Source organism: Rhizobium sp. SYY.PMSO (assembly GCF_046840415.1).
Taxonomy (GTDB): Bacteria; Pseudomonadota; Alphaproteobacteria; order Rhizobiales; family Rhizobiaceae; genus Rhizobium.
In genome coordinates, this window is record NZ_CP177349.1 from 1,807,896 (window position 1) to 1,865,566 (window position 57,671).

At 59.5% G+C, this 57,671-nt stretch carries 52 protein-coding genes and 1 riboswitch (2 of these 53 cut by a window edge); of the genes, 21 read left to right on the forward strand and 31 right to left on the reverse strand.

From position 1 onward, the window contains the following. From ACJJVH_RS08725 to ACJJVH_RS08735, 3 genes are all read left to right on the forward strand, one after another. Positions 1-511 carry the 3' portion of a GH25 family lysozyme gene (locus tag ACJJVH_RS08725; protein WP_412065099.1) on the forward strand. 281 nt of this gene lie to the left of the window's left edge, so only the last 511 of its 792 coding nucleotides appear in the window; its start codon lies beyond the left edge, outside the window; it ends in the stop codon at positions 509-511. A gap of 79 nt (positions 512-590) precedes the next feature. Continuing rightward, the gene (locus ACJJVH_RS08730) at positions 591-1,838 is read left to right on the forward strand and encodes a lytic murein transglycosylase (RefSeq protein WP_113404807.1); all 1,248 of its coding nucleotides are present in this window, start codon (positions 591-593) and stop codon (positions 1,836-1,838) included. Positions 1,839-2,003: 165 nt separating this feature from the next. Next, positions 2,004-2,930: a DMT family transporter gene (locus ACJJVH_RS08735; protein ID WP_412065100.1), complete on the forward strand. Its 927-nt coding sequence runs from the start codon at positions 2,004-2,006 to the stop codon at positions 2,928-2,930. Between the two features lie 381 nt (positions 2,931-3,311). On the opposite strand, the gene metF is transcribed toward ACJJVH_RS08735, so the two are convergent. The 5 genes from metF to ACJJVH_RS08760 form a co-directional block, all read right to left on the reverse strand. Beyond that, the gene (metF, locus tag ACJJVH_RS08740; protein ID WP_412065101.1) at positions 3,312-4,214 is read right to left on the reverse strand and encodes a methylenetetrahydrofolate reductase [NAD(P)H]; all 903 of its coding nucleotides are present in this window, start codon (positions 4,212-4,214) and stop codon (positions 3,312-3,314) included. 1 nt (position 4,215) lies between these two features. Continuing rightward, a complete protein-coding gene (locus ACJJVH_RS08745) occupies positions 4,216-5,241 on the reverse strand; it encodes a metalloregulator ArsR/SmtB family transcription factor (protein ID WP_112798033.1) in 1,026 nt (341 codons plus the stop codon). A gap of 214 nt (positions 5,242-5,455) precedes the next feature. Continuing rightward, positions 5,456-5,890: an IS200/IS605 family transposase gene (tnpA, locus tag ACJJVH_RS08750; RefSeq protein WP_113356627.1), complete on the reverse strand. Its 435-nt coding sequence runs from the start codon at positions 5,888-5,890 to the stop codon at positions 5,456-5,458. Between the two features lie 163 nt (positions 5,891-6,053). After that, on the reverse strand, positions 6,054-7,703 hold the full coding sequence (gene ettA / locus ACJJVH_RS08755; protein ID WP_112798035.1) for an energy-dependent translational throttle protein EttA: 1,650 nt from the start codon (positions 7,701-7,703) through the stop codon (positions 6,054-6,056). Positions 7,704-7,828: 125 nt separating this feature from the next. Then, positions 7,829-8,575 (reverse strand): ribonuclease T2 family protein, encoded by a 747-nt coding sequence (locus tag ACJJVH_RS08760; RefSeq protein ID WP_113385861.1) that lies wholly within the window; start codon positions 8,573-8,575, stop codon positions 7,829-7,831. Between the two features lie 167 nt (positions 8,576-8,742). On the opposite strand from ACJJVH_RS08760, the gene ACJJVH_RS08765 reads away from it, so the two are divergent. Genes ACJJVH_RS08765 through ACJJVH_RS08780 form a run of 4 tightly spaced genes read left to right on the forward strand, consistent with a single transcriptional unit; the run spans position 8,743 to position 13,526 of the window. After that, positions 8,743-9,675: an alpha/beta hydrolase gene (locus ACJJVH_RS08765; RefSeq protein WP_412065102.1), complete on the forward strand. Its 933-nt coding sequence runs from the start codon at positions 8,743-8,745 to the stop codon at positions 9,673-9,675. Positions 9,676-9,693: 18 nt separating this feature from the next. Beyond that, a complete protein-coding gene (locus ACJJVH_RS08770) occupies positions 9,694-10,653 on the forward strand; it encodes a DMT family transporter (RefSeq protein ID WP_113369689.1) in 960 nt (319 codons plus the stop codon). Positions 10,654-10,668: 15 nt separating this feature from the next. Continuing rightward, complete coding sequence (locus tag ACJJVH_RS08775) at positions 10,669-11,871, forward strand: CaiB/BaiF CoA transferase family protein (protein WP_113369688.1); 1,203 nt, start codon at positions 10,669-10,671, stop codon at positions 11,869-11,871. Beyond that, a complete protein-coding gene (locus ACJJVH_RS08780; protein ID WP_412065103.1) occupies positions 11,868-13,526 on the forward strand; it encodes a thiamine pyrophosphate-binding protein in 1,659 nt (552 codons plus the stop codon). The genes ACJJVH_RS08775 and ACJJVH_RS08780 overlap by 4 nt, the downstream gene beginning before the upstream one ends. A 41-nt stretch (positions 13,527-13,567) precedes the next feature. On the opposite strand, the gene ACJJVH_RS08785 is transcribed toward ACJJVH_RS08780, so the two are convergent. The 3 genes from ACJJVH_RS08785 to ACJJVH_RS08795 form a co-directional block, all read right to left on the reverse strand. Further along, a complete protein-coding gene (locus tag ACJJVH_RS08785; RefSeq protein ID WP_015340385.1) occupies positions 13,568-13,909 on the reverse strand; it encodes a RidA family protein in 342 nt (113 codons plus the stop codon). An 87-nt stretch (positions 13,910-13,996) separates the two neighbouring features. Continuing rightward, a complete protein-coding gene (locus ACJJVH_RS08790; RefSeq protein ID WP_113356629.1) occupies positions 13,997-14,335 on the reverse strand; it encodes a TIGR01244 family sulfur transferase in 339 nt (112 codons plus the stop codon). Positions 14,336-14,407: 72 nt separating this feature from the next. Continuing rightward, positions 14,408-15,247 carry a DUF4432 family protein gene (locus tag ACJJVH_RS08795; RefSeq protein WP_412065104.1) on the reverse strand — a complete coding sequence of 280 codons (840 nt, stop codon included), beginning with the start codon at positions 15,245-15,247 and terminating at the stop codon, positions 14,408-14,410. A gap of 216 nt (positions 15,248-15,463) precedes the next feature. On the opposite strand from ACJJVH_RS08795, the gene ACJJVH_RS08800 reads away from it, so the two are divergent. Beyond that, positions 15,464-16,894 carry a L,D-transpeptidase gene (locus ACJJVH_RS08800; RefSeq protein WP_113369720.1) on the forward strand — a complete coding sequence of 477 codons (1,431 nt, stop codon included), beginning with the start codon at positions 15,464-15,466 and terminating at the stop codon, positions 16,892-16,894. Between the two features lie 118 nt (positions 16,895-17,012). Here the strand turns inward: ACJJVH_RS08800 and ACJJVH_RS08805 are convergent, their stop codons facing one another. The 5 genes from ACJJVH_RS08805 to ACJJVH_RS08825 form a co-directional block, all read right to left on the reverse strand. Next, a complete protein-coding gene (locus tag ACJJVH_RS08805; protein WP_412065105.1) occupies positions 17,013-18,161 on the reverse strand; it encodes an iron-containing alcohol dehydrogenase in 1,149 nt (382 codons plus the stop codon). Next, positions 18,158-19,543 carry an aldehyde dehydrogenase family protein gene (locus ACJJVH_RS08810; RefSeq protein WP_412065106.1) on the reverse strand — a complete coding sequence of 462 codons (1,386 nt, stop codon included), beginning with the start codon at positions 19,541-19,543 and terminating at the stop codon, positions 18,158-18,160. The genes ACJJVH_RS08805 and ACJJVH_RS08810 overlap by 4 nt, the downstream gene beginning before the upstream one ends. Before the next feature lie 153 nt (positions 19,544-19,696). Beyond that, positions 19,697-21,067 (reverse strand): glutamine synthetase family protein, encoded by a 1,371-nt coding sequence (locus ACJJVH_RS08815; protein WP_113369683.1) that lies wholly within the window; start codon positions 21,065-21,067, stop codon positions 19,697-19,699. Between the two features lie 140 nt (positions 21,068-21,207). Further along, entirely contained in the window at positions 21,208-22,779 is a 1,572-nt protein-coding gene (locus tag ACJJVH_RS08820; RefSeq protein ID WP_113356624.1) for an amino acid permease, read from the reverse strand. Positions 22,780-22,900: 121 nt separating this feature from the next. Next, positions 22,901-23,674, reverse strand: a complete 774-nt coding sequence (locus ACJJVH_RS08825) for an N-formylglutamate amidohydrolase (RefSeq protein ID WP_412065107.1) — start codon at positions 23,672-23,674, stop codon at positions 22,901-22,903. Between the two features lie 180 nt (positions 23,675-23,854). Between ACJJVH_RS08825 and ACJJVH_RS08830 the strand changes: the two genes are divergently transcribed. The 7 genes from ACJJVH_RS08830 to ACJJVH_RS08860 all read left to right on the forward strand — a co-directional run bounded on the left by ACJJVH_RS08830 (position 23,855) and on the right by ACJJVH_RS08860 (position 30,070). Beyond that, positions 23,855-24,727: a MurR/RpiR family transcriptional regulator gene (locus ACJJVH_RS08830; RefSeq protein WP_113356622.1), complete on the forward strand. Its 873-nt coding sequence runs from the start codon at positions 23,855-23,857 to the stop codon at positions 24,725-24,727. A gap of 187 nt (positions 24,728-24,914) precedes the next feature. Then, entirely contained in the window at positions 24,915-26,018 is a 1,104-nt protein-coding gene (locus ACJJVH_RS08835; protein ID WP_112798062.1) for an ABC transporter substrate-binding protein, read from the forward strand. Positions 26,019-26,091: 73 nt separating this feature from the next. Then, on the forward strand, positions 26,092-26,982 hold the full coding sequence (locus tag ACJJVH_RS08840) for an ABC transporter permease (RefSeq protein ID WP_112798064.1): 891 nt from the start codon (positions 26,092-26,094) through the stop codon (positions 26,980-26,982). Next, positions 26,979-27,767: an ABC transporter permease gene (locus ACJJVH_RS08845; RefSeq protein WP_112798066.1), complete on the forward strand. Its 789-nt coding sequence runs from the start codon at positions 26,979-26,981 to the stop codon at positions 27,765-27,767. Before ACJJVH_RS08840 ends, ACJJVH_RS08845 begins: the two co-directional genes overlap by 4 nt. Positions 27,768-27,778: 11 nt before the next feature. Then, positions 27,779-28,840 carry an ABC transporter ATP-binding protein gene (locus ACJJVH_RS08850; protein WP_113356620.1) on the forward strand — a complete coding sequence of 354 codons (1,062 nt, stop codon included), beginning with the start codon at positions 27,779-27,781 and terminating at the stop codon, positions 28,838-28,840. A gap of 106 nt (positions 28,841-28,946) precedes the next feature. Next, a riboswitch (FMN riboswitch) is annotated at positions 28,947-29,091 on the forward strand. 90 nt (positions 29,092-29,181) lie between these two features. Next, positions 29,182-29,658: a 6,7-dimethyl-8-ribityllumazine synthase gene (locus ACJJVH_RS08855; RefSeq protein WP_112798070.1), complete on the forward strand. Its 477-nt coding sequence runs from the start codon at positions 29,182-29,184 to the stop codon at positions 29,656-29,658. 61 nt (positions 29,659-29,719) lie between these two features. Beyond that, entirely contained in the window at positions 29,720-30,070 is a 351-nt protein-coding gene (locus ACJJVH_RS08860; protein ID WP_412065108.1) for a VOC family protein, read from the forward strand. 30 nt (positions 30,071-30,100) lie between these two features. Here the strand turns inward: ACJJVH_RS08860 and phnF are convergent, their stop codons facing one another. From phnF to ACJJVH_RS08895, 7 genes are all read right to left on the reverse strand, one after another. Then, the gene (gene phnF / locus ACJJVH_RS08865; protein ID WP_113423000.1) at positions 30,101-30,829 is read right to left on the reverse strand and encodes a phosphonate metabolism transcriptional regulator PhnF; all 729 of its coding nucleotides are present in this window, start codon (positions 30,827-30,829) and stop codon (positions 30,101-30,103) included. A 1-nt stretch (position 30,830) separates the two neighbouring features. Further along, positions 30,831-31,517 (reverse strand): class I SAM-dependent methyltransferase, encoded by a 687-nt coding sequence (locus ACJJVH_RS08870; RefSeq protein WP_113369679.1) that lies wholly within the window; start codon positions 31,515-31,517, stop codon positions 30,831-30,833. 154 nt (positions 31,518-31,671) lie between these two features. Then, positions 31,672-32,676: an ABC transporter ATP-binding protein gene (locus tag ACJJVH_RS08875; protein WP_113385851.1), complete on the reverse strand. Its 1,005-nt coding sequence runs from the start codon at positions 32,674-32,676 to the stop codon at positions 31,672-31,674. Positions 32,677-32,688: 12 nt separating this feature from the next. Beyond that, complete coding sequence (locus ACJJVH_RS08880; RefSeq protein ID WP_412065151.1) at positions 32,689-33,702, reverse strand: Gfo/Idh/MocA family protein; 1,014 nt, start codon at positions 33,700-33,702, stop codon at positions 32,689-32,691. A gap of 47 nt (positions 33,703-33,749) precedes the next feature. Continuing rightward, entirely contained in the window at positions 33,750-34,589 is an 840-nt protein-coding gene (locus tag ACJJVH_RS08885; protein WP_412065109.1) for a carbohydrate ABC transporter permease, read from the reverse strand. A 13-nt stretch (positions 34,590-34,602) separates the two neighbouring features. Next, positions 34,603-35,556, reverse strand: coding sequence for a carbohydrate ABC transporter permease (locus ACJJVH_RS08890; protein ID WP_112798211.1), 954 nt, complete (start codon positions 35,554-35,556; stop codon positions 34,603-34,605). A gap of 198 nt (positions 35,557-35,754) precedes the next feature. Then, a complete protein-coding gene (locus ACJJVH_RS08895) occupies positions 35,755-37,014 on the reverse strand; it encodes an ABC transporter substrate-binding protein (protein WP_112798083.1) in 1,260 nt (419 codons plus the stop codon). A 543-nt stretch (positions 37,015-37,557) separates the two neighbouring features. Between ACJJVH_RS08895 and ACJJVH_RS08900 the strand changes: the two genes are divergently transcribed. After that, on the forward strand, positions 37,558-38,442 hold the full coding sequence (locus ACJJVH_RS08900) for a BadF/BadG/BcrA/BcrD ATPase family protein (protein ID WP_113392218.1): 885 nt from the start codon (positions 37,558-37,560) through the stop codon (positions 38,440-38,442). Beyond that, positions 38,439-39,203: a GntR family transcriptional regulator gene (locus tag ACJJVH_RS08905; protein ID WP_112798087.1), complete on the forward strand. Its 765-nt coding sequence runs from the start codon at positions 38,439-38,441 to the stop codon at positions 39,201-39,203. The genes ACJJVH_RS08900 and ACJJVH_RS08905 overlap by 4 nt, the downstream gene beginning before the upstream one ends. Before the next feature lie 111 nt (positions 39,204-39,314). Here ACJJVH_RS08905 and metH read toward each other — a convergent pair whose 3' ends face one another. Continuing rightward, positions 39,315-43,091, reverse strand: coding sequence for a methionine synthase (metH, locus tag ACJJVH_RS08910; protein WP_412065110.1), 3,777 nt, complete (start codon positions 43,089-43,091; stop codon positions 39,315-39,317). A gap of 268 nt (positions 43,092-43,359) precedes the next feature. Here metH and ACJJVH_RS08915 point away from each other — a divergent pair, with 268 nt between their 5' ends. Continuing rightward, positions 43,360-44,616: an AGE family epimerase/isomerase gene (locus ACJJVH_RS08915; RefSeq protein ID WP_113369673.1), complete on the forward strand. Its 1,257-nt coding sequence runs from the start codon at positions 43,360-43,362 to the stop codon at positions 44,614-44,616. Positions 44,617-44,661: 45 nt separating this feature from the next. On the opposite strand, the gene ACJJVH_RS08920 is transcribed toward ACJJVH_RS08915, so the two are convergent. Next, the gene (locus tag ACJJVH_RS08920; protein ID WP_113356612.1) at positions 44,662-45,150 is read right to left on the reverse strand and encodes a heme-degrading domain-containing protein; all 489 of its coding nucleotides are present in this window, start codon (positions 45,148-45,150) and stop codon (positions 44,662-44,664) included. Positions 45,151-45,592: 442 nt separating this feature from the next. On the opposite strand from ACJJVH_RS08920, the gene ACJJVH_RS08925 reads away from it, so the two are divergent. From ACJJVH_RS08925 to ACJJVH_RS08935, 3 genes are all read left to right on the forward strand, one after another. Beyond that, positions 45,593-46,561: a polysaccharide lyase gene (locus tag ACJJVH_RS08925; RefSeq protein WP_412065111.1), complete on the forward strand. Its 969-nt coding sequence runs from the start codon at positions 45,593-45,595 to the stop codon at positions 46,559-46,561. Positions 46,562-46,694: 133 nt separating this feature from the next. Continuing rightward, positions 46,695-46,991, forward strand: coding sequence for a hypothetical protein (locus ACJJVH_RS08930; protein ID WP_112804030.1), 297 nt, complete (start codon positions 46,695-46,697; stop codon positions 46,989-46,991). A 306-nt stretch (positions 46,992-47,297) separates the two neighbouring features. Beyond that, positions 47,298-47,504, forward strand: coding sequence for a hypothetical protein (locus tag ACJJVH_RS08935; RefSeq protein ID WP_113369671.1), 207 nt, complete (start codon positions 47,298-47,300; stop codon positions 47,502-47,504). 65 nt (positions 47,505-47,569) lie between these two features. On the opposite strand, the gene ACJJVH_RS08940 is transcribed toward ACJJVH_RS08935, so the two are convergent. The 9 genes from ACJJVH_RS08940 to ACJJVH_RS08980 form a co-directional block, all read right to left on the reverse strand. Beyond that, on the reverse strand, positions 47,570-48,433 hold the full coding sequence (locus ACJJVH_RS08940) for a sugar phosphate isomerase/epimerase family protein (RefSeq protein ID WP_412065112.1): 864 nt from the start codon (positions 48,431-48,433) through the stop codon (positions 47,570-47,572). 131 nt (positions 48,434-48,564) lie between these two features. Continuing rightward, positions 48,565-48,894, reverse strand: coding sequence for a hypothetical protein (locus ACJJVH_RS08945; RefSeq protein WP_113392224.1), 330 nt, complete (start codon positions 48,892-48,894; stop codon positions 48,565-48,567). A 73-nt stretch (positions 48,895-48,967) separates the two neighbouring features. Then, entirely contained in the window at positions 48,968-49,219 is a 252-nt protein-coding gene (locus tag ACJJVH_RS08950; protein WP_113369668.1) for a hypothetical protein, read from the reverse strand. A 143-nt stretch (positions 49,220-49,362) separates the two neighbouring features. Then, entirely contained in the window at positions 49,363-49,995 is a 633-nt protein-coding gene (locus ACJJVH_RS08955) for a hypothetical protein (RefSeq protein ID WP_113392226.1), read from the reverse strand. A gap of 153 nt (positions 49,996-50,148) precedes the next feature. Then, positions 50,149-50,355 (reverse strand): hypothetical protein, encoded by a 207-nt coding sequence (locus ACJJVH_RS08960; protein ID WP_112804020.1) that lies wholly within the window; start codon positions 50,353-50,355, stop codon positions 50,149-50,151. Beyond that, entirely contained in the window at positions 50,355-51,017 is a 663-nt protein-coding gene (locus ACJJVH_RS08965; RefSeq protein ID WP_412065113.1) for a DUF4376 domain-containing protein, read from the reverse strand. Before ACJJVH_RS08965 ends, ACJJVH_RS08960 begins: the two co-directional genes overlap by 1 nt. Before the next feature lie 17 nt (positions 51,018-51,034). Beyond that, the gene (locus ACJJVH_RS08970) at positions 51,035-51,445 is read right to left on the reverse strand and encodes a hypothetical protein (protein WP_113385839.1); all 411 of its coding nucleotides are present in this window, start codon (positions 51,443-51,445) and stop codon (positions 51,035-51,037) included. Continuing rightward, positions 51,435-51,857, reverse strand: coding sequence for a hypothetical protein (locus tag ACJJVH_RS08975; protein WP_113502222.1), 423 nt, complete (start codon positions 51,855-51,857; stop codon positions 51,435-51,437). Before ACJJVH_RS08975 ends, ACJJVH_RS08970 begins: the two co-directional genes overlap by 11 nt. Before the next feature lie 4 nt (positions 51,858-51,861). Beyond that, on the reverse strand, positions 51,862-57,671 hold the 3' portion of the coding sequence (locus ACJJVH_RS08980; RefSeq protein WP_412065114.1) for a hypothetical protein. It continues 1,261 nt past the right edge of the window; only the last 5,810 of its 7,071 coding nucleotides appear in the window; its start codon lies off the right edge, out of view — the gene reads right to left on this strand; the stop codon is at positions 51,862-51,864.

Sequence of the window (57,671 nt, forward strand, 5' to 3'; positions counted from 1 at the left end):
CGAATACTGGAATGAAGCGAGCGCCGCGGGCTTGCTGCACGCGCCCTATCATTTCTTTTATTTCTGCTCCACCGCCGACGAGCAGGCCGATTGGTTCATCCGCAACGTGCCGAAGGATGCCATGGCGCTTCCGCCTGTTGTCGATGTCGAATGGAACCCCGGCTCCCCCACCTGCCGCACCAGACCGGCCCCCGAAACGGTGCGAACGGAAATCAAGCGGTTCATGGATCGCCTGCAGGCCTATTACGGCAAGCGCCCGATCATCTATACTTCGGTCGACTTCCACCGCCAGAATCTTGTCGGCTATTTCAAGGACTATCAGTTCTGGGTCCGCTCGGTCGCCAAGCATCCCAGGGAGATCTACGCGGATCGCAGCTGGGCCTTCTGGCAATACACATCGACGGGAATCATCCCCGGCATCAAAGGACCGACGGATATCAATGTTTTCGCCGGCTCCGAGCAGAACTGGCAAAACTGGGTGGCCGCAGTAGAGAAGCAAGGAAATTCTTAATACTGAGCCCACTTCACTCTTGCTTATGTCACAATCTTCTGTGAAAGCGACCCTATTCTATCATCAGGAAGGATCGCTCATGGATCGTCACACCATTCGACGCAGCGCTCTTGCGCTGCTCTTCGCTTCAGCCGTGACCGGTACGGCGATGGCTCAGAGCGCGGCTCCCGCCGCAGTGCCGGGCGGAGATGGCGCCAACGCTCCCAAAGTCGCCTGCGGCGGCGATCTCGCTCCATTCCTCGCCGGCGTGAAGGCCGAGGCTATTGCAGCCGGCGCGGATGCCGCAGCCGCCGACAAGGCGCTAGCCGGCGCACAGATCGACCCCAAGGTTCTTTCCATGGATCGTGGCCAGGGCGTGTTCCGTCAGACCTTCCTCGAATTCTCGCAGCGCACCGTCAGCCAAGGCCGCCTCGATATCGGTCGCCAGAAGATGAAGCAATATGCCGACGTCTTCGCCAAGGCCGAACAGGATTACGGCGTACCTCCGGGCGTCATCACCGCCTATTGGGCCATGGAAACCGATTTTGGCGTCGTCCAGGGCAATTTCAACACCCGCAACGCGCTGGTTACGCTCTCGCACGACTGCCGTCGCCCCGAATTTTTCCGGCCGCGCCTGATCTCGTATATCGAAATGGTGCAGCATGGCGATGCCGATCCGAACACGACGACGGGGGCATGGGCTGGTGAAATCGGCCAGACGCAAATGCTGCCGCCGTCGATTATCGCTTACGGTGTCGATGGCGACGGCGACGGCCATGTCAATTTGAAGACCAGCGCGCCGGACGTCATTCTTACGACGGCACGGTACATCCAAAGCCTCGGCTTTCAACGCGGTCAGCCCTGGCTGCAGGAAGTCACCGTGCCCGAAAGCCTGCCTTGGGAAAAATCCGGCATCGGTGGCACGCTGACGGCAGGCGACTGGTTCAAGCTCGGCGTCAAGCCGCGCGACGGCAACACGAATTTCGGCTCGTTGTCGGCCGCACTCATCCTGCCGCAGGGCCGCAAAGGCCCCGCTTTCCTGGCCTATCCGAACTATACCAACGCCTATCTCGGATGGAACCAGTCGTTCGTCTACACCACGTCGGCCGCCTATTTCGCCACGCGTTTTGCCGGTGCTCCGCCCTATAACAAAGGCGCGCCCGAACCGGGCCTCAACGATGCCGACATGAAGGCGCTTCAGACCAAGCTCGTGGCACGGGGCTACGATGTCGGCAAGATCGACGGCATTCTAGGCTCCGGCACGCGCGTCGCGATCCAGAAGGAACAGTTCCGCCTGGGTCTGCCGGCCGATGGCTGGGCGACGACGGCGCTGCTCAACGCACTCTGATTTTCCGTTTTTCTCGGCCAAAAAAGGCGGCTGCAAAGCCGCCTTTTCCATGTTCATCCGTCGTCCATTCATCCGCATAGATCTCCCAAACGCTCATCACAGCAGGAAACGGGTGGAGAGCAGTCCTCTTCGGGTCTACACAAGGCCGAAAGAGGAGAGATAACGATGAATGGCGGGAATCGAATGAGCGCCCCGACTTGGGGTCTGTTGCTATTGCTGGGGCTGATCTGGGGTGGATCGTTCTTTTTCGCCCGCATCGCCGTTCACCACATTCCTCCTTTCACGCTGGTCCTTCTTCGTTTGGGGTTGGCAGCCGTGGCGCTGCATCTCTATCTCGCCGGCCGCTTCGGGATCTATCAATCGCTGCGGCGTCTTTGGCCGCAATTTCTCCTGCTCGGCCTGATCAACAACGCAGTCCCGCATGTGCTGCTCTTCTGCGGCCAGACTCAGATGGGTGCCGGCCTCGCATCCATCCTGAACGCAACCACTCCGATCTGGACGGTGCTGATCGGCAATCAGCTGACAACCGACGAACGCCTGACCTCGACCAAGCTCGCGGGTTGTCTCATCGGCCTGCTTGGAACCGTGGTGCTGCTGGGCCCAAGCGTGACCAGCGGCGGTTCGGTTCCCTTCTGGGCATTGTCGCTGCCGATCCTGGCCGCGATCTCCTACGGCTTTGCGGCGATCTATGCCAAGCGCTTCAAAGGCATCGCGCCGCCGGTCGTAGCTGCGGGTCAGTTGACGGGCTCCTCGCTCATCATGTTGCCGGCCGCCCTGATCGTCGACCAGCCCTGGACGCTTGCCGCGCCGCCACTGACCGCCATTGCCGCCATTCTCGGCCTCGCTCTGTTGTCGACGGCCTTTGCCTACATCCTTTATTTTCGCATCATCGAGCTTGCCGGAGCGACCAACACTTCTCTCGTGACATTGCTGGTGCCACCAAGTGCGCTGTTGCTCGGCTTTCTCTTCCTGGGCGAGCGGATAGGCTCTGCTGAAATCACCGGCATGCTGTTGATCGCCGCGGGTCTGCTGGTTCTGGATGGAAGACTCTACGCCTGGATCAAGGGCGGTTTCCGCCCGGACATAGCTTGACCGTTGCGGTTTATTCACAACCGGGTCAACCGCGAGCGATGGCAAATTTCAAAGGTGTTTCAATTCCCTGCAGCGAAATCATGAATCAAAACCGCAAGAGGATACCGCATCGCAGCATCGAATGTTCTTTCCAAACGACACATTTTCGACATAAAATTTAACGGCTGACTGAGGAGGAAGACATGGGATTGACACGATCCATCAACGTCCTGGTGGTCGGTGCGGCCTTCGTTTTCGTCGTGACGATGCTTTTCATCTGACGGCTTTGGCGAACTTCGCAGACGATCAAACTCCGAAAAGCTAACAAAACCCTGCTTCATTAGAAAAGCGCATGCCCAAGCGGGACATGCGCTTTTTCATGTGAAAAGAGCGCGGAAATGCTCAGGCGGCAGCGCCGGCGCGCGCATCGAGCTTGCGCTGAAGGTCCAGCCGTTCAAGCACGGCGGAAACCAGCGGCGAACGGTTCATCGTATAGAGATGAAACTCGTGGATGCCGCGGCGCATCAGATCCCGGATCTGTTCGGCGGCGACATCGGCGGCAACCTTGGCCCGCTCCTCGGCATTGTCGTCCAGTCCCTCGAAACGCGCATCGAGCCAGGACGGGATGCTGGTGCCGCACGCGCCGGCAAAGCGCTTCAGCTGGGTCAGGTTCTGGATCGGCATGATGCCGGGCACGATGGGAATCCCGATGCCGGCGGCGCGCACGCGATCATGATAGCGCTCGAAAGCGTCGTTATCGAAGAAGAACTGCGTGAGCGCCCGATCGGCGCCATTCTCCGCCTTGCGCTTCAGCATATCGATATCGGCGGCGGTATCGCGGCTTTCCGGATGCTTCTCCGGATAGGCCGAAACGGAGATATCGAAATCGCCGCGCTCGCGCAAAGCCTCCACCAGTTCCGCGGCATTGGCATAACCGCCCGGATGCGGCCGGTAGGCCGACCCGACACCGCCGGGCGGATCGCCGCGCAGGGCGACGAAACGGCGAACGCCGGCTGCCAGGAACTCGTCGATCACCCGATGCGTGTCTTCGCGCGTCGCGCCGACACAGGTCAGATGCGACGCGGTCGTGAACGGCGTCTCATGGATCATCCGCCGCACGGCCGACAGCGTCGGCGCCTTGGTCGAGCCGCCTGCCCCATAGGTCACGGAGACGAACTCGGGCTCCCAGCCGCTCAGATCCGCAACCGTGTTCCACAATTGCTGCTCGGCCTCTTCCGACTTCGGCGGAAAGAACTCGAAGGAGATGCGCAGATCGCCGTTACGGCTTTCGGATCTCGAAGTCATGTCAAACTCTCCCGGCAAGAATGGGGGACGATTGGTGGCCCTGCTCGGCTGCGATCAGCAGCCGCGGATCGCGCGCCAGCCAGATGGTGACTGTCAGCGCCTGACCGCCTTCCCGCCCCGAATGAAGGTCCTGCACGCGCTCGACATCCAGCCCTGCCAGCTTCAGCCAATCCGATACGGCCTGATGCGAGAAGCCGAGACGAAGATGCGCATGCTCGTCACGCAGATATTCAAGCCCGTGCGGCGCAAGGTCGATGATGACGAGCCGGCCGCCGGGCCGCAGCATTCGCGCCGCCTCGTTAACGGCGGTCTCCGGCTGGTCGAGGAAATGCAGCACCTGGTGGATGGTGATAAGGTCGAAATCCTGCTGCTCGAGCGGCAGGTTGAAGATATCGCCATGCCGCACCGAAGCGCTCGTAATATTGGCCCGGTCGAGATTGGCGCGGGCGACCGCCAGCATGTCGCGGCTGGCATCGATGCCGATGGCGCGACGGTAATGCCCCGCGAGAAGCTGGAGCATCCGCCCCGTACCCGTTCCGAGATCGAGGAAGGAGTCGATCGGCTGCGGACCGATGAGATCGATCAACGCCTTGTCGACATCCTCGTCGGCGACATGGAGACGTCGCAGTTCATCCCATTCGGCAGCATTCCGGCTGAAATAGGCCTGCGCCCGTTCGGCGCGGACACGCTTTACCGAGGTAAGCCGCTCGCCATCGCGCAGCAGGACCGTATCCTTCTCGGCGGTGTGGCGGAGGAGCGCGCGTGCCAGCGTGACGGCCTTACCCTCCTGCTTCAGGCGGAAATAGGCCCAGGCACCTTCCTGGTATCGGTCGATCAGGCCGGCCTCCCCCAGCAGCTTCAAGTGCCGGGAAATGCGGGGCTGTGATTGGCCCAGAATTTCGGTAAGATCGGTAACCGTGAGATCGCCGGCCGCAAGCAGCGCCAGAAGACGCAGCCGTGTCGGTTCGCCGACCGCCTTCAGCACGTCCACCACGTCGTCCAAGCCGAGTTTAACCAGATCCGTCATCCGCCACCCAATCAAGATATAAAGATATCTTTATGTGATTTGAGTGCGATCTGCAAGAGCCAATCGCTCGCGACGTTAATTCGACGTCGGAAATCTGTTAGTTTCTGACGAAAACGGAATATCCGATCTTGTTTTCAGGCAAAGTCATGACCTCCACCAAAGGTGGAGGTTTGAAACGCTGCGCTTGAACCACTAGAAGTGGTTTTGTTAGCGCTTAGTAGCTACGATTAAAGAGGTCGGCAAAGTCGGAAGCTTTGTCGGCCTTTTCTTGGTTCCGGATATATTGTCTGACGACCTGCTCGTTATAGCCCGTCGTCGACACGAAATACCCACGTGCCCAAAAGTGATACCCTTTGTAGCGGCGCTTACGCGCGTACTTGTTGGCAATGTAAAGAGCCGTCTTGCCCTTCAAAAATCCAACTATATGCGCGACCGAGTATTTCGGCGGGATCGATATCAACATGTGGACATGATCGGGCATCAAATGACCCTCTTCGATCTGGCAGCCCTTTTGCTGAGCCAGACGACGTAAGAGTTCACCCAACTCTCGACGCACATCCCCGTAGAGTCTTTTCGTTCGGTATTTGCTGCCAAAAACAACGTGATATTTGCAGTCCCACGTCGCATGCGAGAGCGATTGCTCGTCCATATAACCTCCTTGTTTGAAGTCTGGGCCACACCAGAGGTTCAAGCAGGAGGTCTCTCAACTACCGTGTAAAACTCGTCCAGTCCTCCACCGTAGGTGGAGGTTTATTCTTGATATAACAAAAACCCCGGACAAGCCGGGGTTTTCAAAGAGCGAAACCGAGAGCTTAGCGCGTCAGTCGCTTGTGCGCCTGACTGCCCGGATTGAGGGCATCGGGGCCGAGGCGACGGATCTTGTCCTGCTCGTAATCTTCGAAATTGCCTTCGAACCATTCGACATGGCCTTCGCCTTCAAAGGCCAGGATATGCGTGGCCAGACGGTCGAGGAACATGCGATCGTGGCTAATGATGATGGCGCAGCCGGCGAAGTTTTCGAGCGCGCTTTCCAGAGCCCCCAGCGTTTCCGTATCGAGGTCGTTTGTGGGTTCGTCGAGCAGAAGCACGTTGCCGCCAGCCTTCAGCATCTTGGCCAGGTGAACACGGTTGCGCTGACCGCCGGAGAGATTGCCGACCTTCTGCTGCTGGTCGCCGCCCTTGAAGTTAAAGGCGCCGCAATAGGCGCGCGAGTTCATGTCGAACTTGCCGAGCTTGATGATTTCGGCGCCGCCGGAGATTTCCTCCCATACGGTTTTATTGCCGTCAAGCGCATCGCGGCTCTGGTCGACATAGCTGAGATGTACCGTCTCGCCGATGCGGACCGAGCCGGAATCCGGCTTTTCCTGCCCCGTGATCATCTTGAACAGGGTCGTCTTGCCGGCGCCGTTCGGGCCGATGATGCCGACGATGCCGCCGGGCGGCAGCTTGATCGACAGATCGTTGATCAGCGTGCGGCCCTCGAAGCCCTTGGTGATGCCCTCCATCTCGATCACCACCTGGCCAAGACGCTCGCTGACCGGAATGATGATCTGCGCATCGCCGGGACGCTGATTCTCGGCGGCATCGACCAGTTGTTCGTAAGCGTTGATACGCGCCTTGGACTTGGCCTGACGAGCCTTGGGGCTGGAGGCGATCCATTCCTGTTCGCGGCTGATTGCCTTCTGACGGCCGGCTTCTTCGCGGGCTTCCTGCTGCATGCGCTTGGCCTTGGCCCGCAGATAGGCGGAATAGTTGCCTTCGTAGGGAATGCCACGGCCGCGATCGAGTTCGAGAATCCAGCCGGTAACATTGTCGAGGAAGTAGCGGTCGTGGGTGATCATCATCACGGCACCCGGATAGTCGCGCAGGTGCTTTTCCAGCCAGGCAATGGTCTCGGCGTCGAGATGGTTGGTCGGTTCGTCGAGCAGCAGCAGGTCCGGCTGCGAGAGAAGCAGGCGGCACAGTGCGATACGGCGGCGCTCACCACCGGAAAGGCTGGTGACTTCGGCATCGCGCGGCGGGCAGCACAATGCTTCCATCGCCATCTCGACCTGACTTTCCAGATCCCAGAGATTCTGGCTGTCGATGATGTCCTGGAGCTTGGCGCCCTCGTCCGCCGTCTCGTCGGAATAGTTCATCATCAATTCGTTGTAGCGATTGAGGATTTCTGTTTTCTTGGCAACGCCTTCCATGACGTTTTCGAAAACCGTCTTGTTGGGATCGAGCTGAGGCTCCTGCGCCAGGTAGCCGATGGTGGCGCCTTCGGCCAGCCAAGCTTCGCCAGTATACTCCTTATCGAGGCCGGCCATGATGCGCAGCACCGTCGACTTACCCGCGCCGTTCGGACCGAGAATACCGATCTTGGCATCGGGGTAGAAGGAGAGATGGATATTCTCGAGGATCTTCTTGGCGCCATAGGACTTATTCAGTCCGGCCATATGATAAATAAACTGACGTGCCATAGCTTGGGTTACTCCACGGACGGATAACATTGCGAATTGTGCCGCTATGTAGGCGAAACCCCGCCCTCGGGCAACGGCGAAACCTTGTCCGAGGGCATTATCCGCGTCAGAAACGCCGTATTTTCTCAGAAACCGGCCGCGTCCACCACGCCGCGATCGCAGCCGAACGAAGTGCTGCCAGCGCCCTGGATCAATTTAGCGAGCCGTGGCTCGTTCCCCTGCTGCGGATCGATCGCATCTTCCGAGAGGCCGATGGTCAGCTCGGAAATCATCCTCACATTGCCGACTCGGCGGCAGCTCATCTTGATGCGTGCATTGGCGCCCTCGCCGAAGCTTTGGTCGAAAGCCGCCTTGATGCTTTCGGCATCAAGCTCCTTGCCGACATTCTGCGCGAAAAGATCGCGTACGGCCGACGCGTTGAGTTCGGCGATCAAGCCGGCGGCGGTGGAGAAATACTGATCGGCGCTGAGCTTCGTGCAAGTGCCGTGCTTGATCCATTCATGCCGCTCGAGACCCGATTGCGTGCCCGGCATCGCCTTGTCCAGCTTAGCCTTGACTTCAGGAGACAATGGTACCGCCGGCAGGTCCTTCCAGTCGCTGCTGCGATCCGCCTGTTTCAAATCCTCGGAAACATCGCAATATTCCTGCCGCATCGGCCACAGACCATGCAGCGAAAAATTCGTCGCATCGTAATTGCTCGACGATTGGTTCCGGCATTCCGCCTTTCTCTGGTTCGTCGCGCAAAATGCCGGCTCCCAGCTTGCCGCCAGGATAAAGCGCGTCCGACCGCGGCTGTGCTCCTGCGCCATGGCGCTCGCTGCCGTCCCCACCGAGAGGAGCACAACTGCAAATACCCGAAGCAAATGCTTCATTCCCTGCCTCCAACTAGAACATTATAGGAACAAGTAAGCAGTTTGATCGGGCGCGCGCAATCCTTAATCGCAATGCCCGAAAAGATTTATTTCTGTGAGCTTCGGCAGCTATCCATTGCAATCCGGAAGACGATGACCTTTCGTCCAATCGGGGAGGAACGAATGCAATGTTCGCCGAGACGCAGCGCCTGAACAGCCCGACGGGTGCGACGATTGCCTATCATCATTCGCCGGCGACGAGCGAAGCGCGCGGCATCCTTCTGATATCCCATGGCCTCGCCGAGCATTCCCGACGCTATGAAGCCTTTGCGGATGCGATGGCGGCCCAGGGTTTTCACGTTTATGCCCATGACCATCGGGGCCATGGCGAGACCGTTGCCCACGATGCGCCGCTCGGGCGCTTCGCCAGGCGAAACGGCGCCGGGCAGGTCATCGCCGATATGCTGGCGATGCGGGAATTTGCCGCCCGCGCCCATCCCGGCCTGCCGATCATCCTGTTCGGTCACTCCATGGGGGGATTGATCAGCCTGAACACGGTCGTCACGCATCCGGACAGGTTCGACGCCGTCGCCGTCTGGAACTCCAATTTCAATCCCGGCCTCGCCGGCCGTGCCGCCCAGCTCATCCTCAAGACGGAGCGCATGTTCAAGGGATCGGACGTCCCGAGCGGCCCCTTGCCGAAACTGACTTTCGGCACCTGGGGCCGATCGATCGCGAATCGCCGCACCGAGTTCGACTGGCTCTCGCGCATCCCCGAGCAGGTGGATAAATATATCGCCGATCCGCTTTGCGGCTTCGATGCCTCGGTATCGCTATGGCTCGATATATTCGAGCTCACCTTCCGCGCGCCGCGCAAAACCTGTCTCGACAGGCTCCGACGCGACATGCCGATCCATCTCGTCGGTGGCGGCAAGGACCCGGCAACCGACAACGCCAAAGCGATCTGCTGGCTGGCGGGTCATTTGAAAAAAGCCGGATTCTCTCATATCACGACCGATATCTATCCGGACATGCGACACGAGACGCTCAACGAAATCGGCGCCGACCAAGCTATTTCCCGCTTTGCCGACTGGTGCAAGAAGGTGACGGCAAAGAATTGATTCTCAAGGAATTCTGCAATGAACACCTCCAGCGGCTCCTCTACCCGATTGCCGCAATCGGAGCTGACCTTCGGCCTGTTGATGATGTTTCTTTCCGTCGTCCTCTCGCCGATCATCGACATCTTCTCGAAGCTTGCGGCTACCACGATACCGCCGGCCGAAGTCACCGCCGCCCGCTTCATCCTCCAGTCGCTCTTCGCGCTACCGATGATGGCGATGCGACGGCAGTGGGGCGTGTGGACATGGCGGGGCGCCGGCATTCATGCCATCCGCGCCGCGGTGCTGACGCTGTCCATGGTGTCGTTCGTGACCACGCTGCAGGTCATGGAGGTTGCCGATGCCATCGCCATCTTCTTCGTCGAGCCGATGATGCTGACCATCCTGAGCAGCATCTTCCTCAAAGAAACCATCGGCTGGCGGCGCTACACCGCCTGCGCCGTCGGCTTTTTCGGCGCGATGCTGATTATCCAGCCGAGCTTTCAGGAGGTTGGATTCATCGCCCTTCTGCCCGTCGTCACCGCTCTTTGCATCGCCGTCTACGTGATGATCACGCGCGTGGTGTCCCACAGCGAGGACGCCGGATCTATGCAGTTCCAGGCTGGCTTGTGGGGCACCGGCTTCAGCCTGATCCTGCTCGCCCTGGGACGGATAACGGGATCGGCCATCCTGGATCCGGTCATGCCGGATCTGGTGGCGATGCTCTATCTGCTCGGCGTCGGCGCCACTGCGGCCGTGTCCGGTATTCTTACGGTACACGCCTATCGCGCCGTGCCGGCTTCGACGCTGGCACCCCTGCAATATTTCGAAATCGTTTCCGCAACGATCTTCGGCTGGCTCGTCTTCGACAATTTCCCGAATGCGATCAAATGGCTCGGCATCCTCATCATCATCGGCTCCGGACTCTACATTCTCTGGCGCGAGCGGCGCTTTGCTTCCCGCCCGGTATCCGATACATCTGAAACGGCATTCACGCCCTAAGCAAGGCGGACGGACATGACAGACCAAAAGACCAAGAAACCCCCGCTTTCCGGTATCCGCGTCATCGAGCTTGCCCGCGTGCTCGCCGGCCCCTGGGCGGGGCAGATGCTGGCGGATCTCGGCGCCGACGTCATCAAGGTGGAAAACCCGGACGGCGGCGACGATACCCGTCAATGGGGGCCGCCCTTCGTCCAGGGCAAGGATGGTGAAAACCTCTCCGCCGCCTACTACCATTCCGCCAATCGCGGCAAGCGCTCCATCACCGCCGATCTCAGAAGCGAGGAAGGGCAGGATCTGGTGCGCCGGCTGGTGAAGACGGCCGACGTCGTGATCGAGAATTTCAAGCTCGGCGGCCTGGTCAAATACGGGCTGGATTACGAAAGCCTGAGAAAGATCAATCCCCGCATCGTCTATTGCTCGATCACCGGCTTCGGACAAACCGGCCCTTATGCCGGCCTGGCAGGTTATGACTATATCGTCCAGGGCATGTCCGGTTTCATGTCGATCACCGGCGAGCCGGACGGGCAGCCGATGAAGGCGGGTGTCGCGATCGCCGATATCTTCACCGGCATCTACGCCGTTTCGGCGATCGAGGCCGCCTTGATCCACGCGCTGAAGAGCGGTGAAGGGCAGCTTGTCGACATGGCCCTCCTCGATGTGCAATCGGCCGTGCTTGCCAATCAGAACATGAATTATCTGATATCGGGCAAGCCGCCTGTGCGGCTCGGCAACGCGCATCCCAATATCTCGCCCTATGAAGTCGTTCCCACCGCGGACGGCTATCTTATTCTTGCCGTCGGCAATGACGGGCAGTTCCGCCGCCTGTGCGCCATTCTCGGCGTAGACGCCAATGCCGACGACGAGCGCTATGCGACCAACAAGGCCAGGGTCGCCCACCGCAACGAGGTGCGGGCCTTCGTATCGGCAAGAACACTGCAATGGAACAAGGCGGAATTGCTGAAGGCCTGCGAGGCCAACGCGGTTCCGGCCGGCGCCATCAACACGATCGAGGACATGTTCGCCGACCCGCAGATCAAGGCGCGGGGCTTGAGGATGGACCTGGAGGACGGCGCGGGCACCGCCATTCCAAGTGTGCGCACACCGATCGTGCTATCGGAAACACCGTTGACCTATACGCGGCCAAGCCCGCGTCTCGGCGAGCATCAGGAGGAAGTTCTGGCCGAATTGGCCGAACTGGAGGGAAAGGCGAGGACATGAAACGAACGGGTGGGCAACTCATCGTCGAGGCTCTGAAGGCAAATGGCGTGCAGCGCATTTCTTGCGTGCCGGGCGAGAGCTTTCTCGCCGTGCTCGACGCGCTGCATGACAGCGATATCAAAGTCCTCGTCTGCCGCCAGGAAGGTGGCGCGGCCATGATGGCGGATGCCTGGGGCCGATTGACCGGCGAGCCGGGCATCTGCATGGTGACCCGCGGCCCCGGCGCCACCAATGCATCCGCCGGCCTGCATATCGCACGGCAGGACTCCATTCCGATGATCCTCTTCATCGGTCAGGTCCAGCGCGACGCCCGCGAACGCGAGGCCTTTCAGGAAGTGGAATTCCGCCGCGCGTTTACCGAATTCGCCAAATGGGTCGGCGAGATCGACGATGCCGCCCGAATTCCGGAATTCGTCACCCGCGCCTTTGCTGTGGCGACATCGGGCCGGCCCGGTCCCGTCGTGCTGACCCTTCCCGAGGATATGCTGCGCGATGAGGTCGAGGCCCCGGAAGCATTGCCTTATGTGCCGGTGGCCGCCCATCCAGGTCGCAGCCAGATCGCCGACCTCAGCCGGCGCCTCGCCGCTGCGGAGAGGCCGATGGTCATCCTCGGTGGCACGCGCTGGAGCGAACAGGCCGTCGCCGACATCCGGCGGTTTGCGGAGCATTTCAGGCTGCCTGTCGGTTGCTCGTTCCGCCGCCAGATGCTGTTCGATCACCTGCATCCGAGCTATGCCGGCGATGTCGGCATCGGCATCAATCCGGCGCTCGCAAAGGAGATCAAGGACGCGGATCTGCTGATCCTTCTCGGTGGCCGTCTCTCCGAGATGCCGTCCTCCAGCTACACGCTGGTCGACATTCCCTACCCGCGCCAGCAGCTTGTCCACATCCATCCCGATCCCTCCGAACTCGGCCGCGTCTATCGTCCGGATCTGGCAATATGCGCCAGCCCGGCGGATTTCGTTGCGGCGCTGGCCGATCTGGATGCGCCTGTCGAACCACGCTGGTCGGCGCGCACCGAGCGCATGCACGCGGCTTACCTCGCCTGGTCGACAACGCCGGAAAAAAGCCCCGGCACCGTTCATATGGGCCGGATCATGGACTGGATCGAAGCCAATACGGCTGCTGATACGATCTTCACCAACGGCGCCGGCAACTATGCGACCTGGCTGCACCGCTTTCACCGCTTCCGCCGCTTCAACACCCAGGCGGCGCCGGCCTCCGGCTCCATGGGCTACGGCCTGCCGGCGGCTGTTGCCGCAAAACAGCTTTTTCCGGAGCGCGAGGTGATCTGCTTTGCAGGCGACGGCTGCTTCATGATGCACGGCCAGGAATTCGCGACCGCGGTCCAGCACGGCCTGCCACTGATAGTGCTGGTGATCAACAACGGCATGTACGGCACCATCCGCATGCATCAGGAGCGGGAATATCCCGGCCGCGTCAGCGCCACGGCGCTCGACAACCCGGATTTCGCAGCCCTTGCCCGCGCCTATGGCGGGCACGGCGAAACCGTGACGGCGACGGAAGAATTCGGTCCGGCGTTCGAGCGGGCCAGAGCAAGCGGCAAGCCTGCCATCATCGAGATCGCGCTCGCCCCGGAAGCGATCACGCCCTCGCGCACCCTGACGCAAATCGCTCAAACGAAAGGCCGGTGAGCGCAAGCTCCCCGGCCTTCCCAAAAACACGATGGCTCGACTTAGAGTGCGGCCGTCACGATGAATTCGACCTTGTACTTCGGCGCGGCGAGCTTGGCTTCGCTGGTGGCGCGTGCCGGCGTGTTGGCCGGATCGACCCAGGCTTCCCAGGCTGCGTTCATTTCGGCAAAATAGGAAATGTCCGAGAGATAGATGAGCGTCTGCAGGATTTTCGACTTGTTGGAGCCGGCGGCTGCAAGCAGGCGGTCAACTTCAGCGAGAGCCGACTTGCACTGATCCGTGACGCTCTCGCCTTCGCCAACCTGGCCGGCGAGATAAACGGTGTTGCCGTGGATGACAGCGCCGCTCATGCGGGCGCCTACGTCGATACGCTTGATGCTCATGATCTTCTCCTGATGTTGTTCGTCGACAGGTAAACAGGGCCGGCCTGTGGCCCGCGCTGCGATCCAAAGGGCCGAGGAAATATCCGTTCAGCCGCGGATATGGTGTGTCTTCTGGTAGATCGCCGTCGAGCGCGCGCCGGATCGGCAATAGCCGAGCATCGGCCGCGGGAACTCGTCCAGCGCATCGACCATGCCGCGAACGGCCTCTTCGGTTACGCCCATGGGACCGACGGGTACATGGGTGATCTCGAGACCGAGTTCCTTGGCGCGTGCCTCGATGACGGCAAATGGCGTCTGATCCGGGCTTTCATGATCGGGGCGATGGCAGACGATCGACTTGAAACCCATGGCCTTGATCTGGTCGAGATCCTCGACGCTGATCTGGCCGGATACCGAGTACTCGTCATCGATCGGGCGGATATCCATGGTTCATGTCCTCTCTAAAACCGAGGCCTTGATCTACGCTGCCCCGGATCGAGCGTCAACCGCCGCACACGCTCAAACGAAGGCAAAGTTGAGCATGAAATTGCGGGCTTCGCCGGGCTGGAGAATATTGAACTCACCCGCCTCGTCTAGCTCGGCGCGAGACACCCACCGATGCGAAACCGGCTCGATGCCGAGGACATGCGCCGGCGCGCGCTGATTGCGCCAGACCTGCAGGAACGGCAGCGTTTCGCTGCCGAAACGCACCCGCAGGGACTTGCCGCCGATGGCGGCGATGGGGCCGAGACTGATCTGCGCCCAATCCTGCGCCTCGCCTTGTGCCGGCACGCAGAAAATATCGCCGCCCTCCTCGCCGAAGGTCCAGGGAAAGCCGCCATTCTCCAGCATGTGTCCGGTGAGACGCGTGCCGCCGTCGAACCATTTGCCGCCGATATTCATGTGGTACATCAGGAAGACCGGCATAGCCTCGGCGCTCGTATTGACGACGCGATCGGCCAGCGAAACCTCGCCGGTTGCGCCATCGATCCGCCAATGACGCTCCAGCCTCGCCGTTCGTCCCTCGGCCGTGACGACATCGATATCCGCGCGGCATTCCGCGTTGCCATCCTCGAATTTGGTCCAGAGAATTTTGGCGGGATGAGACGAGAAGGAACCGTGCAGCGGATAGCGCTTGCCTTCATGCGCGCCGGATATCGGCTCGGGATGGCGGATATGATCCGGCCCGCAGGTGAAGAGGAAGCCTTCCACGGAATGGCTGATACGCGGGTCGCCATCGTCTGGAACGGCGCTGCCGGGCGCCAGATTGTTGCCCTCGACGACACAGGCGCCGATATCCAGGACAGAGCCCTCGTCCAGCTGCAACTTCGGCCCCTTGGCCGCAGAAAAATCCATCATTTCCAAAGTCCTCCCTGACCAGCTTCGCGCGCGGGCGCTGTCCCATGATGGCGCGCGGCTGAAATAAACGGTGATTTGGCTTACCGAATGTTAACTTGAAGTCTTGATCACATAAATTTTTATATTTTATTCAGCATGATAATCTAAATTTCCATACTGGCGTCAAAATTGCCATGTGTGTGTCAGCCGAACTACCATCCCGAGGATTCGACAGACGTGAACCGGTTCGTAAAGTTGAGTTTTTCCCTGGCAATGATTGCCACCGTGTCCATGCTCGCGCTCTCCGAAGCGCAGGCACAATACTATCGCAATGGAAACGGCAACACGGTTCTCGTTACTCCCGACGGCCGAATTCTGGATCAATATCCCTATGGGGGCGGATATTCCATGGCGCGCGACGGGCGCGGCCGGCGGGTTCTGATCGACGCCTACGGCAATGTCGTCGCGACGGAAATGAAGGCAAGCACCTATTATCCGCGCGCGCCGGCCCGCGATGCCTATGACGACAACGGCGACGGCGATCGCTATGGCGACACACAGCTTTCCAACAACGGTGATTACCGCGATTATCGCCAATACCGCACCGACAGCTACGATCAGCAGGACCGCGGCGTGGTGACGGGCGGAATCCCCCGCAATGGCGACATTCAGCGCCAACCCCTCGACAACCAGGCATTGCCGGACGAAAGCCAGGGCCAGGCGAACCAGAACGGCAGCGATTACGCCTCGATAGATCCGCAGCAGGGAACGCCGGATATCGTCCGCAAGCCGCCGGCCGAGCCCGTGATCACGCTCAAGGGCAAGTCGAAGATGGAGATCACCGCGCTGGAGGTCTTCCTGGCGCGGCAAGGCATTTCGCCGGGCGCCATCGACGGGCGCATGGGCGCAAATGTCACCAAGGCGATCTACGCCTATCAGCAGATGACGGGTCAGACCCTCGACCCGAACAATACGGATGCGATCCTAGAGCAGCTTCGCATGTCCGGCGGCATGCCGATCGTCAACTACACGATCACGGCTGCCGATGCTGCCGGCCCCTATGTCGCGTCTATTCCCGAAGATTACGCAGCGAAGGCCCAGATGCCTTCGCTCGGCTACACGTCGACGACGGAGATGCTGGCGGAACGCTTTCATATGGATGAAGGCTATCTGAAGGAACTCAATCCGGGCGTGGATTTCACCGTCCCGGGCACGACGATCAAGGTCGTCAACACCGGCGCCAGCAAGACCGGCACGGTCGCCAAGATCCTTGCGGACAAGGGCCGCAAGCAGGTTTTCGCCTATGACGCCAACGGCACGTTGATCGCCGCCTATCCGGCCAGTATCGGCTCGGCCGACACGCCCTCCCCTTCCGGCACGGTCACGGTGGAGCGCGTCGCGTTCAATCCGGGCTATACCTACAATCCGAAGATCAACTTCAAGCAGGGTGCCAACGACAAGGTACTCGACATTCCGCCCGGTCCGAACGGCCCCGTCGGCACCGTCTGGATGGCTTTGTCGAAGCCGACCTATGGTATTCACGGCACCCCGGATCCATCGAGAATCGGCAAGTCGCAGAGCCACGGCTGCGTGCGCCTCACCAACTGGGACGCGACAGAGCTGGCTAAAATGGTCAAGCCCGGCGTGGTCGTCGAATTTGTCGATTGATTGACGGACATGGTGCCAACAAAAAAGCCGCCGGGAGTTACCCGGCGGCTTTTTTATTCTCCATATGCAGTGGACGCGCTGCGACGTTGGTCGAGCGCACCCAAAATCAGGCAGCTTGTCAGAAGCAATCCCGGAAGAGAGCCTTGGTGTTTTCCAGCGTCATCGGCACCGGATTGCCACCGGCGCTGGGATCTTCGATCGCCATGGCGGAGAGTTCGTCGATCCGGTCGGGTGCGATGCCCATGGCAGACAGGCTTTCCGGAACGCCGAGCTCGGCACGCAACTGCAGCACATAATCGTAGAAGCCATCGAAGCCGCCGGCGATGCCGAGATAGGCAGCCGCACGCGCGATCTTCTCCTCGATAGCCTTGCGGTTGAAGCGCAGGACAGCCGGCATCACGACGGCATTGGTCATGCCGTGATGCGTGTTGTAGACGGCGCCGATCGGATGCGAAAGCGCGTGGATGGCGCCAAGGCCCTTCTGGAAAGCGACGGCGCCCATGGCGGCGGCGCTCATCATGTTGGCGCGCGCTTCGAGATCCGTTCCCTCGCGATAGGCACGCGGCAGGAATTCCTTGACCAGCCGCATCCCTTCCAGCGCGATACCGGCCGACATCGGGTGGTAGAACGGCGAGGAATAGGCTTCCAGGCAATGGGCGAAGGCATCCATGCCCGTACCCGCCGTGATGACCTTCGGCATGCCGACCGTCAGTTCCGGATCGGCAATGACGACGCCGGGCAGGAACTTCGGGTGAAAGATGATCTTCTTCACATGCGTCGCGGAATTTGTGATGACGCTGGCGCGGCCGACTTCCGAGCCCGTACCGGCTGTCGTGGGCACTGCCACGATCGGCGCAATGCCATCGGCATTGGCGCGTGTCCACCAATCTCCGATGTCTTCGAAATCCCAGACCGGCCGCGTCTGGCCGACCATGAAGGCGACGCACTTGCCGAGATCGAGGCCGGAACCGCCGCCGAAAGCGACGACGCCATCATGCCCGCCATCCTTGAATGCCTTGACGCCGGCTTCGAGATTCTTCTCGTTCGGGTTCGGATCGACATCGGCGAAGATCGCCCGTCCCAAACCTGCATCCTCCAGGATATCCAGGGCCGTCTTGGTGATCGCCATCGAGGCGAGTCCCCGGTCGGTGACGAGCAGCGGCTTCTTCATGCCCAGGCTCTTGCAGGCGTCCGCGAGCTCCTTTATGCGGCCGCGGCCGAGCTTGAAGGCGTTCGGATAGCTCCAATTGGCTGAGATATTGCTCATGCTGTTACTTTCTTCAGATGATAGGATTTTGGACGCGTCAGGTTGTGGAAGCCGATGACCGACAGCGAGCCGCCGCGGCCGGTTTCCTTGACGCCGGTCCAGCAGAGAGCCGGATCGAGATAATCGGCGCGATTCATGAAGACGGTGCCGGTTTCGATTTCGCGGCCGATCCGCGAGGCACGCTCGACATCCTTCGTCCAGAGCGAAGCCGTCAGGCCATAGGGGCTGTCGTTCATCAGTTCCAGCGCTTCCGCATCGCTCTTCACCTTCATGATGCCAACGGCCGGTCCGAAGGTCTCTTCCCGCATGAAGGCCATGGAATGATCGACATTGACGAGAATCTGCGGCGCGAGATAGGCGCCGCCGTCATCGGCCGGGAACATCTTGGGATCGACCAGCGCCTTGGCGCCCTTGGCCACGGCATCGGCGATCTGTTCGCGCACCACCTTGGCAAAGCGCTTGTGCGCCATCGGCCCCAACGAGGTTTCCGGATCGAGCGGGTTGCCGAGCTTGTAGTTCGAGACCCATGCGACCGATTTTTCGACAAAGCTGTCGTACAGGGATTCATGTACGTAAATGCGCTCGATACCGCAGCAGCACTGGCCGGAATTGAAGGTGGCGCCATCCATCAGCGTATCGACGGCGGCGTCGAGGTCGGCATCCTCCATCACATATCCCGGATCCTTGCCGCCCAGTTCGAGCCCGAGGCTGGTAAACGTGCCGGCTGCCGCACGCTCGATCGACCGCCCGCCTTCGACGGAGCCGGTGAAATTGACGAAATTGAAGCTTCCGGCCGCAATCAGCGCCGAGGTCGTCTCGTGATCGAGGAAGACATTCTGGAAGACGTCGGCGGGAACGCCCGCCTCGACGAAGGCCTGCACCAGCCGCTCGCCGACCAGCAGCGTCTGGCTCGCATGCTTGAGGATGACGGTGTTGCCGGCCATCAGCGCCGGAGCGACCGTGTTGATCGCCGTCATATAGGGATAGTTCCACGGTGCGATGACGAAGACGACGCCGTGCGGCTCGCGCTCGATGCGGCGGGCAAAATTCGCGCTGTCCTCGACAACAAGCGGTGCGAGCGCATCGGCAGCGATCGAGGCGACATAGTTCGAGCGCTCGTTGAAACCGCGATATTCGCCGCCATACCTGATCGGCCGGCCCATCTGCCAGGCAAGTTCCGGCACGACGACATCGGCCATCTCATTGAGCCGCGCGACGCCCTTCAGCACGAGCTGGACGCGGTCTTCCAGCGGACGGCGCGCCCACTCTTTCTGTGCTTTGCGGGCGCGCGCCACGACTTCCCTGGCTGCATCCAGCGACAAGGCCGGACGTTCGGCATAAACCTCTCCGTTCACCGGAGAGACGCATGTGATCATGGTCATGATCGAATTCCTGTTTTTTCATCATCAATTGATTGCCGGATATTCCGCACCGTGCCGCCACTCTTCCGCGAGAATCCGGCAGGCAGGAAAACATCCTGGCGCCCCGGCCCGACCATAGAATGAAAATCGGGCGCGAGGCAGATCGCAAAAGCCTTACGCTCTTTCGAATCCGCGCGCCACTTCCCAATCGGTGATGCGACGATCATACTCTTCCTGCTCCCATTCGGCAGCGCGGGTGTAGTGATCGATGACATCGTCGCCGAAGGCGGCGCGCAGCATCTTCGAATTGGTCAGCGCCTCGGTCGCGCCGCGCAGGGTGCGGGGGATCTCACGAACCTCGCGCGCTCCATAGGCATCTCCGACGAAGGGCGCTTCCAGTTCGAGCTTGTTCTCGATGCCGTCGAGGCCGGCAGCGATCAAGGCGGCGAAGGCAAGATAGGGATTGAGATCGGAGCCGCCGACGCGGCATTCGATGCGGATGCTTTTGGTCTCGGCTCCGCACAGGCGATACCCGGCGGTGCGATTGTCGGTGCTCCAGATCGCCTTGGTGGGCGCGAAGGTGCCTGCGACGAAGCGCTTGTAGGAATTGATATAGGGCGCGAGGAAATATGTGATTTCGCTGGCGTGCGTCAAAAGACCCGCGACATAATGCTTCATCAGCGGGGTCATGCCATGGTCTTCGCCCTTGTCGAAGAACAGCGGCGTCTTGCCGTCGGCGCTCCATAGCGACTGATGGATATGCGACGAGCTGCCGGCGGCGTTGTAGTTCCACTTCGCTAGGAACGTGATGGCCTTGCCCTTCGACCAGGCAATCTCCTTGCAGCCGTTCTTGATGATCGTGTGACGGTCGGCCATGGTCAGCGCGTCGGCATAGCGGACGTTGATTTCCTCCTGGCCGGCCGAGGCCTCGCCCTTGGAGTTTTCGACCGGGATATCGGCGCCCTGCAGGCCCTTGCGGATCGCCCGCATCACGTCCTCTTCCTTGGTGGTCTGGAAGATGTGGTAGTCCTCGTTGTAACCGCTGACCAGATTGAGGTTGCGATAGCCGGATTCCCGGGCGCTATCGTAGCTCTGGTCGAAAAGGAAGAATTCGAGTTCCGAGGCCATGTAGGCCTTCATCCCCATCGCCTCGAGGCGCTTGACCTGCTTCTTGAGGATCGCGCGCGGCGAATGCGCCACTTCCTCATGCGTGTGATGGTCGAGCACGTCACAAAGCACCAGTGCGGTGCCCTCGAGCCAGGGGATGCGGCGAAGCGTGGCAAGATCCGGCTTCATCGTATAGTCGCCGTATCCCTTCTCCCAGCTCGTGGACTTGTAGCCGGAGACCGTCTCCATCTCGATGTCGGTCGCCTGCAGATAGTTGCAGCTATGCGTTTCCTTCCAGGCGCTGTCGATGAAGAATTCCGCCTGGAAGCGTTTGCCCATCAACCGGCCCTGCATGTCAACCTGACATGCCAGAACAGTGTCGATGCGCCCTTCGGCCACATCCCGTTTGAGGTCGTCGAACGTATAGCTGCTGCTCATAATTGGTCCGCCTGAACAATAAATTGAAACATCGGTCGACAGAACAACGCCACAGGAAATTAGCCCGTTTGCAGCGCCATCGTCACCGGAGAAAGGGTCGCAGGTCTGCGACCCCGTTGCTTGAAAAGATACGCCCGAGCTTACTTCTCGCCGACAGCGGCTTCCGCTGCCGCGATCTCGGCCTTGCGCTTGGCAATCGCATCGCCGATCGGCGGGCCCTTGAAGCGGCGGCGCTCGAAACCGAACCATACGATGGCCGTCAGGACGAGGAAGCCGACGGTGATGATGCCGGCCCAGTCGTTCGGCGGCTGGATGCCGAGGACGAAGATGATGATCATTGCGATGATCGACAGCACGGCAAACAGCTTGAACAGCCCTTCCCCGAGGTTCCATGGACCCATCTTGTCCCATTTCGCCGTACCCCATGCGAAGAGACCGAGCGTGATCGGGATCGCAAAGGAGAAGAACAGGAAGATGACGGTGCACGAGACGACGATGGTGTAGACCGGCGTATCGCCGATCGATACCAGCGACGAACCCCAGACGAACAGCACGGCAAGGATCGACCCCGTCCAGATCGCGGCAACCGGCGTGCGGTATTTCGGGCTGACCCGGGAAAGGGCCTTGGATGCCGGAAGACCGCCGTCGCGCGAGAAGGCAAAGATCATGCGGGAAACCGACGTCACCGTCGCAAGGCCGCACAGCCACTGGCTGATGAAGATCAGCACGTACAGGATGTCTTTTACGACAGGATTGACCTGCGCATCCATGGCCCAGAAGAACACGTTCCAGCCCTGCTTGGCGGCATCGTCCATATTCGGGAGCATGAGTACGAACGAGCAAAGCATGATATAGCCGAACAGCGCCGACCACAGCACCGACGACACCATGCCGCGCGGGACGGAATGGGCAGCCTTGACGGTTTCTTCCGAGGTGTGGGCGGAGGCGTCATAGCCGGTGATCGTATAGATCGGCAGCAGGAGACCCAGGGCAAAGACCCAGAAACTGGAAACCTGCGGCCAGACCGGCGCCCCCGTTGCCGTGCCGTCGGCGGCGACCGTCGCCAGGCCGGAATAATTGGTGAAGGTGAAAAGCCGGGCGAAGTCAAAGGAAGGCGCGGCAATCAGGCACACCGCCGCCAGAAGGACGGAGGTCGCGAAAATCAGATAGCCGGAAAAGTCCGTGAGCTTCGCCGTGAGACCGATACCCATATGGTTCACGAGCGCCTGAAGGCCGGTGATGATCACCAGGAACACGATACGCAGGACCGTGGTGTCGGTCATGTTGAAATAGCCACCGAAGGCACCGATGAAGAAATAATAGGTGCCGACGTTGATCGCGCCCAGAACCGTGACGAGACCCAGAAGGTTGAACCAGGCCGTCAGCCAGCCGGTAAAGCGATTGCCGAGGATCGAGCCCCAGTGATAGAGGCCGCCCGCGGTCGGATAGGCGGAGCTGATCTGCGCCATCGCCACGGCGAAGACCAGAGAAATGAAGCAACCGACAGGCCATCCGATGCCGATCGCAATACCGCCTGCACCGGATGTCGCCTGGGCAAGCGAATTGATGCCGCCGGAAAGAATGCAGATGATCGAGAAGGACACGGCGAAATTCGAAAACGAACTCATGCGCCGTTCCAGCTCCTGAGCGTAGCCCATGGAGTGCAGGATTTGAACATCCTGCTTCTTGTCTAAGTCTGTATAGTCAGACATGTCATTCCCCCTAAAGCCCGGTCGTCCGCGGGATTGCGGAGAACCTCGTGTCACATAAGCCGCAGACGCGTCGCTATGCGGCCTGATCGCAGTTGAGCTGCTCCCCGGGGTCTTTTTCTTTTTATGTTCCGGCTTCCAGACTGCTCTGGAGAAGCCCCGTCAGATAATCGGCCATGACCCCTTGGCCGACGTCATCTCGAATGAGGTCGTTGCGGACCTCGATCATTACGTTGTGCAGGCCATTGGCAAGCCCATGCAGCTTCAGCGTATGGGTGACGCCATCTTCAGGCCCGTAGGGCTGGTTGCGTTCGGTCCGATAGAGCGGCGCGTCGGCCGCTGCATCCAGCATGCGATCGGCCAGCCAACGGTCTTCGTCATGCAGAATGCCGAGCTCTACGGCCCGTGGCTTGCCGTTATAGACCGGCGTGAAGCTATGGATCGTCACGATCACGGTTTTTTGTCCGCGCGCCGCCCTCTCCGTCAGCAGGCTGCGTATCCGGTCGTGGAACGGTATGTAGAGCCCGTCCGTGCGCGCCTGCCTGTCCGCTTCGCCCAGGTGCTGGTTGCCGGGGATCGTGTAGATCTCGCTCGTCTCCGGCATGGCGCCGGCGCTTTCGGGCGGCCGGTTGCAATCGTAGATCAGGCGCGAAAAGCGCTGAAAGACCAAAGTCGCATTCAGGGCCGCGGATATTTTTCTTGCCACTGCGAGCGCGCCTGGATCCCAGGCGATATGGCTGGCAAGCGCCTCGGCGGAAAGCCCGAGATCGCCGAACCGTTCCGGCAAGGCGCGGGAGGCGTGCTCGCAGATGAGCAAAACCGCACTGTCTCCGTCCGGTCTTTCAACCGCGACACAATCGCCGTCCGCCTTCGTCAAAATGCCTTGCTGAGCAAGCATCGGAGACGCCCCACTGCCGATTAATAAAATCTTTATAAGAAAAGAATTCTTCAGCTTCTCGCCGCTGTCAACTGGAAACTGAAATTATTTCTTCATTTGTGACATTGACTCGAAATGTGACAGCGTTGTTATATCGTGACAGGAAAGCGGCATAAGACCGTACCGGGGAGCAAAAATCGAGTGAACCATGCGTCAAAGACAGTTTCTGACGTGATCAACGCGCGCTTTGACACGCTGACGCGCGCCGAAAGGCAGCTCGCCAAGAGCCTGCTCGACAACTATCCCGTTTCCGGGCTGGGGAGTATCACGACGGTCGCCGAAAATGCCCGCGTCTCGACCCCGACGGTCGCGCGCATGGTGCAGAAGCTCGGCTACAAGGGCTATCCGGACTTCCAGTCGCATCTTCATCAGGAAGTCGAAGCGACCATCTCCAACCCGCTGACGAAGCACGATCGCTGGGCATCGAATGCGCCGGGAACGCATATCCTCAATCGTTTCGCCGATGCCATCATGAGCAATCTGCGCCAGACCTTGTCGGATATCGACGTGGCGACTTTCGATAACGTCGCCACCTTGCTGTCGGAAAGAAAACGCGGGCTCTATTTCGTGGGCGGCCGCATCACGGGGGCGCTTGCCGAGTACTTCTTCACCCATATGCAGGTCATCCGGCCGAACACGACGCTGCTCTCTTCCAATTCCAGCGCCTGGCCGCAATATGTCCTGAACATGAACCCCGGCGATCTGCTCATCATATTCGATATCAGGCGCTACGAGCAGGAAATGGTCAATCTGGCCGCCGCCGCCCGCAGGCGCGGCGCCGAAATCATCGTCTTTACCGACCAGTGGGCAACACCGGCGGCAAAACATGCAAAGCACACGTTTCGCGTGCAGATCGAGGCGCCCTCGGCGTGGGATTCGTCCGTCGTCACCCTCTTCATCGTCGAAGCCCTGATCGAAGCCGTGCAAAGCTCGACATGGGACGAGACAAGCGAGCGCATGAAAACGCTGGAAGGTCTTTTCGAACAAACGAAGTTATTTCGCAAACTAAGCTGAGGGGAAAAGAAAGCACGAAATAACATGCCATGGGGCGGTGTGAAATGCAGCGGCTGACATACTTGTCGATTAGAAGAAAATCATATGCGTTGTCAGTAAACGCAACGCTTTGAAGCCGTCACACAACCTTCATGTTACGTCATTAACAGCAACGCCAGACACTGAAAACCCAGAAGGAGGAAATACAGTGATCTCGAAAGTTCATCGTCTTCTGACCATTTCTACCGCGATGCTCGTCGCCTCGACCGCCATCGCGGCCGCAGAGCCGAGCGCCGACCTGATCGCCGCCGCCAAGAAGGAAGGCACGCTGACCACCATCGCGCTGCCCCACAACTGGTGCGGTTACGGCGATCTCATCGCTGCGTTCAAGGCAAAATACGGCATCGACGTCAACGAACTGAACCCGGATGCCGGTTCGGGCGATGAAGTCGAGGCAATCCGCGCCAACAAGGGCAACACCGGCCCGCAGGCTCCGGACGTGATCGACGTCGGCCTCTCCTTCGGCCCGACCGCCAAGAAGGAAGGCCTGCTGCAGCCTTACAAGGTCTCCACCTGGGACTCCATTCCGGATAGCGCCAAGGATTCCGAAGGCTACTGGTACGGCGACTACTACGGCGTTCTCTCCTTCGTCACCAACAAGGACGTCGTGAAGAACCCGCCGAAGGACTGGGCTGACCTCCAGAATTCGGAATACGCCAACACCGTATCGCTCGCAGGCGACCCGCGCACCTCGAACCAGGCCGTTCAGGCCGTTTACGCCGCTGGCCTGGCTGCCGGCGAAAAGGATGCCGCCAAGATCGGCGCCGCCGGTCTCGACTACTTCGCCAAGCTGAACAAGGCCGGCAACTTCGTTCCGGTCATCGGCAAGTCCGCCTCGCTCGCTCAGGGTGCGACCCCGATCGTTATCGCGTGGGATTACAACGGCCTGTCCTGGCGCGACAGCCTGAACGGCAACCCGCCGGTTGACGTTACGGTTCCGGCTTCGGGCGTTATCGCCGGCGTTTACGTGCAGGCGATCTCCGCCTACGCCCCGCATCCGAACGCCGCCAAGCTCTGGATGGAATTCCTGTACTCCGACGAAGGTCAGGTCGGCTGGCTGAAGGGCTATTGCCACCCGATCCGCTTCAACGACCTGGCGAAGAACAAGAAGATCCCACAGGAACTGCTCGACAAGCTGCCGCCGGCTGCCGCCTATGAAAAGGCCGTATTCCCGACGCTCGACGAACAGAACACCGGCAACACCGCGATCACCACGAAGTGGGATTCCGTCGTCGGTTCGAACGTACAGTAACCGACTCCAACATGGCCTCCCCGCTTCGGCGGGGAGGTTTTCCGTTTTTCTGACGCCGCGGATCGGGCTAATCATGAGCATCGCCACAACATCAACGGTCAGTTCCACTTCCATGATCAACAAGCGCGCGGTTGTCGATTGGCTGGGTATCGCTCCCTTCCTGATCTTCGCGCTGTTGTTTCTGATTCTTCCCACGATCTATCTGATCGCGGGCGCGTTTCTGACGCCTGACGGAAGCCTGACCCTGAAGAATATCGGCGATCTGTTCACGCCGACGATCATGAGCGCCTATTGGATCAGTATCAAGATTTCGGTCGCCTCGGCGCTCGGCGGTGCGATCATAGGCTTTTATCTCGCCTGGGCACTGGTCCTCGGCGGTCTTCCGACCTGGATCCGCCATGGCTTTCTGACCTTCTCGGGCGTGGCGTCCAATTTCGCCGGCGTGCCGCTGGCCTTTTCGTTCATCGCGACATTAGGCCGTCAGGGCCTTGTCACCATATTGCTCGCCCATTTCGGTTTGAACCTTTACTCGACCGGCTTCAATCTGCTCAGCTTCTTCGGCCTCACCATCACCTATATGTACTTTCAGATCCCGCTGATGGTGCTGATCATTACGCCGGCACTCGACGGCATGAAAAAGGAATGGCGCGAAGCCGCCTCCATCCTCGGAGCGACCAGCCGGCAATATTGGCTCATGGTCGCCTTGCCTATCCTCTGGCCCAGCCTGCTCGGCACCACGCTGCTGCTGTTCGCCAATTCTTTCGGCGCCATCGCCACCGCGATTGCGCTCACCGGCAGTTCGCTGAATATCGTTCCGATCGTGCTCTATGCGCAAATCCGCGGCGACGTGCTGCACAATGCCAATCTCGGCTATGCGCTGGCGCTCGGCATGATCGTCATCACCGGGGTTTCGAATGTCATCTATATCTTGATGCGCATACGCGCTGAACGGTGGCAAAAATGAAGTTGCAAAAACTCTTTGCCTGGATCGCGGTTACGATCGGTCTCATTTATTTCCTGGTGCCGCTCATCGGCACGCTGGAATTTTCGCTGCGCATGCGGCGCAACGCCTACAGCTTCGATGCCTATGCCTCGGTCTTTTCAGACTTCGGCTTCATAACCGCCTTCGGCTTTTCGATGCTGATGGCTCTTTTGACCATCATTTTCGGCATGCTTCTCGTCGTGCCCACAGCCTATTGGGTGCGGCTGCGCCTGCCGCAGATCCGCCCTTTGGTTGAATTCGTTACGCTGATGCCGCTGGTCATCCCCGCCATCGTGATCGTCTTCGGTTATCTGCGCCTCTATAACTCCTCATCGATCCTGCCGCTGACGGGTTACAACACGACAACGAACATTCTGCTCGTGTGCTCCTACATTGTGTTATCGTTGCCCTATATGTATCGTTCCGTCGATACGGCGATGCGTACCATCGATGTCGGCACGCTGACGGAAGCAGCCGAAAGTCTTGGTGCAAAATGGACAACGATCATGTTCAGATGCATCTTTCCAAATGTCATGAGCGGTGTGCTTTCCGGAGCGTTCATCACACTCGCTATCGTCATGGGCGAATTCACCATGGCGTCGCTGCTCAATCGTCCGGCATTCGGACCCTATATGCAGCTGATGGGTGCCAACAGAGCCTATGAGCCCTCGGCCTTGGCGATCATCGCACTTGCCGTCACCTGGCTCAGCATGGGCTTGCTGCAGCTTGTTTCCCGCTTCTCAAAATCCGCTCCGATTAAGGCATAAGGCTTCTCACCATGGCTTTTCTCGAACTCACCCACATCAAGAAATCCTTCGGCGACGTTCAGGTCGTTCACGATTTCAACCTGAACATCGAGAAGGGCGAATTCGTCTCCTTCCTCGGACCGTCGGGCTGCGGCAAGACGACCGTGCTGCGCATGATCGCCGGTTTCGAGACCCCGACGGCCGGCACCTTGATGATCAACGGCAAGGACCAGCGGGCGTTGAAGCCGAACCAGCGCAACATCGGCATGGTGTTCCAGGCCTATGCGCTGTTTCCGAACATGACCGTGCATGACAACGTCGCTTTCGGCCTCAAGGTCGCCGGCATGTCGAAGCCGGACATCGACAAGCGCGTCAAGGAAATGCTTGCTCTCATCAAGCTCGATCACCTCGCCGCCCGCTACCCCTACCAGATGTCGGGCGGACAGCAGCAGCGCGTGGCGCTTGCCCGCGCCATTGCCGTCAAGCCGCAGGTTCTGTTGCTCGACGAGCCGCTATCCGCTCTCGATGCCAAGATTCGCATCTCGCTGCGCGAGGAAATCCGCGCCATCCAGCAGCAACTCGGCATCACCACGGTTTTCGTGACGCACGACCAGGAAGAAGCATTGTCGATCTCCGACCGCATCGTCGTCATGAATGCCGGCCGCGCCGATCAGATCGGCACGCCCTTCGAAATCTACAATACCCCTGCCACCCGCTTCGTGGCCTCCTTCGTCGGCACGCTGAACCTGATCGAGGGCAAGGTCGTCGATCCGGATAGCAACCGCATCATGATCGGCGATCAGGGCATTACCCTGAAGCAATCGGTCACGGCCTACAAGCCGGGCGACACGGTATCCCTCGCCCTGCGTCCGGAAGCCGGTTCGCTGGCGGAATCGGCCAAGGGTGACACCGCCCTGACGGGCGAAGTCTCCTCGGCGCATTTCCTGGGCTCGGTCATCCGCACCCGCATGAACGTCGCCGGCAACACCATTTCCTTCGACATGTTCAACAGTCCCGGAATGATGCCGCCCAGCGTCGGCGAGAAGGTGACGCTGCGCTTCGCTTCATCCGACCTGCTGGTCATTCAGGATTGACGGCACGCCTCGCATTGAGGGACGGCTTTGGAAAAATATTTGCGAACGCCGGGCGAAATGCCCGGCGTTTTTCTTTGATTTCGTTGCGCAAATGATTTTATAGTCCACTCGTTCTCAGGGCGGGGTGCAATTCCCCACCGGCGGTATGGAGGTCTTCTCCGAGCCCGCGAGCGCCTTCCGTGTTCGGAAGGGTCAGCAGATCCGGTGAGAAGCCGGAGCCGACGGTATAGTCCGGATGGAAGAGAGCAAGCCGGATCGCACCCTCCGCCGCGCGAGGGGTGTCGTCATTCTGCGTGTTCGCCCAAGGGATATTTGACAGCAACCCTTGAAAGGCAAAATTCATGACCATTTCGATTTCTACCCAGCCGAGCCGCGTTGCGCTGATCCGGGCTCGCTGGCACGCCGATATCGTCGATCGCTGCGTCGATTCCTTCGTTGCCGAGTGGCAGACGACGGAAGGCGCCTCGCCGATCGATATCTTCGACGTACCCGGCGCATTGGAAATCCCGCTGCATGCGCAGACGCTTGCCCGCAACGGCCGCTATTCGGCGATCGTCGCCACCGCTTTCGTTGTCGACGGTGGCATCTATCGCCATGAGTTTGTCGCCAACACGGTTCTCGATGCGATGATGCGCGTCCAGCTCGATACTGGCGTGCCGGTGCTCTCGGCGGTTCTCACGCCGCATCATTTCCAGGAATCGGAAGCGCATATCCAGTTCTTCAAGGAGCACTTCATCATCAAGGGCCGTGAGCTTGCCAGCGCCTGCCGCCATATTCTTGCCGAGCGCGCCAAGCTGCTTCCCGCAGTTACGGTCTGAGCTACATTGGTGGAGGCGCGCGGTCTCGGCCCGCCTCCATATCCACCAGGGAGAAACGTCTGTGACCGTCTTACGCATCATCCCAAACCTGTCCGCCGCCGATCCCGATACCGCCCGCCTCTTTTATCATGATCTGCTCGGCCTCGACGTCGTCATGGATCACGGCTGGATCCTCACCTTCGCCTCGGAGGCACCGACGGTTCCGCAAGTCAGTGTCGCCAGCGAAGGTGGTTCAGGTACGATCGTCCCCGATCTCTCGATCGAGGTCGACGATGTCGATACGCTATATCACCGCGCAACGACCATGGGCTTCGGGATCCTCTACGACCTCACGGACGAACCATGGGGCGTCCGCCGTTTCTATGTCCGCGACCCCTTCGGCAAGGTCATCAATATCCTCTCGCACCGCTGAGAAGAGTTCGGCCGACGCAATCCGGTCCACCTATCGCAGATCGACATTGAAGGTGATCCGCTCTGCCGACCACATCGATTCCGAATAGGTGATCGGCACCCCGTTCACATCGGCGTCCAGCTTGCGGGTGATCAGCAAAGGGGCTGATTTCGGTTGCCGCAGAAGCCGGGCCTCTTCCGCGGTCGGCATGCGCGCCTCGATCTCCGTCGATAGCCGCTCGTAGTCGGTCACGCCGTAGCTCGCGAGAGCCGCGGAGATCGTCTCATATTGCAACCGTGCTTTGTCGAAATCCGGAAAGCGGTCCGCGGGATAATAGGAATCGCCCAATTCGATGGGCACACCATCGGCCGTCATCACGCCGCGCCGATGGATGACCGAGGCACCTGCGGCAAGCTTCAGATAAGCAGCGACACGTTCACCCGCCGGCACGATCTCGTGAACAAGCAACTCGCCGCCCGGTTCGAAACCCTGCTCGATCAGGTTCTTGGAAAAGCGGGTTCGCTTGGACAGGGAGTAATCGAGAACCCCCTTGTGGACGAAGGTGCCCCGCCCCTGTTCGGCACGAACCAGCCCACGGTGTTCCAGATGCCCAAGCGCCTGTCGTACCGTGAAGCGGCTGACGCCGAAACGCCGCATCAGGTCCGGTTCGGTCGGCAATTTTTCACCGGGGCCAAAGATCCCGGCGGCGATGTCAGCCGCCAGGATCTCTCCGATCTGATGCCAGAGGGCGCTACCACCCTTTCGATCGATCGTCTCCATGTCAGACGCGCTTTTCGAGCCTGAACAACAGCTTGTATTCCGCCGGATAGCTCAGGGCATCGAGAATGCTCGGATAATATTTCCGGTCCTTGGTCGCACGAACGAAACCGTCATAGCCGAAGCGCTTGACGGAGACATCGAAACCGGCCGCTGCAAAGGCATCGATATAATCCTGTGGCGAGCGATCCTGCACCGGGGCATTGCTGTTTCCACCGATGAGGTCTTTCCACTTGGACCAGAGCGGCATTTCATTGTGGCATCCGGTCACGGCATAATAGACGCCGCCATTGCGCAAGACCTGAAACATCTGCTCGGCATGCCGTTCCAGGTCCGGCAGCAGATAAACGACCTCGTAGCTAAAGGCCACATCGAAGCTGTCGGCAAAGGGGGACAGGTCCGTCGTCACATGGAACCGCAGCGGCATGTTGCCGGCTGCCTCGACCGCAGCGGCTACCGATTCCGAGGCAATATCGATACCGACGCCGTGACGGAACGGCCGCATGGCATAGAGCAGCCGCAGGAAACCGCCGCGATTACAGCCGAAATCGAGGATGGTTCTGGAAGAAAAATCACGCTCGGGCACCGTCTCGATGAAGTGTCGCCAATAGGGGCTATGCGATTCCGCCATCGCGATATCGCCCTGTGGTTCCGTGTGCCAGGTTGCATAAATGGAGGCTGAGTTTGTCATGATGTGCTCGCTGTTGGCAGTTGACCGATCCCCGTATAACGGCCCGACATGACAACCGGATGAATTCATCCGGACGACCGGACTTTTACGTGAAGGCAAATAAAAAAGGGCCCCGCCGAAGCGGAGCCCCTTCTCAAGAAATGATCAAGTTTACCTATGTGCGGATTGCCTGGCCATTCGCATCGAAGCGATGCATATGGCTCGTATCCGGCGTCGCATGAACCATGTCATCCGGCTCGTACTTATGCTCGCCGAAGAGACGCACGGTCAGAAGACCCGTAGTCTCGGATTCGAGATAGATGATCGTATCGGCGCCGAGGTGTTCGACATGAATGACCTTGGCGGCCCAGGTGCCCTGATCCCGCGACAGCGTGATATGTTCGGGACGGATGCCAATGGTCTTGGCGCCATTTTCGCCGAGCCGGTCGGCCGGAATGAAGTTCATCTGCGGCGAGCCGATGAAACCGGCAACGAAGGTGTTGGCCGGGCGATTGTAGAGCTCCATCGGCGAACCGATCTGCTCGATCGCGCCCGCGTTGAGCACGACGATCTTGTCCGCCAGCGTCATCGCCTCCACCTGGTCGTGGGTAACGTAGATCATGGTTGCCTTCAGGCTGCGGTGCAGCCGAGCGATTTCAAGGCGCGTCTGCACGCGCAGCGCCGCATCCAGGTTCGAGAGCGGCTCGTCGAAAAGGAAAAGCTCCGGCTCGCGCACGATAGCGCGGCCGATGGCGACGCGCTGGCGCTGACCGCCCGAGAGCTCGGATGGCCGGCGGGCAAGATAAGGCTCGAGCGACAGCATGCCCGAAGCTTTTTCGACCCGGCTGTCGATTTCGGCTTTCGCGGTTCCGGCCTGCTTGAGACCCAACCCCATATTGTCCTTGACGGTCAGATGCGGATAGAGCGCATAGGATTGGAAGACCATCGAGATCCCGCGCTTGGCGGGCGGCGTCACGGTGACATCCTGGCCGTTGATCAGCACGGCTCCCGAAGTCACGTCTTCGAGGCCCGCGATGCTGCGCAGAAGGGTCGACTTGCCGCAGCCGGAAGGACCGACAAAGATGACGAACTCGCCATCCTTCACTTCGAGGTCGATGCCCTTCAGCACGTCATGCGAGCCATAGGCCTTGCGGATGGATTTCAGTTGGAGCGATCCCACAGTCTTTTTTCCTTATAGATAAACGGGCTTGCCGGTGCGCACGCTCTCGTCGGCGGCGAGGCATATGCGCAGCGATTGAACGGCATCGGCCATATGGCGATTGAGGTCGATATCCTCCCGGATGGCCTTCAGCATGAAGGCCTGCTCGAAGTCGCAGAGCTGCTGATGACCCGGCTCGCCGTCCATGTGCAGGTCCTGATCCGGCCGGATGAACTGGCCGGTCGGACCTGTCTCGGCGCTATGAAGCCGGATCACGGACGTCTTCGTGTGCATGTCGATGTCGTCCGACTTGGCGTTCTGGTCCATGACGATCGAGACCGACCCGTTCGGCGACATCACATCCTTCACGAAGAAGGCCGTCTCCGAAATCATCGGCCCCCAGCCGGCCTCGTACCAGCCGACCGAACCATCCTCGAAAATGACCTGCAGATGGCCGTAGTTGTACATGTCCGGCTTGATCTCCTGCGACAGACGCAAGCCCATGCCACGCACCTCCACAGGTTTGGCATCGGTGATCTGGCACATGACATCGACATAATGCACGCCGCAGTCGACGATCGGCGAAGTCGTGCGCATCAGCGCCTTATGCGTCTCCCAGGTCGGGCCGCTCGATTGCTGATTGAGGTTCATGCGGAAGACATAGGGGCCTCCGAGCTTGCGCGCTTCGGCAATCAATCGCATCCACGAGGGATGGTGGCGCAGGATGTAGCCGATCGCCAGCTTCTTGCCTGCCTTCTTTGCCGCCGCAACGACGCGTTCGGCATCCTCGACTGTTGTCGCCAGCGGCTTCTCGACGAAGACGTGGCAACCCGCCTCGAAGGCCATGACGGCGAAATCGGCATGGCTGTCGGAATAGGTGTTGATGGAGCAAAGATCCGGCTTCAGCTCCTTCAATGCCGTCTCGAAATCCGGATGGATCGCATATCCCTGCAACTCCTTCGGCAATTCCGGCCTGGAACGATTGACGAGGCCGACGATCTCGAAGCCCGGATTGTTGTGATAGGCCAGTGCATGGCTGCGGCCCATGTTGCCAAGGCCGGCAACGAGAACGCGGATTGGCTTCTGGGTTGCACTCACTTGACTGCTCCGGATGTAATGCCGCGAATGAGTTGACGCGAAAAGATGACGTAGAGGACGAGGATCGGCAGGATGGCGAGCGTCAGGGCTGCCAGTACCGCATTCCAGTTGGTGACGAACTGGCCGATGAAGATCTGCGATCCGAGCGTCACCGTCTTGGTCGCCTCGCTCGGGGCCAGGATGAGCGGGAACCAGAGGTCGTTCCAGATCGGGATCATGGTGAAGACCGCAACCGTCGCCATGGCGGGACGAACCAGCGGCAGAACGAGACGGAAGAAGATGGCATATTCACTGAGACCATCGATTCGGCCAGCATTCTTGAGGTCATCCGAAACGGTCCGCATGAATTCCGACAGGATGAAGATCGCAAGTGGCAGCCCCTGTGCGGTATAGACGAGGATCAGCGCCGTCAGCGTGTTGACGAGGCCGGCGGCAACCATGCCCTGCAGGATGGCGACCGTGCCGAGCCGGATCGGAATCATGATACCGATCGCCAGGTAGAGCCCCATGACGGTATTGCCGCGGAAACGGTATTCCGACAGCGCGAAAGCCGCCATCGCCCCGAACAGCAGGGTCAGAACGATCGAGACGATCGTCACGACGAAACTGTTCTGGAAATAGGTCAGAAAATCCCCCTGCTTCAGAACGGTATCATAGCCGATCATGCTGAAGGAAGATGGCGTCGGGACGCTCAGGGGCGCACGGAAGATCGACGCGCGATCCTTGAAGGAATTGATGACCGTCAGGAACACCGGGAAAATGGCAACCAGCGTATAGGCAATGAGCGCCAGATGCACGAGGCCGGTGCGGACAAGGGAAGTGCGTGCCTTGGACATGGGTCGCCGCTCCTCAGAATTGGTAACGGCGGATGCGCCGCTGGACGATGAAAAGATAGAAGGAAACGCCGGCCAGGATGATCAGGAACATCACCGTCGCGATCGTCGCCCCCATCGAGCGGTCGCCGAGCTGCAGCTGGAAGCCGAAGAAGACGCGATAGAGCAGCGTGCCGAGAATGTCGGTCGAGCCATCCGGTCCCGCCAAGGCGCCCTGCACTGTGTAGACCAGGTCGAAGGCATTGAAATTGCCGACGAAAGTCAGGATCGATATGATGCCGATCGCCGGCAAAATCAACGGCAGCTTGATCTTCCAGAACTGGCTCCAGCCGGTGATGCCGTCACATTCGGCAGCCTCGATGACCTCTTCGGGAATGTTGAGCAGGGCGGCGTAGATCAGCATCATCGGAATGCCGACATATTGCCAGACCGAGATGAGGGCGACGGCGATCAGCGCCGTGCTCGGCTTGCCGAGCCAGGGCGCAAACAGCGACTTGAGGCCGATCACGCTCAGCAATTCCGGCGCAACGCCCCAAAGCGGCGAGAGGATCAGCTTCCAGATGAAGCCGACGACGACGAAGGAAAGCAGCGTCGGCAGGAAAATGGCCGTGCGGTAGAAGGCGACGAAGCGCAGCTTCGGCAGCGAGAGCAGTGCTGCCAGCGCGACACCGATCGGATTTTGCACGCACATATGAATGGCGAAGAAGATCAGGTTGTTGCGCAGCGCGTTCCAGAAATCATGCGACCAGCGCTCATCGCCGAACAGAACCTTGAAATTGTTCAGCCCGACAAAGACCGGCTGATTGTCGACGACGTTGTAAAGCGACAGCCGCAAGGTCTCGATCAGCGGCAGGATCATGACCGCCGTGTAGACGACGAAGGCCGGGAAAAGGAAAACGAGGATGTGCCAACGCTTGGGGCGCCTGATCGGCGTGACCTCAAGGGCATCTGATGTCGCGGCGTCGCTCATGGCTTTCTGCCTGTTTTTCTTGGCTGCCGGACGGCGGCAGCTCGAAGGTTCAAATCCGCCCTCGCTCCAGCCCTGCGGCCGGATGGAAACAACGACGGGCGTGTCGAATGCATGGGCGAGAAATCGCCCATCCAAATATCGCTGCAGCCAAAAAGGGCGAGGTGCCCGGAAGGCCCCTCGCCCGCATTCAGGCAATTATCACTTGCCGGGCTTGTACCAGCTGTCGAGACCCTTCTGCAGCTTCTCGCCAGCCTGTTCCGGGGTGTCCGTGCCGTTGATCACGTTTGCGGATTCCGTCCAGGTCTCGTTCTCCAGGTTCGGCGTGCCGCGCGACAGGATCTGATAGGTGGAACGCACGGTCGACTTGTGATCGTTGCGCCAGGAGACGAATTCCTGGGCGAGCGGATCGCTCATCTTCACCGGATGCGAGTTCAGGCTGAAGAAGCCCGGCAGCGAATTGGCGTAGATGGAGGCGAATTCGTCCGAAGCGACCCAGCTCAGGAACTTCTTGGCTTCTTCCTGATGGGCGCTCTTGGCGTTCAGGCCGACACCGATGTCCGGATGGTCGGAAATGTAGGCCGTATCACCAGCCTTTGCGACCGGCGGCGGGAAGGCGCCCATCTTGAACTGGGCCTGGGTGTTGAACAGAGCGATTTCCCAGGAACCGGCCGGATAGATCGCAGCCTTGCCGAGCGTGAAGAGGTTCTGGCTATCGGAATAGCTCTGGGCTTCGAAGCCGTCGCCGAGATAGGGCTTCCACTTGGCGAGCTCCTTGTAGGGATCGACCCACGGAGCGTCCGTCAGCTTTTCCGTGCCTGCTATCAGAGCCTTGCGACCCTCCTCGCCCTTCCAGTAATTCGGGCCGATGTTCTGGTAGCCCATGGTTGCGGCTTCCCACAGGTCCTTCGTACCCATGGCCATCGGAATGTAGGTGCCGTCAGCCTTGATCTTATCGAGCAGAGCAAAGAACTCGTCGCGCGTCGCCGGCACCTTCAGGCCGAGCTTGTCGAAGGCGTCCTTGTTGTAGATGAAGCCATGGATAACCGAAGCCATCGGCACGCAGAAGGTCGACTTGCCGTCATCCGTCGACCATGCAGCCTTGGCAACGGCAGAGAAATTCTCCATGCCCGGCAGGCTCGTCAGGTCGACGAGATGCTTCTTGTTGAAGAGGTCGAGCGAAGCGTCGAAGGGGCGGCAGGTGATGATGTCGCCGGCGGAGCCAGCATCGAGCTTAGCATTCAACGACGCGTTGTATTCGGTCGGAGCCGTCGGCGAGAAGACGATCTTGATGCCCGGATTCTTCGCTTCGAAAGCCGGGATGATCTTCTCCTGCCAGATTTGCAGGTCGTCGTTACGCCAGCTTTCAACCGTCAAAGTCACATCGGCAGCATGTGCCAGGCTGACCGAGGTCAGCAGGCTCGATGCAAGAAGCAAGCCTTTCAGAACATTGGTTTTCATTTCCCTCTCCTGTTTTCCGCGCCACTAGCGAGGCGCTGTTTTCGATCTGAAAATCCGCTGGCCTGTTCGAGGAAACGGTCAGCACTCCGTAGGAATCGCCAATATTGCCGATCCCCTATGCAAAAGGCTTCAAAGGCATAGCCTGGTCGGCCCGATCATTTGCCGTCTGCCTCCACCGTGCGGAGACGCTGCAAGAACCATGCGGGAAATTCATGACGAACGCCGAAGCGAGATCCTCCTGATCCGAACGGTTTGAGACGACGGCGAGATGCGCGCCTTTCCGCCTCACCTGGCGGCTATTGTTCTTCTGCCGGCCTTGCCAAGGTTTGTTCGCATTGTTCCCTTGCGGAGAATTAAGTCCAAAAAAATACCAATTGTCCAGCCGATTTTAACATTTGGACACAAAATTATTGCGATCGTAAATTTTATTATTATATTTCAAATAGATACAAACTCGCAAAAATGAATGCCGCGCCTATTGGTAAATGGTATTTTTTTGGTATTGTATAGAAAAACGGGGAATTGGCGGCGTCCGGAGGCACGATGGGGCAATTTGCAATTGGTATCGACGGCGGCGGGACGAGTTGCCGGGCAGCCATCATAGACGGCGCAGGACGGGTACTCGGCACCGGCAAGGCCGGCGCTGCAAACATCCTGTCCGACCTGGAGAGCTCGCTGATCCATATCGTCGCCTCGGCGAGGCACGCGCTGACCGATGCCGGGCTGGATTCCGATCTGGTGAACAGGCTGCCCGCTGTGATCGGAACGGCCGGTGCCAATGTGGGGAATTATGGCAAGCGGGTCGAAGGGGCATTGCCTTTTGCGAGCACCCGCGTCGTCACCGACGCGACGATCGCGCTTCAGGGCGCGCTCGGCGATGCTGATGGAGTGATCGGAGCCTTCGGCACCGGTTCCGTTTACAATGCTCGCCGCGACGGCAGGAGCTGGGGGATCGGCGGCTGGGGCTTTGTCATCGGCGATCAGGCCAGCGGCGCTCGCCTGGGCCGCGACCTGCTCGAGCGAGCTCTGCTGGCACATGATACGGTGGCGACAGGCTCGGCACTGACGAAAGTCGTCATGGACGAATATGGCAACGATCCCGAACGCGTCGTCGAATTCGCGCATGCATCCAAGCCCAAGGATTTTGCCCGCTACGCGCCGATCGTGTTCGAATATGCCGGAATGGAGGATGTCGTCGCCGTCGATATCGTCAGGATGGCAGCAGACGCCATAACCAAGAGCCTGGACGCGTTGCTTTGGCCCGAATGCCCTTCGATCTGCCTGTTAGGTGGCCTTGCCCAAGCCTATCGCCCCTGGCTTGATGAGCGCCACAAGGCGATTCTCGCCGAACCCAAGGGCGATGTTTTGCGCGGCGCCGTGGAATTGGCGGCAAAATTGCTGCGGGGTGGAGAGGAAAACAAGGCATGACCGAAGATTTGAGCGCGATCTTCTCGCCCGAGCGTCTTTCGGGAGGTGGCACAGGCCCCCTTTATGTCAAACTGCGGCGCACGCTCGAAGAGGCTGTGAAGGTCGGAAGGCTGAAGCAGGGAGATGCGCTGCCGCCGGAGCGGGATATCGCCGAATTTGCCGCAGTCAGCCGCGTGACCGTACGCAAGGCGATCGACGACCTCGTGGCGGAAGGGATTCTCGTCCGCCGCCACGGCTCCGGCACCTTCGTCGCAAAACCTGTGTCCAAGGTAGAACAGCGCCTATCGCAGCTTACTTCGTTTACCGAAGATATGGCGCGACGCGGGATGACCGCCCGTTCCGAATGGCTGCATAAGGGTATCCATACGCCCTCGCCTGATGAAATGATGATTCTCGGTCTTGCAGCCGACACCAAAGTTTCCCGGCTGAGCCGTCTCCGCATTGCCGATGATCAGCCGCTTGCGATCGAGCATGCCAGCGTCTCGGGCGAATTCCTGCCGGATCCGTCGGTAGTGACGACATCGCTTTATGCGGAACTGGAAAAACGCCAGGTGCGCCCGGTTCGTGCCGTTCAGCGCATCTCCGCAACCAACATGAAGGAAGCCGACGCGGAACTGCTGGGGGTTCCCGTCGGAGCCGCCGGCCTTTCGATCGAACGCATCTCCTATCTCGGTTCCGGTCGCGCGGTGGAATTCACCCGGTCGCTCTATCGCGGAGACGCCTATGACTTCGTTGCGGAACTGACGATAGGCGCGAACTAACTCCAATCCACGAATCAAAAAAAGGCCGCCCCGGCTGAGTAGCAGGGGCGGCCTTGGCATGCGGAATCATATTCCGAGGGAAACGCTTCAACTCCTTGAAACGACTGACAATCAGGCTGCGTCGTCAACCGCTGCTTCGCGTTTCGCCGGCACATAGTTGAGAACCGGGCCCAACCAGCGCTCCACCTCGACCACAGGCATCGCCTTGCGGGTGGCATAGTCCTCGACCTGATCGCGCTCGACCTTGGCAACGCCGAAATAATACGCGGACGGATGGGCGATGTAGATGCCCGAAACGGACGAGCCCGGCCACATGGCGTAGCTTTCCGTGAGCTTCACGCCCACCGCGGCTTCGGCGTCCAGCAGACGGAAAAGCGTGTCCTTCTCGGTGTGGTCAGGTTGCGCAGGATAACCGGGCGCCGGGCGGATACCGGCATAGGCTTCCAGCACAAGCTCCTCGCTCGAAAAATTCTCGTCCGCGGCGTAGCCCCAGAACTCCCGCCGCACCCGCTCGTGCATCCGTTCGGCAAAGGCTTCGGCAAAACGGTCGGCCAGAGCCTTGACGAGAATCGAGGAGTAATCGTCGTTGGCTCGCTCGAAACGCTCCGCGATCGCGACCTCCTCTATACCCGCGGTAACGACGAAGCCACCGACATAATCGTCCACGCCGCTGGAAACCGGCGCGACAAAGTCGGAAAGAGCGACGTTCGGACGGCCGTCCCGCTTCGACAGCTGCTGACGCAGCGTATAGAAAGTAGCGAGCTCCTCGGTACGACCCTCATTCGCGAACAGCCTGATATCGTCACCGACCGCACCTGCCGGCCAGAAACCGATGACCGCCCGCGGACGGAACCAGTTTTCCGCGATGATCTTTTCCAGCATGGCCTGCGCATCGCTGTAAAGCTGGCGCGCCGCTTCGCCCTGCTTTTCGTCATCGAGGATAGCCGGGAAACGCCCCTTGAGCTCCCAGGTCTGGAAGAACGGCGTCCAATCGATGTATTTCGCCAACTCGGCAAGATCGTAATTCTCGAACACCTTGGTCCCGAAGAACTGCGGCTTGACCGGCGTGTAGCTCGACCAATCCACCTTCTCCGCATTTTCGCGCGCTTTACCGATCGGTAGGCGAACCTTCTCGGCTTCGCTCCGGGCATGGGCGGCGGCAACCTTGGAATATTCGGCCCTGACGGTATCGATGTACCCTTGGCGCGCTTCGGGCGACAGCAATGCCGATACGACGCCGACGGCACGGCTGGCATCCGTGACGTAAACCGTCTGCCCGCGATGATAGCTCGGATGAATCTTCACGGCCGTATGCACGCGGCTGGTGGTGGCGCCGCCGATCAACAAGGGGATATCAAAGCCCTGCCGTTCCATTTCGGAAGCGACATGCACCATTTCATCCAGGGACGGCGTGATCAACCCGGAGAGACCGATGATATCGACTTTCTCGGCGACAGCAGTCTCCAGGATCTTGGTTGCCGGCACCATGACACCAAGATCGATGATTTCGTAGTTGTTGCAGGCAAGCACGACGCCGACGATATTCTTGCCGATATCGTGCACATCGCCCTTGACGGTCGCCATGAGGACCTTGCCGGCCGCCCGTCGCTCGCCGTCACCGCCATTGGCAAGCTTCTCGGCCTCCATATAAGGCAGCAGCACGGCAACGGCCTGCTTCATCACGCGGGCTGACTTCACCACCTGCGGCAGGAACATCTTGCCTGCGCCGAAAAGGTCTCCGACCACGTTCATGCCGGCCATCAGAGGGCCCTCGATGACATGCAGCGGCCGCTGTGCGGCCTGACGCGCCTCTTCGGTATCGGCCTCGATATATTCGGTGATGCCGTTGACCAATGCATGTTCGAGCCGCTTCTCGACCGGCCATTCCCGCCAGGAAAGATCCTGCGCCTTGGCTTCTCTGGCACCGGCGCCGCGGAAGCGCTCGGCGATCTCGAGCAGGCGCTCTGTGCCGTCAGGCCGGCGATTGAGAACGACGTCTTCGCAGGCATCCCGCAATTCCGGATCGATATTGTCGTAAACGGCGAGCTGACCGGCGTTGACGATACCCATATCCATCCCCGCCTGAATGGCGTGGTAGAGGAATACGGCGTGCATGGCCTCGCGGACCGGTTCGTTGCCTCGGAACGAAAAAGAAAGATTCGACACACCACCGGAAATATGGACCAGCGGCATCGTCTGACGGATCGTTCTCGTCGCCTCGATGAAATCGACACCATAATTATTATGCTCTTCGATACCCGTCGCGACGGCGAAGATGTTCGGATCGAAGATGATATCTTCCGGCGGCAGGCCCGCTACCTCCGTCAGCAGCTTGTAGGCGCGCGAGCAGATCTCGACCTTGCGCTCATAGCTATCTGCCTGGCCCTTCTCATCGAAGGCCATGACGACGACGGCCGCGCCATACATGCGCATCAATCGAGCCTGCTTGAGGAAATTCTCCTCGCCTTCCTTCAGCGAGATGGAATTGACGATCGGCTTGCCCTGTACGCATTTCAGACCCGCCTCGATGATCGAAAACTTCGAACTGTCGATCATCACGGGAACGCGGGCGATATCCGGCTCGGCGGCGATGAGGTTCAGGAACTCCACCATTGCCTTTTCGGAATCGATCAGGCCTTCATCCATATTGATATCGATGACCTGCGCGCCGTTCTCGACCTGATCGCGGGCAACGGCAAGCGCGGCCGTATAGTCGGCATTGGTGATCAGCTTGCGGAATTTTGCCGAGCCGGTGACGTTGGTACGCTCGCCGACGTTGACGAACGGAATGTCCTTGGTCAATTCGAACGGTTCGAGACCGGAGAGCGACATGAAAGGGCGGTGCTCGGCAAGTTTGCGCGGCGGATACTTCGCGACGGCCGCGGCGATCGCAGCAATATGCTCCGGCGTCGAGCCACAGCAGCCGCCGACGATGTTGACGAGTCCTTCCCGGGCGAATTCCTCCACCTGCGACGCCATCATCTCGGGCGTTTCGTCATACTGGCCGAATTCGTTCGGCAGACCGGCATTGGGATAGGCACAGATGAATGTGTCCGCCGCCGCCGACAGCTCTTGCAGGTGGGGCCGCATCGCGTTGGCGCCGAGCGCGCAATTGAGGCCGATGGTAAAAGGGCTGGCGTGACGAACGGAATTCCAGAACGCAGACGGCGTCTGGCCTGACAGGGTACGGCCGGAAAGATCCGTGATCGTGCCCGAGATCATGATCGGCAGGCGTATGCCCTTGGCCTCGAAACGCTCCTCGCAGGCAAAGATCGCCGCCTTGGCATTCAAGGTGTCGAAGATCGTTTCGATCAGGATGATATCGGCGCCGCCATCGATCAGACCGTCGATCTGTTCGCTGTAAGCCAGGCGCAGGTCATCGAACGTAACCGCACGATAGCCGGGATTGTTGACATCGGGAGAAATGGACGCGGTGCGGTTGGTCGGGCCGATGGCGCCGGCGACGAAACGGCGCTTGCCATCTTCGCGCTCGGCACGAATAGCCGCGCGGCGAACGATTTCCGCACCTTCCTTGTTGAGGTCATAGACCGCCCCTTCCATCTGATAGTCGCCCTGCGCGATGCTGGTGGACGAGAAGGTATTGGTCTCCAGTATATCGGCGCCGGCTTTGGCGTAGCGATAATGAATCTCCTCGATCGCATCGGGCTGGGTCAGGATGAGGAGGTCGTTATTGCCCTTCTGATGGCAGGCGCAGCCTATGAAGCGATGACCGCGAAACTGATCCTCGTCAAAGCCAAGGCCTTGAATCTGCGTGCCCATCGCACCATCGAGCACAAGGATTCGCTCGCTTGCCGCCTTTCGCAAGGCGTCGAAGATTTCGCCGCCGTCACGTTTCGTCGTTTCCGAACCAAAAAGATTGTCAAACATAAGCGAATTCCTCTGGCCTGATTACGACTCCGCAATCAGATCACATAAAGATATCTTTATGTCAACATATCTATTCTTTAGTCCGCCCTGCTGCAAGAGAGATGCTTCTACAGTTTGAACGTCCTTCGGAAAAATAACCGCAGCAGCCTTGGTTTCCGATCCGGCCATGGACAATGCGAGGCCGAACACACAGTTTCATTCGTAACGCCATGACAGCGCTTTCGAGCGGCGTTATAGGGCTTCAGGAACAGAATCCACGGAGGATGGCATGAACATACAGGTTGAACCCGCGACGCTTGGAAACTGGAGCACGCGTGCCTACCATCGGCATTGGCTGCTCGATCAGGCCGGCTCGCTTTTTGATTTCTTCCAGTACCGCGCCGTCAATCCGAGCGGCGGCTTCTACGACATGGACGACGTCGGCAAGCCGCTGGATGCGGCCAATCCGGTACGCGGCATTCACTCGACGGCCCGCATGGTGCATTGCTTCTCGATCGCATCGCTGCTCGGGCGTCCCGGCGCGAATGAGATCGTCGATCATGGCATGGACTATCTATGGAACCATCATCGCGACAAGAAACACGGCGGTTATCTCTGGTCGCTGAACAATGACGGCCCGGTCGATTCCAGCAAGCAGGGCTATGGCCATGCCTTCGTGCTGCTTGCCGCCTCCTCCGCAAAGACGATCGGCCACCCGCTGGCTGATGGCATGCTCGCCGATGTTACGGAAATTCTGAATACCAAGTTCTGGGAAGAAAAGCATGGGGCAATCGCCGAGGAGTTCAATCGGGACTGGTCGCCGATCGAAGGCGGCACCTATCGCGGCCAGAACTCAAACATGCACCTGACGGAAGCGCTGATGGCGGCTTTCGAAGCAACCGGCGAAAAGGCCTATCTCGAAAAAGCGGAAAGCATTGCCGATCTCGTCATTCGCCGCTCGGCAGGCTCCGTTGGCTGGCGTGTCGCCGAACACTTCAATGCCGATTGGGAGCTGGACAAAAATTATCGCGGCAACGAGATGTTCCGCCCGTCTGGCACCACGCCGGGGCACTGGCTGGAGTGGGCGCGCCTGATCCTGCAGCTTTGGTCTCTTGGGGAAAGGCGTCACGATTGGATGCCGGACGCGGCCAAGGGCCTCTTCTCGCAATCCATGTCTCTGGGCTGGGACAGCGACAAAGGCGGCTTCTTCTATACGCTCGACTGGGAAGATATACCGGCAAAGCGCAACAAGCTCTGGTGGCCTGCGTGCGAAGGCGCCGGTGCGGCACATTATTTGAACGAACACGTCCCGAGCGATTTTCATGAAGAGAGTTATCGCAAGATCTGGAGTGTGATCGGCCGATCCTTCGTAGACCGTGCAAATGGAGGCTGGCACGAAGAGCTGACGGAGGATCTTGTCCCCGCTCATACGCTATTCCCAGGCAAGGGTGATATCTATCACGCCTTGCAGGCCTGCCTTATCCCCCTTTTCCCGGCAACCGGTAGCCTGACTAAGGTCATTGCCGAGGCAGGCGGAAAAATATGAGATTGGCGGCGGCGCCGGCTCAAAGCCCGGCGCCGCCGCGGCCGTCTATGCGAGGCTGAGATTGTGAAGCTCGTGGCCCAGCGTCAGAGCCAGAGCCTCGACGACAAGCTTGTGGTCCTCACGCTGAGGGAGGCCCGAAACCGTGACTGCGCCAATGCATCCCGTGCCGTTAACGAAAATGGGGAAGCTGCCGCCCGACGCGGCATAATCCGCATTTGAAAGCCCGTTGTCCTCGATCGTCTTATTTTGCTGCTGCAGCCGCAAGGTGCTGGCGTAGCTGCTGCGGAAGTAACGCAGGACCATGTTGCGCTTCCGGCGTATCCAATTGGCATTGTCGGGAGTGGAGCCGGGCAAGGCTATATAGAAAACCGGCATCGAATGCAGTGTAATATCGATGGCAACGCCCAAATTGCGCTCGCTGGCAAGGTCGTGCAGCAGCTTGCCCAGCACCCAGGCGGTCGAAAGGTCGAAGGCGTCGAAGCGCAGCGTTTCTTCCTGGAGCGCGATACGAATGAGGTCCTGGTCGATCGTCATGGAAAACCTTCCCTAGAAATGGATCGCCCTATCAAACGCGGAGGAAGTGATTTGTCCACCCATCTCTTGGGCACTTCGAAACCGAGCTGCCACGTCTGGCCGATCGCCCGGTCGTACACCTGGAAGCCTTCGCCTCGATAGAAGACCGTGGAATACCACAAGCACCTTGAACGGCTCGCCGCCCGCCAGCTCCGAGTTCCCGTCTACCAAACGTAATCCGCTGCAGCCAACTATGCTTCTGGATCCTGACAGCAAGCGCCCAACGCGCATCTGTGATTGCAAAATCGACAACAACGCTATCAGGCTGCGATCGCTGGATCTGACTGGGATTGCCATGGGCATTCTCAAAGTGGCTCGCGCGATGCTGCTTCCGCTTGCTTGCTGGAGGCGAACAGGTCATTGATTAGGCTCGATGAATGACCCGCGACAGGAATAGTCCAGCATGAAAGCAAAATACGCACTGCCCGCCATCCTGGCCTGCACCTGCGCCGCAACGCCGGCTCTGGCGGACAATCCGGGTCAATTGGTGCTGCGTGACGGTTTCGACGGCACGGATTTTGCTCCATCCGGACATCTTTATTATCGCGACAACTTCGAGCAGAAGGCAGGAACGATCGAATTTCAATCGGAAGTGAAGCGCACCGGCTCCGGGGCGTTGAAGCTTAGCGTCAAACCTTTTTGCCCGCCGGATAAAGAAAATTGCAGCGAAAGGGCGGAAATCTGGGAACGTACCAAGTATCGTGTCCCCTACGATCAGGGGGTTTGGTATGGCTTTGCGGTGAAATTCGCAGATCCCATCCCTTCAGGCGATCACCGTTATCTCATCGCACAATGGAAACGGGAAATCGGGCCAAATGCCAAGGGCGACTTCAGTCCCTTCCTGGCGTTGCGGCTCAACAATGGCAAACTGTTTGCGACGGTTGAAACCAACTATGTCGCGCCTGTCGAGAAGCAAAAGTCCGCCAGCGACAGTAAGGCCTGTGGTGACGGCGAAACTCCGGTCTGGTTCCGTCAGGACGCCAATCAAATGCGCGCGCTGGTGGCGACAGACGATAGCTGGAGCGAGAATGACGGCAAAGAATTCAGCGGCTGCACCAGCGCGATCAAGGTAATCAATCGCGGGAACACGCTGCCGACGCCAGCATCAGGCTGGATAGATTTCGCCATTTATAGCAAACCCGGCCCGGATGGCTCGGGTCACATTGAAATATTCGCCAACAACAAATGGATTTCCACGGTAACCGGTCATATTGGACACGCGGACCACGGACTTGGAAAGAATCAATATTTCAAATTCGGCCCCTATCGCGCCGCTGATACTACGACATGGACACTATATTATGACGATTTTCGTCGCTCGCCATACTGCGTCGATGTATTATCGGACCCCAAACTTTGCCCGATGAAATGACAGATAGCCGAAAAAACGCCGGTCATAGAGAATTATAACAATGAGACAGTTCTAACGGACTGCTTTTTTACCAATATGACTGAACTTTTTTTCGTCTCGGTCGTTATCCTCTTTCGTGAAGGAGGTGACCGAAATGCTTACTACCCATCGCGATTGCAAACAGCATGTGAAGAGGAATGCAATACCTTCCCTCGGTGAAATCGAGGGCCGGGTTGCAGTTCTGGAGATTGTTGCTCAATCGGCGTTGTCGCACGTCTTCGAAGACGGCGAAGTCGATATCGACGCCGTTCTACTGGCACAAATTCGTCGCGCCATGCATCACAAATGCAGAGAATTGAAGCTTGATGGAGAAGACACGGCATCGGCACTTTCATATGCCGAGGAATTGATAGAAGCCGCTGTCAGGGCATCGCAGCCACTTCACCAATGATGCCTTCCAGGCCCAGGCTCGTTCTATCCCTTTTGGTGGCGCTGGCGATTACGCTCGGCGCCCTTTTGCTTGTCGTGCCACGCGGCACGAGGGATGGGCTCACGCATCCAGCGGCCCAACCCGGCGCGCAGCAAAATCTGCAATGAGGTCTCGAAAAGAACCATTGTTGCATTAAGGGACACCTCAATGCTCTACAAGAGGCTGCCGTTAACGTCGCGCGACGAACGCAGTTGCAAATTTCTACAGCCCAAGCAGTGTTCGCTTCACCCTACCCGGTATCAGCTCCAACAATGAATGGTGTAGCGAATGTCTATGATGGTCAACGCGCCGCTCTACCCTGACGATATTGACGTCCTTGCAGGCGCGCTTTTCGCCTGGTGCGCCGAACGCAGCATAAGACTGCAAAGCCAGGAAGGCCTGTCCGCAGCCAATCTAGCCATCGATCTTTACAATGCCGGCTATCAAACACAGGATCGGCTTCTTGGCGCCCTGCATGACCACGAGTTCCATTGACGATAGGACAAGCAGCCCGCCCGCACTTATGCCATTGCCAGACAAAGGCATAGCTGCAGTTTCGATTATAGAAAACTATGATCCGGCAGCGCCCCGTTTTTCAGGACAGCAGCGATACAGTCCCGTTCTTCAAGTATGCCGGACCATTCGTCCGCATGGTACGTGGAGTCATAGATCAGCGTAAAAGGACCTGTATAACCCGCGAAATTGGATAGCGTGACGCAACGAGCATAGTCCTCCACGTCGAGACCGGCTCCCGAATAATGCCCTTTTGCGTGGCAAAGCTCGGCACGCCCCATGATTTTTGCAAGATCGTCGTATTTGCCGGCGCGTTCCCAGTTCCCGAAATCCCCGTTAAGACCGACTTCACCACCCAATGCATCGAGAACTCGGTTGACCTCCGCCGGCCCCGGCAGGAGATCGAACCAATTTTCTATCACGAGACGCACTCCGGCCGCTGCAGCCAATTCAGCGAGCCGGCGCAAGTGAGTTTCCGCCCGTGTTAACGCTGCGTCCGTCGGCTGAGCCTTTCCGGCAATCACGCGCATATTTTCGGCTCCGAGAGCCACGGCAATATCGAGCCAATCGGCCATCCAGTCGGCGTCGCGCTGGGCTGTTTCCGGATTACTGAGATCGCCGTCTTCGACCAGAAGCGTCTGAACTTTCACACCGGCCCTTTGGGCCGCCCCACGAAAATCGGCAAGAAAGCCCGGAAGGAGGCTCGGTAGATGAAAGGAGCAGATCTCAAGCCGAGACAGACCGCGATCCGCGCATTGCTGCGGTACGTCGATGAGTTCGATCATCCCCTCCCCGTAAGTCGGCTGACGGGTCGGAGGTTCGCGATCCGCGGGCTTATAGGGATAAGTGAAGCCGAGTGCGCGGTGCAAGGACCAAGTTGAAACCGCAAAACGCTCCGACAGATCAACCATAAGGCTTCCCCATTCTTGTAGGCCGCAAGTCGGTCAACAAATAGGCTGCTCCATGGCGATATCAATCAAAAACATGCAACGGATTGATACCTCCGGCCATCTTCCATTTAGCAGAAGCAGATAGCAGCCGGTCACGGCGTTTCATGACCGCCTTTGACCCATCTGGAAATGGCGTCAAAGACCAGATCGGCGATCCACATTGCACATACACCGACAACGAACGCCGTGGCGTTCATGGCTGCGATATCTTTTTGCGGCAAGGGCCAATTGACGGCACGCAGATAAAAGAGCGCCGGTTCGGTCAGATAGGTTGCCGCGAGCGCACCACAGATGGGCGACGCGACAATCTCCCGCGTCGTATATCGGCGCCTGGATAGGCCACGCAGAATCCCACCGGACAGACCAGCGATGACGACGCCGACTTTGATGCCCAAGGCATCCAGAAATTCGTGTATCGTCATGGCTTCTCTCGATCAAATCCGGGCTACGGGAATATCGCAAATCAACTTGCGACGCCTTCAAAGGAGGGCGGTCTCATTTTTCGACGGGCGGCTGTGGCTTTATCAATCCGGCAATACCGTCACGCATGATATTGATCGTGATTTTTAGCGTGCTCAAGGCAGCAACGGCGACAGCGGCGAAACCTGGACTGATGGAAGATTGCGAACATTCCAACATGCCATCGCCAAGCTGCGTGCAGCCCGCCGCCAGAAGAATCGCAATCAGCAATGCCGATAACGCAATCAAAACGTTGAGGACATTGTGCAATGTGTTCGTATTGAACATCCGGTTTCCTTTTGAACTGATAGGTATAGGTCAAGAGCGCGATGTCGCAATATTCGTGCGTTCTTGGAAATTCACGTGAATGAATGGGACATCGCCGACGCCGGATATCGCCAGCGCCATGCTTTTTTCGATCTCGGGAAAATCTATCGAGCCTGCTCAATCGCCGCGATGAACTTCTTGGCGATGCCGGCAATGTCGAGCGCCCGATCAGTGCCGTTTATGATTTTACGCGCGCCGATCCAGTCAGAAACGGTCGCATTGAAGTAGTCGGCAAGCCTCTTGCCGGTGAACCGGCCGTTGATCATGCCGTCAAAGAGGATTTCAGTGGCTTTGGATGGATCAAGAGCCATATCCGGATCATCGACGATGCCGTACTTGTCGTAATTCTCCCGTCCGGTTATCTGCACGAGACCACGGCCACGATAGCGCCAACCGTCATCGCTGCCTTCATCCCCGTTTCCCATTCGGTTTGCATAGGCGCGGTTGGCAATCCGTCGCGGCTGGCGACAGAAAGCGCGCGCCTCTCCGATACTGAAATATTTCGGGAATACGTCACGCAACCCCGCCGCCGAGTAGTTCAGGTTTTCCGTGATGGCACACATGGTTTTCCCGGTTTCATGATAGACCGTGGCCAGCATGTAAGCCAGCCAACGAGGATCGAAGGGCGTCGCTGCCCATGCGATCAAGATCGCCTCCATGCCCTTGACCTGATTTGTCGACAGTCGACCGCCAAACAATGACGTGCGTACCGCCGAGAAGAACGTCTCGTGGTCCATAAGCTTCATCCAAATTTATAAGATATAAGGTTGCCGGATACGGATGCAGCGTTTGCCGACAAACGCTATTCGGCGAGAACCGCCTTCATAGCCGGGGCCAAACTGGTTTCCCTATTCAAGCCATCTAAATCGAAAGCGGTTCCCGCACCCTTATCAGGCCGTATTGCCGGCTTCATGTTCCGCTTCGCGGAATGAAGTCATTTCTGCCGTATCGTTCTCGACAGGCGCCATAGCAGCGCTTAGTTGAGCTTCTTTCTCGACGAGCTCTGCGGCCAGACGATCGACGGCATTGGCGTAGCGCTCGACTTCATCTTGCAACTGCTCGATTTGCTTCTTCAGGGAGTTGACGTGGCTGGACATCACGATTCTCCCTGAGCATTGGACGGCCAAGCGAAAGCATCGATTTCGGCCTTGGCGGTGATGGTGCCCGCGACGATCTGGCTGGTGACTTCGCCCTCTGCAGCAAAGCTTGCCTGGACATGTGCGCCAACCGCATTGGCGACTGCCGTCATTTGCTCGGCCGTCAGCTCGACAAAGCCGGCCGCCGTTTTGAACTTCACGGTGACGGTCGGGTTGGCCTGCACATAGCTGTAGGCTCCGGTAATCATGGACTGGCTCGCCCGATCGGTGGTGATCGACATGCCGTTGATGACGATGCCGCCCGTTTCGATGGCGTAACGCTTGGAAGCGGCGTAGGCGTAAAGATCGACAGGGGCCGGCTCGGGAGACCAGCCGGCGACAACGCTCAGAAGGCTTTCCGGCGTTTCCGGCCAATCCTCGGCCGAGCTGACCAAAGCGGCTTCCTTGTTGCTGAGCTGGTCAAGGATCGCGTCCTTGTCGGCGGTGTCCAGTCCGGAGGTGATCTTGGCGGCAAGAGCGAGCCAGTAATCCGGCACATTGTAGATCTGCTGGCGGCCGAGCCAGAAGGCGGCACACGCCATCCAGCGATCGGCCTTGTTCTCCGATCGAGCCGAAAGCAGCGCCTCGACCATCGGTTCATACATGCTGTCTATGCGATACATGGTAGTCCTTTCCTTTGTTAGGCTTGGGCATACGCGCGGACGGCCTGCCAATCGATGACCGTAGCGGCGCGGATTTCGGGAGCGGTTTTGGCGGCGGCGAGAGCGGCATTCGCCGATCGGCGGATCGCTTCGATCATCTGTGCGCCGACCTTCCAGTGCTGGTCGCGCGTTAGAATTTCGACGGCCTTTTCAAAGCGGCTAACGCCATCTTCGGCGGCCTCGGCCGCGATATGCGGCGTCTCGCCCTCGGGCACATTATGCCAGTCGGCCGCGATCCGCTGCGCCTCGGCAAGCTTCACGGCATAGACGGCCTCCTGGCCTGGGGTGAGTGTGATGAAGAGTGCGCGGGCCTGACCAACCTGACGATCAATGTCGGCCTGCGCCTGGACGCGCTCCAGAACGGGATCTGCGGACACGCTAAACAGCATGGATGGTGACCTCGAAATGGCGGAAGGGAGCCGGAGCGATGAAGGGAACCCGGTGATCGCCGGGAACGTCGGTCGTGAACTCGAAGACATTGTCCTCTATGGCGACGACCGCGCCGACATGAACGACAGAGGTGCCGGCCGGGACGGCAAACTGTACCCGTTCCACGCCATCGGCCCGAATGGTGAATTCGGTGACATCCAGCGCGACGGACTTCGGCACGATCGCGCCGTCAAGCACATAGGAAATCGCGTCGATATCCAGCCGATATTGTGCCTCCGGCACCTCCATGACCGCGTAACCGTCACCGAAGAGAGTAGCCAGTTTAGGGAGCGTTCCCCGGTCGCAATGCCCGCTTTGGCGGATGCAGCCATCGGTAGCGAAGATGATGTAATGGACGATTGTCGGCGTCATGGTCTTACCTCTTGAACGCGGTCGCGATGATGTTGCTTTCATTCCAGGCAATCGTGTTGTTTGGGCAGTAAATTTGCAGCGTGTAGGTGTGATATCCCGCGCCGGGCGCATGGTAGAGCGCAGGCACCGCAACCATGCCGGCCGTATAGGTGTAGGAGTTCGAGCCGCCATTTCCGCCACTGCCGTTAGCGACAATGGTCTGCACAACACCGAGATAATAAGTCTGGCTGAAGATAGCCGTCCCATCGCGGAAGATGTTGCAGCCAATCGGTTGGGCGTTTTGGCTGTTGCCGTTTTTGTTGTATTGACCTAGCGTCATCGCGCTGATCATCACACGGCCATCGCCCTCGACGGTGATGCCGCAGGCTGCCAAATTAACGGTCTGATCCGACCCGATAGTCTGCCCGCCAGCATTCCGGCCGGCCGAGACGGCGGTCACAGCGCCGGAAGCAATCTTGTCGTAAGTGACGCCGCCCAGGATCAGCTTGTCGGTAGTGACTGCGCCTGCAGCGATCTGCGCGGCCGTTACGGCATTCGCAGCGATCTTGTTCGCGGTGATGGCACCATCCACGATCAGCTCGGCCGAGACCGCGCGGCGCATAACGGGCTTAGACCAGTAGGAGGTGCCACCGGTCCCTGCCGTTTTGTCGACTTGGAGCAGCATCGAGGCTTTGGCGTAGCCACTTGGGATAGTGACGCGTCCCTGTAGGCGCACCCATGTATTCTTCACGGAGGTCGTAGCACCGGGAACGTTCAGCGGACTCCATACACCTGCTGGCGTCAAAAGCCCGGCGTAGACGTTCGCGTTACCGGGATCGGTGTTGTAAACCCAGACATCGAATGCGTAGGTTTCACCCGCGGATACCGCAACATAGTTGGATCGCGCAAGGTCTCGCCCATTTGACTGAAGAATCCAACCTGCGACATCGCCGGAAGACGTATCGTTATAAAAATTCTGTTGGTTCTGGATCACCCAGCCGTCGAGCGTGCCGGTCTGCCAGCCGTTGTCGGCCATGTTGCTGAAATCGGTCAGGACAAGCTGCTTGGCCGTGATGGCATTGGCGGCGATCTGGTCTGCACCGATGGTATTGGCGGCAAGCTTGTCGCCTGTGATCGTTCCAGCCGCGATCGTCGTGGCGGTGACAGCGCCGGCCGCGATCGTGCCGGCCGTTACCGCATTGGCGGCAATCTTCCCGGCCGTGATAGCGTTGGCGGCGATATTGTCTGCAGTTACTGCATTGGCGACGATACCATTCGGCGTGATCAAGACGACGCCACCATCGCTCCAGGGCGTCGGCTCAGTCGCGCCGGCCGGGATGCGGCACAGCATCGGCTTGTTGACGAACATGTAGCTGGTCGTCTGCCCGGTGTTGGTATCTCGCTTGCGGATATGAATGCCGGCGCAGACAGCATTGGCCGGAGCTACGCCAACGGCCCGCAGGCGGGGCCATGCATCAGGGTCCGTCGAACTCGATTGGACGGCATTGTTGGTATCAGCGGAGGAATAGCCGAGGACAGTCCCGGTCGCGTCTCTCCATTCGATGCGCAATTCGCAAACGCACCGATGAGCTGCAATATAAGCGGTAGCCTCGAACGACTCTCCCGCTGTGCAAGGAACCCCATATTTGAGGTTGGCGACGGTCAGGGATGCCGCATCCGGCCGCATCCAGCGAACGTCGACATAGGTCGATCCGGTGTCCGGCCCGCTTTCCTTGTCCACCATCAGCGTGGGCTGTGCCGCACCGGACCAAGAAGCGGGAGGCTGGCGAAGTGCGAATGTAACCGCACCGGAACCGCCGCCAAGCACATAATTCCAGCAGTCCGTCCCTGCAGCGAAGTTGGCGTTCTGAAGCAGGTTCTCGCCCGACCCTACTGCCAGAGCATTCGTCGTCACCGAATTGGAGGCAAGCTTGTCTGCCGTGATGGCACCGGCAGCGATCTGTGCTGCCGAAACCGCGCCGGCCGCGATCGTGCCGGCCGTGACGGCGTTCGCCGCGATCTTGCCAGCGGTCACAGCATTGGCCGCAAGCTCGTTGGCGGTGACAGCGCCGGCCGCGATCGTGACCGTCGTAATCGCCCCGGAAGCGATCTTCGCTGTCGTAACAGCGCCGGCCGCAAGCTGGGTTGCGGTAATGGCGCCCGCAGCGATCTGGGCCGCCGTGATCGTTGTAGCGGCGATCTTTGCGCCAGTGATGGTGCCATCAACGATCAGATTGGCCGTTGCCTTTCGGAGGAAGCTGATCCCGCCGATGGAGACATTGCCGTCTGTGTAATCGCGCTGGATATAGCCTCTGACGATCGCACCATAAGCCGCAGCTGGCGGGGTGATTTCCGCGGAAAATGTCTGCATTCCAGCCGCAGTGCCGCCGCCCGCTGTCCCGTAGGAAACGACCGTGACATATGTATCGGGGCTTAGAAGGTTGCCGCTGGCATCGAGCCAATGGATGCGCAGCCAAAGGCCATACATCGTTCCTGACGTCCTGATGGCCTGGGCGGACGCAAGATAGGGTTGACCCGAAACAATCGCGAACGGTTGGCTTTGCAGGATCTGCAGATAGCCAGCTCCCGCGACATAAGTGTAGTCGATCGCTCCCTTGCTGGTGAAGGCTTGTGTGGTCGATGGGTTGACGACTGAACTGTTTAACGACGACCACGACGCGGGCGATTGCAACTGATTGTCGGGAACGAGGTTTTCCCAATCCTGAAGGATCAGCTCACGCGCCGTGATCGCATTGGCCGCGACATTGCCGGCGACAACGGCATTGGCTGCGATCTTCCCGGCCGTGATGGCGTTAGCGGCAAGCTCGCTTGTCGTCACAGCGCCAGCGGCGATCTTTGCCGTCGTGACGGCATCGGCAGCGATCTGTGTCGCGCCGATCGCACCGGCAGCAATCTGGCCGGCCGTGATCGTGTTGGCAGCGATCTTCTCGGCGGTAATGGCACCGGAAGCGATCGTGGTTGCCGTCACCGCGCCGGCAGCGATGGAAGCGGCGGTGACTGCGTTGGCGGCAATTTTTACAGCCGTGATTGCGCCATCAACTATCAGATTGCCGGTATTGCGCCGCTGGCAGGAGACGAAACCGACCTGATAGCTGCCGGTCGAGATCGCGTAGGGCGAGATCGTAAAATCGACCCAGGCGTAGACAGCATTGGCAGGGACCGTAAAGGCGGCGCTAAACTCGGTGTAGGTCGCACCGACCGTAGTCGGGATGGCGATAGTGCCACTTGCAACGCCGGTGCTCTTGTCTGCCGCTTCATAACGGATACGGAATCCAAGAGAACGATCTGGGGCGCCGGTCGCCTTGACGAACGCCTGAAGGAAATATTGCTCACCCGGATTAACGGGAAAAACGTTGTTGTTGCGGGTGATGCCTGTACCCGTAGCACTGCTGAAGTTCATATACCAGTTGCCGGCGTAGGCATTCGCCGGATCATTGACGATCGTCACGCCCGCCGCCTTGACCCAGCCGACATCGCCCTCGCCGAAGTTCGGGTTTTCGCAACGGTTGGTGAAATCCGCCAAAACCATCTTGTCGGCGGTGATGGCACCGGCCGCGATGTTCGTTGCAACGATGGCGTTTGCGGCAATCTTGCCAGCCGTAACCGCGTTGGCGGCAAGCTCGCTGGCAGTGACAGCGCCGGCCGCGATCTTGGCTGTCGTGACGGCATCTGCAGCGATCTGCGTCGCACCGATCGCGCCGGCCGCGATCTGACCGGCCGTAATCGTATTGGCCGCGATCTGGGATGTGGTGACGGCTCCGGCTGCGATCGCGTTCGTGGTGACAGCGCCGGCCGAGATTGCCGCCGCGACGATCGCGTTGGCTGCGATCTTGGCGGCAACGACGGAATTGGCGGCCAGCTCGTTGGCGGTAACGGCACCGGCAGCAAGCTTCGGCGTCGAGATCGCGCCATCCGTGATTTGCGTGCTGGTGATTTGGCCGGTGACCTTGGCGGCCGCGACCGCGGCGATCTGCGCATCGGTCAGCTGACCGGTGATATCGGTCGAAGGCGTGGCGGACGTCCAGGCGCTGCCGGTGTAGCGATAGAGCTTGTCGTCGGTCGTCAGATAGACCGTCCGCCCTTCGATGTTACCCATCGTCGGCAGCGTGGCAACGATCTCGACTGGCCGGATGCCGTTGGCGAATTTCGTGGTCGAAACGGCCGCATCGGCGATCTTCGCCGCCGTGACCGAGGCGTCGGCAAGCTTCGTCGCATCCACCGCTAACGCGGCAAGCTTCGAATTCGTGACGGCGGCGTCAGCGATCTGCGAGGAAACCAGCGTACCGGTGACCTTGGCGGCAGCGACGGCGGCGATCTGCGCATCGGACAGCTGACCGGTGATATCGGCTGCCGGCGTGGCAGACGTCCAGGCGCTGCCGGTGTAGCGATAGAGCTTGTCGTCAGTCGTCAGATAGACCGTCCGCCCTTCGATGTTGCCCGTCGTCGGCAGCGCGGCAACGATCTCGACTGGCCGGATGCCGTTGGCGAATTTCGTGGTCGACACGGCCGCATCGGCGATCTTCGCCGCCGTAACCGAGGCGTCGGCAAGTTTCGTGACATCCACCGCTAACGCAGCAAGCTTCGAATTCGTGACGGCGGCGTCAGCGATCTGCGAGGAAACCAGCGTGCCGGTGACCTTGGCGGCTGCGACGGCGGCGATCTGAGCGTCGGTCAGCTGACCGGTGACCTTGGAGGCGGCCACAGCGGCAATCTGGGCGTCGGTCAGCGTGCCGTTGATATCGGCCGAGGCGACGGCAGTCGTCCATGCGTTGTTGTGGTAGCGATAAAGCTTGCCGTCCGTCGTTAGAAATACCTGCCGCCCTTCGACATTGCCAGTCGACGGCAGAGCCGAGACGACCTCGACGGCCTTGATGCCCGAAGCGAGCTTGGTCGCATCGACCACGCCCTGGGCGAGCTTGGCGGCCGTCACCGCACTATCGGCAAGCTTTGTGGAAATGACGGCACCGCTGGCCAGCACGTCGGCCGTAACCGCAGCCACCTGAAGCTTTGCGGTCGAAACCGCCTGATCGGCGAGCTTCAGATTGCTGACGGCCGCGTCCATGATCTTCGCGGCCGACACTGCGGCGGCGGCGATCTTGGACTGGATGATCGCGCCATCGAGAACGTCGGCCGCCTGAATGAGAACGTTCGGTGTTTTTACCGTCAGCCAGGCCGACCAGTCCGTAGCCCGGTTGGATTCCGGGAGATAGCGACCACGCGCTTCGTAGTCCGTGTTGGGTAACGTCCATTGACCGGAGATCAGCCACGAATAGGGAGATGCATAGGGATTGCTGTCGCTGTCGAAAACAACGTCGCCAGTATCCTTGAGACGCACCTGCACCCAGACGCCTCTCACATCGTCGAGATCCGGCGCGCAGCTGACCTTGATCGCCGGACGACGATCGATGCCGCCGGAGTCCTTGATGGTTGACGGCTCCACGGTCCAGCCGATCATCGGCTGCGACGGGGGCGTTATCGGGCCGAGCCAGCCGATAGCAGTGGGCAATTGTAAGCCCGCATGCCAATCGTAGTCGGCGGGGTCCACTTCCTTCAGCGTGACGACGATGAGGAAATTGGGCTGCGGCTCCACCTTGACGACCAGAAATTTCTTCTCTTCATAGCCGTTGCGCACCGAAGACCAGGAGACGACGTCGTTCGGCTCCAGCGGATAGGCGTCCGGCGGCAGCGAGACCTGGTGTACCCGAAAGCGGCGATAATCCTGGATCATCGCCAGGCCGACGCGCTGTACCTGATTGGCGAAAGGCACGGCCAGCAACTGAATCTGCGCGGGCAGACGGCGATTGCCGTCCTGTG

Bases quoted from the DNA above. Each gene is read 5' to 3' on its own strand.
- ACJJVH_RS08730 (WP_113404807.1), top strand. From the start codon at position 591: ATGGATCGTCACACCATTCGACGCAGCGCTCTTGCGCTGCTCTTCGCT.
- ACJJVH_RS08735 (WP_412065100.1), top strand. From the start codon at position 2,004: ATGAATGGCGGGAATCGAATGAGCGCCCCGACTTGGGGTCTGTTGCTA.
- metF (WP_412065101.1), bottom strand. From the start codon at position 4,214: ATGACTTCGAGATCCGAAAGCCGTAACGGCGATCTGCGCATCTCCTTC.
- ACJJVH_RS08745 (WP_112798033.1), bottom strand. From the start codon at position 5,241: ATGACGGATCTGGTTAAACTCGGCTTGGACGACGTGGTGGACGTGCTG.
- tnpA (WP_113356627.1), bottom strand. From the start codon at position 5,890: ATGGACGAGCAATCGCTCTCGCATGCGACGTGGGACTGCAAATATCAC.
- ettA (WP_112798035.1), bottom strand. From the start codon at position 7,703: ATGGCACGTCAGTTTATTTATCATATGGCCGGACTGAATAAGTCCTAT.
- ACJJVH_RS08760 (WP_113385861.1), bottom strand. From the start codon at position 8,575: ATGAAGCATTTGCTTCGGGTATTTGCAGTTGTGCTCCTCTCGGTGGGG.
- ACJJVH_RS08765 (WP_412065102.1), top strand. From the start codon at position 8,743: ATGTTCGCCGAGACGCAGCGCCTGAACAGCCCGACGGGTGCGACGATT.
- ACJJVH_RS08770 (WP_113369689.1), top strand. From the start codon at position 9,694: ATGAACACCTCCAGCGGCTCCTCTACCCGATTGCCGCAATCGGAGCTG.
- ACJJVH_RS08775 (WP_113369688.1), top strand. From the start codon at position 10,669: ATGACAGACCAAAAGACCAAGAAACCCCCGCTTTCCGGTATCCGCGTC.
- ACJJVH_RS08780 (WP_412065103.1), top strand. From the start codon at position 11,868: ATGAAACGAACGGGTGGGCAACTCATCGTCGAGGCTCTGAAGGCAAAT.
- ACJJVH_RS08785 (WP_015340385.1), bottom strand. From the start codon at position 13,909: ATGAGCATCAAGCGTATCGACGTAGGCGCCCGCATGAGCGGCGCTGTC.
- ACJJVH_RS08790 (WP_113356629.1), bottom strand. From the start codon at position 14,335: ATGGATATCCGCCCGATCGATGACGAGTACTCGGTATCCGGCCAGATC.
- ACJJVH_RS08795 (WP_412065104.1), bottom strand. From the start codon at position 15,247: ATGATGGATTTTTCTGCGGCCAAGGGGCCGAAGTTGCAGCTGGACGAG.
- ACJJVH_RS08805 (WP_412065105.1), bottom strand. From the start codon at position 18,161: ATGAGCAATATCTCAGCCAATTGGAGCTATCCGAACGCCTTCAAGCTC.
- ACJJVH_RS08810 (WP_412065106.1), bottom strand. From the start codon at position 19,543: ATGACCATGATCACATGCGTCTCTCCGGTGAACGGAGAGGTTTATGCC.
- ACJJVH_RS08815 (WP_113369683.1), bottom strand. From the start codon at position 21,067: ATGAGCAGCAGCTATACGTTCGACGACCTCAAACGGGATGTGGCCGAA.
- ACJJVH_RS08820 (WP_113356624.1), bottom strand. From the start codon at position 22,779: ATGTCTGACTATACAGACTTAGACAAGAAGCAGGATGTTCAAATCCTG.
- ACJJVH_RS08825 (WP_412065107.1), bottom strand. From the start codon at position 23,674: ATGCTTGCTCAGCAAGGCATTTTGACGAAGGCGGACGGCGATTGTGTC.
- ACJJVH_RS08840 (WP_112798064.1), top strand. From the start codon at position 26,092: ATGAGCATCGCCACAACATCAACGGTCAGTTCCACTTCCATGATCAAC.
- ACJJVH_RS08845 (WP_112798066.1), top strand. From the start codon at position 26,979: ATGAAGTTGCAAAAACTCTTTGCCTGGATCGCGGTTACGATCGGTCTC.
- ACJJVH_RS08850 (WP_113356620.1), top strand. From the start codon at position 27,779: ATGGCTTTTCTCGAACTCACCCACATCAAGAAATCCTTCGGCGACGTT.
- ACJJVH_RS08855 (WP_112798070.1), top strand. From the start codon at position 29,182: ATGACCATTTCGATTTCTACCCAGCCGAGCCGCGTTGCGCTGATCCGG.
- phnF (WP_113423000.1), bottom strand. From the start codon at position 30,829: ATGGAGACGATCGATCGAAAGGGTGGTAGCGCCCTCTGGCATCAGATC.
- ACJJVH_RS08870 (WP_113369679.1), bottom strand. From the start codon at position 31,517: ATGACAAACTCAGCCTCCATTTATGCAACCTGGCACACGGAACCACAG.
- ACJJVH_RS08880 (WP_412065151.1), bottom strand. From the start codon at position 33,702: ATGGGCCGCAGCCATGCACTGGCCTATCACAACAATCCGGGCTTCGAG.
- ACJJVH_RS08885 (WP_412065109.1), bottom strand. From the start codon at position 34,589: ATGTCCAAGGCACGCACTTCCCTTGTCCGCACCGGCCTCGTGCATCTG.
- ACJJVH_RS08890 (WP_112798211.1), bottom strand. From the start codon at position 35,556: ATGAGCGACGCCGCGACATCAGATGCCCTTGAGGTCACGCCGATCAGG.
- ACJJVH_RS08895 (WP_112798083.1), bottom strand. From the start codon at position 37,014: ATGAAAACCAATGTTCTGAAAGGCTTGCTTCTTGCATCGAGCCTGCTG.
- ACJJVH_RS08900 (WP_113392218.1), top strand. From the start codon at position 37,558: ATGGGGCAATTTGCAATTGGTATCGACGGCGGCGGGACGAGTTGCCGG.
- ACJJVH_RS08905 (WP_112798087.1), top strand. From the start codon at position 38,439: ATGACCGAAGATTTGAGCGCGATCTTCTCGCCCGAGCGTCTTTCGGGA.
- metH (WP_412065110.1), bottom strand. From the start codon at position 43,091: ATGTTTGACAATCTTTTTGGTTCGGAAACGACGAAACGTGACGGCGGC.
- ACJJVH_RS08915 (WP_113369673.1), top strand. From the start codon at position 43,360: ATGAACATACAGGTTGAACCCGCGACGCTTGGAAACTGGAGCACGCGT.
- ACJJVH_RS08920 (WP_113356612.1), bottom strand. From the start codon at position 45,150: ATGACGATCGACCAGGACCTCATTCGTATCGCGCTCCAGGAAGAAACG.
- ACJJVH_RS08925 (WP_412065111.1), top strand. From the start codon at position 45,593: ATGAAAGCAAAATACGCACTGCCCGCCATCCTGGCCTGCACCTGCGCC.
- ACJJVH_RS08930 (WP_112804030.1), top strand. From the start codon at position 46,695: ATGCTTACTACCCATCGCGATTGCAAACAGCATGTGAAGAGGAATGCA.
- ACJJVH_RS08935 (WP_113369671.1), top strand. From the start codon at position 47,298: ATGTCTATGATGGTCAACGCGCCGCTCTACCCTGACGATATTGACGTC.
- ACJJVH_RS08940 (WP_412065112.1), bottom strand. From the start codon at position 48,433: ATGGTTGATCTGTCGGAGCGTTTTGCGGTTTCAACTTGGTCCTTGCAC.
- ACJJVH_RS08945 (WP_113392224.1), bottom strand. From the start codon at position 48,894: ATGACGATACACGAATTTCTGGATGCCTTGGGCATCAAAGTCGGCGTC.
- ACJJVH_RS08950 (WP_113369668.1), bottom strand. From the start codon at position 49,219: ATGTTCAATACGAACACATTGCACAATGTCCTCAACGTTTTGATTGCG.
- ACJJVH_RS08955 (WP_113392226.1), bottom strand. From the start codon at position 49,995: ATGGACCACGAGACGTTCTTCTCGGCGGTACGCACGTCATTGTTTGGC.
- ACJJVH_RS08960 (WP_112804020.1), bottom strand. From the start codon at position 50,355: ATGTCCAGCCACGTCAACTCCCTGAAGAAGCAAATCGAGCAGTTGCAA.
- ACJJVH_RS08965 (WP_412065113.1), bottom strand. From the start codon at position 51,017: ATGTATCGCATAGACAGCATGTATGAACCGATGGTCGAGGCGCTGCTT.
- ACJJVH_RS08970 (WP_113385839.1), bottom strand. From the start codon at position 51,445: ATGCTGTTTAGCGTGTCCGCAGATCCCGTTCTGGAGCGCGTCCAGGCG.
- ACJJVH_RS08975 (WP_113502222.1), bottom strand. From the start codon at position 51,857: ATGACGCCGACAATCGTCCATTACATCATCTTCGCTACCGATGGCTGC.